50 protein-coding genes and 5 pseudogenes (1 of these 55 running past the window's edge) are annotated in these 57671 nt (G+C 37.5%); 41 read left to right on the top strand and 14 right to left on the bottom strand.

Going from position 1 to position 57671, the window contains the following annotated elements; all coding sequences use genetic code 11:
• Positions 1-643, bottom strand: the 5' portion of a protein-coding gene (locus tag Q9306_RS13210) for an acyltransferase (protein WP_306199114.1). It extends 509 nt beyond the left edge of the window; 643 of the gene's 1152 nt are visible here — the first part of the coding sequence; its start codon is at positions 641-643; its stop codon lies off the left edge, out of view.
• Positions 644-936: 293 nt separating this feature from the next.
• Here Q9306_RS13210 and Q9306_RS13205 point away from each other — a divergent pair, with 293 nt between their 5' ends.
• The 8 genes and pseudogenes from Q9306_RS13205 (at position 937) to chbG (ending at position 6540) form a co-directional block, all read left to right on the top strand.
• Positions 937-1239 (top strand): PTS sugar transporter subunit IIB, encoded by a 303-nt coding sequence (locus tag Q9306_RS13205; protein ID WP_306199112.1) that lies wholly within the window; start codon positions 937-939, stop codon positions 1237-1239.
• 14 nt (positions 1240-1253) lie between these two features.
• The gene (gene celB / locus Q9306_RS13200) at positions 1254-2558 is read left to right on the top strand and encodes a PTS cellobiose transporter subunit IIC (RefSeq protein WP_306199109.1); all 1305 of its coding nucleotides are present in this window, start codon (positions 1254-1256) and stop codon (positions 2556-2558) included.
• Positions 2559-2564: 6 nt separating this feature from the next.
• Positions 2565-2882: a PTS lactose/cellobiose transporter subunit IIA gene (locus Q9306_RS13195; RefSeq protein ID WP_306199107.1), complete on the top strand. Its 318-nt coding sequence runs from the start codon at positions 2565-2567 to the stop codon at positions 2880-2882.
• 252 nt (positions 2883-3134) lie between these two features.
• Positions 3135-3581 carry a LytTR family DNA-binding domain-containing protein gene (locus Q9306_RS13190; RefSeq protein WP_306199105.1) on the top strand — a complete coding sequence of 149 codons (447 nt, stop codon included), beginning with the start codon at positions 3135-3137 and terminating at the stop codon, positions 3579-3581.
• A 4-nt stretch (positions 3582-3585) separates the two neighbouring features.
• A complete protein-coding gene (locus tag Q9306_RS13185; protein WP_306199103.1) occupies positions 3586-3990 on the top strand; it encodes a DUF3021 domain-containing protein in 405 nt (134 codons plus the stop codon).
• A 75-nt stretch (positions 3991-4065) separates the two neighbouring features.
• A pseudogene (locus Q9306_RS13180) lies at positions 4066-4146 on the top strand (PTS lactose/cellobiose transporter subunit IIA); the annotation flags it as partial.
• A 42-nt stretch (positions 4147-4188) separates the two neighbouring features.
• A complete protein-coding gene (locus Q9306_RS13175; protein ID WP_306199101.1) occupies positions 4189-5514 on the top strand; it encodes a 6-phospho-beta-glucosidase in 1326 nt (441 codons plus the stop codon).
• Between the two features lie 321 nt (positions 5515-5835).
• Positions 5836-6540: a chitin disaccharide deacetylase gene (gene chbG, locus Q9306_RS13170; RefSeq protein WP_306199099.1), complete on the top strand. Its 705-nt coding sequence runs from the start codon at positions 5836-5838 to the stop codon at positions 6538-6540.
• Positions 6541-6780: 240 nt separating this feature from the next.
• On the opposite strand, the gene Q9306_RS13165 is transcribed toward chbG, so the two are convergent.
• The 4 genes from Q9306_RS13165 to tagO all read right to left on the bottom strand — a co-directional run bounded on the left by Q9306_RS13165 (position 6781) and on the right by tagO (position 11574).
• Positions 6781-7602, bottom strand: coding sequence for a hypothetical protein (locus tag Q9306_RS13165; RefSeq protein WP_306199098.1), 822 nt, complete (start codon positions 7600-7602; stop codon positions 6781-6783).
• Between the two features lie 168 nt (positions 7603-7770).
• On the bottom strand, positions 7771-8961 hold the full coding sequence (locus tag Q9306_RS13160; RefSeq protein ID WP_306199095.1) for a chromate transporter: 1191 nt from the start codon (positions 8959-8961) through the stop codon (positions 7771-7773).
• 624 nt (positions 8962-9585) lie between these two features.
• Complete coding sequence (locus tag Q9306_RS13155; RefSeq protein WP_306199094.1) at positions 9586-10350, bottom strand: polysaccharide deacetylase family protein; 765 nt, start codon at positions 10348-10350, stop codon at positions 9586-9588.
• A gap of 153 nt (positions 10351-10503) precedes the next feature.
• On the bottom strand, positions 10504-11574 hold the full coding sequence (gene tagO / locus Q9306_RS13150) for a UDP-N-acetylglucosamine--undecaprenyl-phosphate N-acetylglucosaminephosphotransferase TagO (protein ID WP_306199092.1): 1071 nt from the start codon (positions 11572-11574) through the stop codon (positions 10504-10506).
• A gap of 384 nt (positions 11575-11958) precedes the next feature.
• On the opposite strand from tagO, the gene galE reads away from it, so the two are divergent.
• The 3 genes from galE (at position 11959) to wecB (ending at position 15569) form a co-directional block, all read left to right on the top strand.
• Positions 11959-12945: a UDP-glucose 4-epimerase GalE gene (gene galE / locus Q9306_RS13145; RefSeq protein WP_306199090.1), complete on the top strand. Its 987-nt coding sequence runs from the start codon at positions 11959-11961 to the stop codon at positions 12943-12945.
• 86 nt (positions 12946-13031) lie between these two features.
• Positions 13032-14357: a UDP-glucose dehydrogenase family protein gene (locus Q9306_RS13140; RefSeq protein ID WP_306199088.1), complete on the top strand. Its 1326-nt coding sequence runs from the start codon at positions 13032-13034 to the stop codon at positions 14355-14357.
• Positions 14358-14453: 96 nt separating this feature from the next.
• Entirely contained in the window at positions 14454-15569 is a 1116-nt protein-coding gene (wecB, locus tag Q9306_RS13135; RefSeq protein ID WP_306199085.1) for a non-hydrolyzing UDP-N-acetylglucosamine 2-epimerase, read from the top strand.
• A gap of 49 nt (positions 15570-15618) precedes the next feature.
• On the opposite strand, the gene Q9306_RS13130 is transcribed toward wecB, so the two are convergent.
• Positions 15619-16854 (bottom strand): LCP family protein, encoded by a 1236-nt coding sequence (locus Q9306_RS13130; RefSeq protein WP_306199083.1) that lies wholly within the window; start codon positions 16852-16854, stop codon positions 15619-15621.
• A 23-nt stretch (positions 16855-16877) separates the two neighbouring features.
• Entirely contained in the window at positions 16878-17519 is a 642-nt protein-coding gene (locus Q9306_RS13125; protein ID WP_306199081.1) for a YigZ family protein, read from the bottom strand.
• 436 nt (positions 17520-17955) lie between these two features.
• Between Q9306_RS13125 and Q9306_RS13120 the strand changes: the two genes are divergently transcribed.
• The 17 genes and pseudogenes from Q9306_RS13120 to Q9306_RS13040 all read left to right on the top strand — a co-directional run bounded on the left by Q9306_RS13120 (position 17956) and on the right by Q9306_RS13040 (position 38490).
• Positions 17956-18798: a DegV family protein gene (locus tag Q9306_RS13120; RefSeq protein WP_306199078.1), complete on the top strand. Its 843-nt coding sequence runs from the start codon at positions 17956-17958 to the stop codon at positions 18796-18798.
• A 115-nt stretch (positions 18799-18913) separates the two neighbouring features.
• Entirely contained in the window at positions 18914-19228 is a 315-nt protein-coding gene (locus tag Q9306_RS13115; protein WP_020062835.1) for a winged helix-turn-helix transcriptional regulator, read from the top strand.
• A 464-nt stretch (positions 19229-19692) separates the two neighbouring features.
• A complete protein-coding gene (locus Q9306_RS13110; protein ID WP_371932382.1) occupies positions 19693-20862 on the top strand; it encodes a C40 family peptidase in 1170 nt (389 codons plus the stop codon).
• A gap of 130 nt (positions 20863-20992) precedes the next feature.
• Positions 20993-22339, top strand: a complete 1347-nt coding sequence (locus tag Q9306_RS13105) for an ATP-dependent helicase ComFA (protein WP_306199073.1) — start codon at positions 20993-20995, stop codon at positions 22337-22339.
• Positions 22339-23046 (top strand): ComF family protein, encoded by a 708-nt coding sequence (locus tag Q9306_RS13100; RefSeq protein ID WP_306199070.1) that lies wholly within the window; start codon positions 22339-22341, stop codon positions 23044-23046. The genes Q9306_RS13105 and Q9306_RS13100 overlap by 1 nt, the downstream gene beginning before the upstream one ends.
• Positions 23047-24013: 967 nt before the next feature.
• Complete coding sequence (locus Q9306_RS13095) at positions 24014-25612, top strand: esterase/lipase family protein (protein ID WP_306199068.1); 1599 nt, start codon at positions 24014-24016, stop codon at positions 25610-25612.
• Between the two features lie 117 nt (positions 25613-25729).
• Positions 25730-25930: a cold-shock protein gene (locus Q9306_RS13090; RefSeq protein ID WP_306199151.1), complete on the top strand. Its 201-nt coding sequence runs from the start codon at positions 25730-25732 to the stop codon at positions 25928-25930.
• A gap of 475 nt (positions 25931-26405) precedes the next feature.
• A complete protein-coding gene (hpf, locus tag Q9306_RS13085; RefSeq protein WP_306199066.1) occupies positions 26406-26948 on the top strand; it encodes a ribosome hibernation-promoting factor, HPF/YfiA family in 543 nt (180 codons plus the stop codon).
• Between the two features lie 278 nt (positions 26949-27226).
• On the top strand, positions 27227-29737 hold the full coding sequence (secA, locus tag Q9306_RS13080; protein ID WP_306199065.1) for a preprotein translocase subunit SecA: 2511 nt from the start codon (positions 27227-27229) through the stop codon (positions 29735-29737).
• 312 nt (positions 29738-30049) lie between these two features.
• Positions 30050-31151, top strand: a protein-coding gene (gene prfB / locus Q9306_RS13075; RefSeq protein ID WP_306199063.1) for a peptide chain release factor 2 whose coding sequence is annotated in 2 segments (ribosomal slippage) — positions 30050-30121 and positions 30123-31151 — 1101 coding nt in all. Because the reading frame shifts where the segments join, the coding sequence is not laid out codon by codon here.
• A gap of 705 nt (positions 31152-31856) precedes the next feature.
• Positions 31857-32186, top strand: a complete 330-nt coding sequence (gene cccB / locus Q9306_RS13070; RefSeq protein ID WP_306199061.1) for a cytochrome c551 — start codon at positions 31857-31859, stop codon at positions 32184-32186.
• Positions 32187-32769: 583 nt separating this feature from the next.
• On the top strand, positions 32770-33456 hold the full coding sequence (ftsE, locus tag Q9306_RS13065; protein WP_306199059.1) for a cell division ATP-binding protein FtsE: 687 nt from the start codon (positions 32770-32772) through the stop codon (positions 33454-33456).
• A complete protein-coding gene (gene ftsX / locus Q9306_RS13060) occupies positions 33446-34339 on the top strand; it encodes a permease-like cell division protein FtsX (protein WP_306199057.1) in 894 nt (297 codons plus the stop codon). The genes ftsE and ftsX overlap by 11 nt, the downstream gene beginning before the upstream one ends.
• A 122-nt stretch (positions 34340-34461) precedes the next feature.
• Positions 34462-35892: a S41 family peptidase gene (locus tag Q9306_RS13055; protein WP_306199055.1), complete on the top strand. Its 1431-nt coding sequence runs from the start codon at positions 34462-34464 to the stop codon at positions 35890-35892.
• Between the two features lie 456 nt (positions 35893-36348).
• Positions 36349-37493, top strand: a pseudogene (locus Q9306_RS13050) (IS110 family RNA-guided transposase).
• A gap of 160 nt (positions 37494-37653) precedes the next feature.
• Positions 37654-38301: pseudogene (locus tag Q9306_RS13045) on the top strand (S66 peptidase family protein); the annotation flags it as partial.
• A gap of 24 nt (positions 38302-38325) precedes the next feature.
• A complete protein-coding gene (locus Q9306_RS13040) occupies positions 38326-38490 on the top strand; it encodes a GNAT family N-acetyltransferase (protein ID WP_306199053.1) in 165 nt (54 codons plus the stop codon).
• Positions 38491-38663: 173 nt separating this feature from the next.
• Here Q9306_RS13040 and Q9306_RS13035 read toward each other — a convergent pair whose 3' ends face one another.
• On the bottom strand, positions 38664-39779 hold the full coding sequence (locus tag Q9306_RS13035; RefSeq protein WP_306199051.1) for an RNA-guided endonuclease InsQ/TnpB family protein: 1116 nt from the start codon (positions 39777-39779) through the stop codon (positions 38664-38666).
• 214 nt (positions 39780-39993) lie between these two features.
• Here Q9306_RS13035 and Q9306_RS13030 point away from each other — a divergent pair, with 214 nt between their 5' ends.
• From Q9306_RS13030 to Q9306_RS13015, 4 genes are all read left to right on the top strand, one after another.
• Positions 39994-40437 carry a GNAT family N-acetyltransferase gene (locus Q9306_RS13030; protein WP_306199049.1) on the top strand — a complete coding sequence of 148 codons (444 nt, stop codon included), beginning with the start codon at positions 39994-39996 and terminating at the stop codon, positions 40435-40437.
• Positions 40438-40724: 287 nt separating this feature from the next.
• Positions 40725-41192: a DUF2691 family protein gene (locus Q9306_RS13025; protein WP_306199047.1), complete on the top strand. Its 468-nt coding sequence runs from the start codon at positions 40725-40727 to the stop codon at positions 41190-41192.
• Between the two features lie 209 nt (positions 41193-41401).
• Entirely contained in the window at positions 41402-43015 is a 1614-nt protein-coding gene (locus tag Q9306_RS13020) for a long-chain fatty acid--CoA ligase (RefSeq protein ID WP_306199045.1), read from the top strand.
• A gap of 113 nt (positions 43016-43128) precedes the next feature.
• Positions 43129-43686, top strand: a complete 558-nt coding sequence (locus Q9306_RS13015) for an HAD-IA family hydrolase (RefSeq protein ID WP_306199043.1) — start codon at positions 43129-43131, stop codon at positions 43684-43686.
• Between the two features lie 19 nt (positions 43687-43705).
• Here Q9306_RS13015 and Q9306_RS13010 read toward each other — a convergent pair whose 3' ends face one another.
• Positions 43706-44914: an alanyl-tRNA editing protein gene (locus Q9306_RS13010; RefSeq protein ID WP_306199041.1), complete on the bottom strand. Its 1209-nt coding sequence runs from the start codon at positions 44912-44914 to the stop codon at positions 43706-43708.
• Positions 44915-45053: 139 nt separating this feature from the next.
• On the opposite strand from Q9306_RS13010, the gene Q9306_RS13005 reads away from it, so the two are divergent.
• Together Q9306_RS13005 and Q9306_RS13000 are read left to right on the top strand one after the other, a co-directional pair.
• Positions 45054-45446, top strand: a complete 393-nt coding sequence (locus Q9306_RS13005) for a hypothetical protein (protein ID WP_306199039.1) — start codon at positions 45054-45056, stop codon at positions 45444-45446.
• Between the two features lie 87 nt (positions 45447-45533).
• Positions 45534-46772 carry an MDR family MFS transporter gene (locus Q9306_RS13000; protein WP_306199037.1) on the top strand — a complete coding sequence of 413 codons (1239 nt, stop codon included), beginning with the start codon at positions 45534-45536 and terminating at the stop codon, positions 46770-46772.
• A gap of 128 nt (positions 46773-46900) precedes the next feature.
• Here Q9306_RS13000 and Q9306_RS12995 read toward each other — a convergent pair whose 3' ends face one another.
• Complete coding sequence (locus tag Q9306_RS12995; RefSeq protein WP_306199035.1) at positions 46901-47284, bottom strand: Hsp20/alpha crystallin family protein; 384 nt, start codon at positions 47282-47284, stop codon at positions 46901-46903.
• Between the two features lie 150 nt (positions 47285-47434).
• A complete protein-coding gene (locus tag Q9306_RS12990) occupies positions 47435-47581 on the bottom strand; it encodes a small acid-soluble spore protein P (RefSeq protein ID WP_020063100.1) in 147 nt (48 codons plus the stop codon).
• A gap of 189 nt (positions 47582-47770) precedes the next feature.
• Here Q9306_RS12990 and Q9306_RS12985 point away from each other — a divergent pair, with 189 nt between their 5' ends.
• Both Q9306_RS12985 and Q9306_RS12980 read left to right on the top strand, forming a co-directional pair.
• Positions 47771-48034: a hypothetical protein gene (locus Q9306_RS12985; RefSeq protein ID WP_306199033.1), complete on the top strand. Its 264-nt coding sequence runs from the start codon at positions 47771-47773 to the stop codon at positions 48032-48034.
• A 106-nt stretch (positions 48035-48140) separates the two neighbouring features.
• On the top strand, positions 48141-48809 hold the full coding sequence (locus Q9306_RS12980; protein ID WP_371932383.1) for a polysaccharide deacetylase family protein: 669 nt from the start codon (positions 48141-48143) through the stop codon (positions 48807-48809).
• A gap of 34 nt (positions 48810-48843) precedes the next feature.
• On the opposite strand, the gene sspO is transcribed toward Q9306_RS12980, so the two are convergent.
• Positions 48844-48993 carry a small acid-soluble spore protein SspO gene (gene sspO, locus Q9306_RS12975; protein WP_020063103.1) on the bottom strand — a complete coding sequence of 50 codons (150 nt, stop codon included), beginning with the start codon at positions 48991-48993 and terminating at the stop codon, positions 48844-48846.
• Positions 48994-49276: 283 nt separating this feature from the next.
• On the opposite strand from sspO, the gene acnA reads away from it, so the two are divergent.
• The 3 genes from acnA (at position 49277) to Q9306_RS12960 (ending at position 53751) form a co-directional block, all read left to right on the top strand.
• Entirely contained in the window at positions 49277-52000 is a 2724-nt protein-coding gene (gene acnA, locus Q9306_RS12970) for an aconitate hydratase AcnA (RefSeq protein ID WP_306199027.1), read from the top strand.
• A gap of 408 nt (positions 52001-52408) precedes the next feature.
• Positions 52409-53251: a nucleotidyltransferase gene (locus Q9306_RS12965; RefSeq protein WP_306199025.1), complete on the top strand. Its 843-nt coding sequence runs from the start codon at positions 52409-52411 to the stop codon at positions 53249-53251.
• 152 nt (positions 53252-53403) lie between these two features.
• Positions 53404-53751, top strand: a complete 348-nt coding sequence (locus Q9306_RS12960) for a group II intron maturase-specific domain-containing protein (protein WP_306199023.1) — start codon at positions 53404-53406, stop codon at positions 53749-53751.
• 41 nt (positions 53752-53792) lie between these two features.
• Here the strand turns inward: Q9306_RS12960 and Q9306_RS12955 are convergent, their stop codons facing one another.
• Positions 53793-55304 (bottom strand): DL-endopeptidase inhibitor IseA family protein, encoded by a 1512-nt coding sequence (locus Q9306_RS12955; protein ID WP_306199021.1) that lies wholly within the window; start codon positions 55302-55304, stop codon positions 53793-53795.
• A gap of 216 nt (positions 55305-55520) precedes the next feature.
• A pseudogene (locus tag Q9306_RS12950) lies at positions 55521-55807 on the bottom strand (IS4 family transposase); the annotation flags it as partial.
• Between the two features lie 168 nt (positions 55808-55975).
• Here Q9306_RS12950 and Q9306_RS12945 point away from each other — a divergent pair.
• Together Q9306_RS12945 and Q9306_RS12940 are read left to right on the top strand one after the other, a co-directional pair.
• On the top strand, positions 55976-56374 hold the full coding sequence (locus Q9306_RS12945; RefSeq protein WP_306199019.1) for a BlaI/MecI/CopY family transcriptional regulator: 399 nt from the start codon (positions 55976-55978) through the stop codon (positions 56372-56374).
• 2 nt (positions 56375-56376) lie between these two features.
• A pseudogene (locus tag Q9306_RS12940) lies at positions 56377-57493 on the top strand (M56 family metallopeptidase); the annotation flags it as partial.
• Positions 57494-57671 lie beyond the last annotated feature (178 nt).

Raw genomic sequence — 57671 nt, 5'->3', positions numbered from 1 at the left:
CCTGCAGGGCAACCGCTGCAATTCCTCCCATAACAAAATAGAAAGAATAGAATAAGAAAGAGCGATCTGTATAATGTAAAGTCGTAAATTTTGTTAATGGCTCTCCGTTGAAAATGTAGTGAGATGAGAACCACATTAATAGAAAATAAATGAGAGCAAATGTAAATGTATACCGATATACATCCTGCTTGTTATGAATACGTCTATGAAACCAGTGAAAGACGAAACAAAGGAGCGGGAACAATAAATGAATTTGAAACATCATCACAACATACCAAAGGTGCGGTGCTGCTGTTCCGAGCAGAAGGCTATGAATCACACCCCATAGGGATGGTATTTGCTTCGCCATCAATAAGTAAATAATGGACCAAAAGAAATATGGTGCTAATAAACTTGTTGTTTTTTCATAAATGTACTGTGTATAGAGCATCTGTTTTGTATATTGACTAATTAGATGAAAGCCGACAATGAAAATAAATGCTGGAGCCGAGAACTTTGCTAGATTAAATAGCATGCCGATAACAATAGACTGCTCAAGTGATAAGTTTCCAAGGTTCATTGTATATAGTAATGAGCTTTGCAGAACAACTGCTAGAAAGGCGATGCTTTGCAAGATTTTAAACTCGGGCGCATTATGTGTCATTGTCATCATCTCCTATTCTTTACACGATTATCATAGTATAGGAACGAGGATAGTGATATAGACACTTTGTGAAACTTGTAACAATTTTGTGTCAGTGTGTGAAATGCAAAGAGAGAAAGTAAATTTAGCGTAGGGAATTTTTGTTTATCCCGCTATTCGTGGGCAGTAAAATCCCCCACTGATGGAAGTTTCACTTTATATGCTCGTCATATAAGAATTTCCCTAGACATATATATAGGTTAGCTTAACCTTATGGGGAGCTGTAAAGAGCTAATGGGAAAGGGGGGGATCATATGAACATTTTACTTTGCTGCGCGGCAGGCATGTCTACGAGTTTGCTTGTTACAAAGATGGAAAAAGCAGCAGAGGCGCAAGGGATAGAAGTTAGAATTTGGGCCGTACCTGGTGCGGATGTGCAGGGTCATATTGATGAAGCGGATGTATTATTACTTGGCCCGCAAGTACGTTATCTATTACCGAAAATGCAAGAGCTCTGTAAAGAAAAAGGAATACCTGTGAATGTCATTCAACCTGTACATTACGGACTTTGTAATGGGGAAGCGGTGTTACAAGCAGCGTTGTCAATGAAGGCATAAGGAGAGTGGAGAGGATGACGAGGTTTTTAGAGAGATACGTTATGCCTGTAGCAGGAAGAATTGCGGAGCAGCGTCACTTACAAGCGATCCGAGACGGAATTATTTTAACGATGCCTTTCTTAATTATCGGATCATTTTTCTTAATTATTAGTGCGTTGCCGATACCTGGATATAATGATTTCATGGCCAACTTATTTGGGGGTGGCTGGCAAAAAGCATTAGGGTATCCGGTAAGTGCTACGTTTAATATTATGTCTTTAATCGCTTCTTTTGGAATCGCTTACAGACTGGCGGAGCATTATAGAGTAGATGCATTATCATCAGGAGCGTTGTCGCTCGTATCCTTCTTATTAGCAACACCATTTCAAGTTTCTCATATTGTAGAAGCGACGAAGGAAAGTATTTTAGTAGAAGGCGTGATCCCAGCTGCACTTACTGGCAGCCAAGGTTTATTTGTGGCGATGATTTTAGCACTTATATCTACAGAAGTATACCGCGTTATTATTAAGAGAAATATTGTGATTAAAATGCCAGAAACAGTACCGCCGGCAGTGTCGCGTTCGTTTGTTGCACTTATCCCTGGCTTTGTTGTCATTACCATCGTGTGGATTATACGGCTCATTTTGGAACATACCTCATTTGGCAGTATTCATAATATTATAGGGCAATTGCTACAAGCACCGCTTAGTGCACTTGGTGCTAGTTTATTTGGAGCTGTGGTTGCAATTATTCTTATTCAAGTATTGTGGGCATGCGGGATTCACGGAGCGGCAATTGTTGGTGGCGTGATGGGGCCAATTTGGCTCTCATTAATGGATCAAAACCGCGTCGCCTTTCAAGCTGGGCAAGATGTACCAAATACAATTACGCAGCAATTCTTTGATTTATGGATTTATTTGGGCGGTTCTGGTGCAACGCTCGCACTTGTCGTAGCGATGTTATTATTTGCGCGAAGTCAGCAATTGAAAAGTTTAGGCAGGTTATCCATTGGGCCAGGTATTTTTAATATTAATGAAATGGTGACATTTGGAATGCCAATTGTGTTAAATCCTTTGCTTCTTATTCCATTTATTCTTGTTCCTCTTGTCCTAACGATTGTGACATACTTTGCGATGGAATGGGGTTTTGTGGCGCGGCCAAGCGGTGCAGCTGTGCCGTGGACAACACCGATTCTGTTTAGCGGCTATTTAGCAACGGGCGGTAAGATTTCAGGTGTTGTGATGCAGCTAGTAAACTTCTTCTTAGCTTTTTTCATCTATTTCCCATTCCTAAAAATGTGGGATAAGCAAAAGCAGGCAGAAGAAAAGGGGGAGCAATAGAGGAAAATGGATACGATAGAGACAACGGCTTTTCATTTAATTTTACACGGGGGAAATGCGAGGAGCTCAGCAATGGAGGCAATCCAATTTGCGAAACAAGGAAAGTTTTCCGAAGCGGACGGAAAATTGCAAGAGGCAGACAGCGAGTTAAAGGAAGCTCATCGCTTACAAACAGCGTTGATCCAACAAGAGGCAGGCGGCGAACGGGTCGAGCTTACGTTACTGTTCGTCCACGCACAGGATCACCTTATGAATGCTATAACAATGAAGGAATTAGCGAGTGAGTTTGTTGATTTATATAGGAAGATGTTAGATGGAAAATAGGCCTTGCGTGTGCAAGGTCTTTTTTATCCCGCATTAACGGGCAGTAAAGGCTGAAGAAGAGCCGGGAAGAAAACTGCCCGTAAAAGCCCGATTGGTTCAACTAACCATCAGTGGGGGGGCGGCCCCCACTGATGGAAGTTTCACTGTATGCGCTGAAAATGGCAAGTTAAACAAATAACAGGACCACTTATGTACATATTCATTTATTTTTTCCACATTTATGTAAAAATGAAGTAGTAAAGGGGGGCTGATATGAAGGTTCATATTGATTTAGACCCAGCACATGAAGAACTAGAAATCGTGATAAGGACGAAAGAGATGACTGAAGATGTTCAGCACATTTTGAAAATATTAGAAGGGGGGACAATCAAGCAAATTGTTGGGATAGCAGATCAACAGTTTTATTTATTGGAGTTCAAGGAAATATATTGGTTCTATTCGGAAGGTAGGAAGGTATTTGCTCAAACGTCAAAAGGAAATCTGGAAGTAAAACACCGGTTGTATGAATTAGAGACTTCCTTACAGCGAGAGGGATTTGTTAGGTTCTCAAAATCGACAATTGCAAATATAAAGCATGTAAAAAGTTTTGAAATGTCGTTTAGTGGCAGCATGTGTGCCCATTTTTCAAATGGAATGAAAGAGTACGTTTCGCGAAAATATGTACCGCTTATTAAAGAAGTTTTGAATATAGGAGGTTAGTATGATGATGGATAGAATAGGTGCAAAGCTAGCAGCTGGTATGGGGATGGCGATGTTTTATAGTTTGTTATTTTTGGGAATCGGTTATGCAAATGGAATGGAGACGATAGAGACAAAGACGTTGTTAATCTACCTCGTTGTAGCAAATATAGTTGGGATAATCTTCTCCGTTGCTTCTTTTGTTTTTGAGAGGGAAGAATGGAGCCTGTTAAAGCAAACAATCATTCATTTCATTATATTACTAGGAACATTTCTTCCGGCTGCAATATGGATGGGCTGGATTCCGAATCATGTAAGTTCCATTCTCATTTGTGTAGGGATCTTTATTATCGTTTACTTCATAATATGGTTTGTGATGACGATATATTGGAAGAAAAAGATTGAGAGTTTAAATCATCAGCTGAAATAGGACAGAGAAGAAAAGTACGCCGAGTGTGAAATGAACTTGGCGTATTTTTTTATTACTTTAACTAAATAAGTCTGGGAAATGATGAATGAAGCGCATCATTTCCAAAATAAGCTCATACAATCAGAAGCAAGAGGAGAAAAAGCAGAAATGGCAGTACGACACTGAATAAGAAATCAATGCGAGAGGAGAACATGTCGCATGGGTGGAATAAAAATTGCAACCATTGGCGGTGGCTCTAGTTATACGCCAGAGTTAATTGAAGGTTTTATTAAGCGCTATCATGAACTTCCTGTTCGGGAAATTTGGTTAATTGATGTGGAAGAAGGGAAGGAAAAGTTAGAGATTGTTGGTCATTTAGCAAAGCGTATGGTGAAAAAAGCAGGAGTACCAATTGATATTCATCTGACGCTAGATCGCCGCGAAGGATTAAAGGATGCGGACTTTGTGACAACGCAGTTTCGCGTTGGATTGTTAGAAGCTCGCGGTAAAGATGAAGCCATTCCGTTAAAATATGATGTAATCGGTCAGGAGACAAATGGTCCTGGCGGTTTATTTAAAGCTTTACGAACAATTCCGGTTATTTTAGCTATTTGTAAAGACATAGAGGAGCTTTGTCCAAACGCATGGTTAATCAATTTTACAAATCCAGCAGGTATGGTAACAGAAGCTGTTCTTCGCTATACAAACATTCAAAAAGTTGTTGGATTATGCAACGTTCCGATTGGAATTCGTATGGAATTAGCGAAGATTCTCGCTGTAGATTCAAGCCGTGTACACGTTGATTTTGCAGGCTTAAATCATATGGTGTATGGGCTGGATGTGTATGTAGATGGCGTGAGCATCATGGACTGTGTGCTGGAATTCATGACAGATCCAGAGAAACAAATGACAATGCAAAATATTGCGATGCTTGATTGGGAGCCTGATTTCATTCGTGCGCTTCGGGCCATTCCATGTCCGTATCACCGTTACTACTATAAAACACGCGAAATGTTAGAAGAAGAAAAGAAGGCGGCACTAGAAAATGGTACACGTGCAGAAGTAGTGAAAAAGCTAGAGAATGATCTGTTTGAACTATATAAAGATCCCAATTTAGATCGTAAACCACCGCAACTAGAAAAACGCGGCGGGGCATATTATAGTGATGCGGCTTGTAGCTTAATTACGTCTATTTATAACAATAAAGGTGATATTCAACCTGTAAATACAAGAAATAATGGTGCAATCGCAAGTCTGCCAGCCGATTCTGCTGTTGAAATAAACTGTATAATTACAAAGGATGGCCCAAAACCAATTGCGGTTGGTGACTTACCAGTACCAGTTCGCGGTTTAGTACAACAAATTAAATCGTTTGAACGTGTAACAATTGAAGCTGCTATAACAGGTGATTATCATAAAGCGCTGCTTGCGATGACTATTAATCCACTTGTACCATCTGATAAAGTAGCAAAACAAATATTAGATGAAATGCTAGAGGCTCATAAAAAATATCTTCCGCAGTTTTTCAAGAAAGTGGAGAACTAAAAGCAGTGCTATAGAGGCCTGCTGAAACCCTTTTTTTAGGGGAGGCGAGAGGAACTGACTATGCATAGTAGCGGTCGGATCCCTTTTTTGCCCCGTGCCATGTGAAAACAAAAGGTAGGGAATGAGTGCGGGTCACTATGTGTTTAGTATGCCTGCGACTTGTTTGCTGAAAAGCCTCTAAAAACCCCTACTTTCTAGAGGGGCGAGGGGAACTGGCTGTGTATAAGCGGTCAGGGCTTGTTTTGCCCTGTACGATGAAGTAGAGGGTATTGGGATTTTTCTGTTGAAACATCAAAATGAATGTACACAGGAGAGAATGTAATGATCCGGTTAATTGTAAACGCAGATGACTTCGGATTAACACGAGGTGTGAATTACGGCATTATTGATGCGCACGTGAATGGCCTTGTTAACTCCGCGACGATGATGATGAATATGCCAGAGGTAGAACATGCAGTGCAATTAGCGAAGGAATATAAGACGCTCGGAGTGGGCGTACATCTTGTATTAACCGCGGGAAAACCGCTTCTTTCTGATGTACCTTCTCTTGTAAAAGAAGATGGTTCGTTTCATTCGCAAAGTACGGTACGAGAAGGGAATATAGATCTAGATGATGCCGAGCGGGAGTGGACTGCGCAAATTGAAAAGTTTTTGTCATATGGTTTCACACCGACGCACATTGATAGTCATCATCATGTTCATGCACTGCCAATTTTGCACGATGTATTAGAGCGATTGGCAGAGAAATATCATCTTCCGGTGCGCCGCTGTGAACAAGAGCGTGCAGTACGCCCGTTTTCTGATGTGTTTTTACATGATTTTTACGGAGATGGTGTAACGGATAATTACTTTACAAAACTAAATGAGCGTGTGCAGGACGGAACAACTGTTGAAATTATGGTACATCCAGCTTATATAGATGCAGAGCTGTTGAAATGTTCGTCTTATGTCATGAAGCGTGTTGAAGAGTTACGTATTTTAACAGAAAGTAAGCTTCCGAGCGGGATCGAACTTGTGAAGTTTTAGGGGGAGTACAAATGGGAACCTAAACCTGCGAAGTGCAGTTTAGGTTCTATGTAAATTCATTTTGATTCTTCAGCGCATAAGTCGCTGCTATGTAAAACAAAACAGGACCTGCACTCACTTGCTCTCTTTGTTTGAAACATCACACGTGGCAGAAAAAGGTCCTGACCGCGTCTATGCATGGCCAGTTCCTCTCGCCCATGTAAAAAGAAAAGGGTTTCTATGGTTTGTAATTATATAATGTTATTTCACCCAGCGTCTTACTAATTCTAACTCGCTAGCTGAATATTCTTTTTCTCCGTAACGGACTTTTTCATAGATCGGTATAATGTTTGTTGGCTTATTAAGCCTTAGTAGCCACCGCTGCACGGTCTCATATGGTTTTCTTCTGTTATGTTTAGGTAGATTTTTTTCCCATTGTATAAGTTCTTGTCGGATTTCATTGTGAATCAAATGGATGTCATTGTTATGTTCATCTGTTATCGTAGTAGTTTCTGTGCGAGTTTGCTGTGTAGGGCGTACAATAGAGGCGGGTCGGATTGATTTTTTCTTTTTGAAATACAGGAAAGCAAGAATGATAGTTGCTGTGATAATTAGGATAGTTAGCCATAATTTTTTGTTATTTTGAATGGTTTCATTGATCGCACCTAATATCTTATCTTTCCATGGTATTGGAGGTATTTGAATAGGTGGGCCTTCGTGTTTCTCATCTTCGTCTGTAATTTCTGTTGGATCACCATGTGGTGCTGGCATTTGTTTTTTCCAATCCGCTTCATAGTTATAATAATGTCCCCATCCTATGAATTTTCTAAATTCCTGCTGTGTAAACAAAGAAAACGTAGATAGTCCCCATGAAATGATTATAAACAGAACAACAATTATCGTTCGAGAGAACCAGAGCTGATTTTTAGGCATACGCAATGCAACTCCTGTTTTTAAATTTGTTTGTTCTGTAAATCGTAACATAATTTGTAAGATTAATAAATTGAATATTGAGAAAATTAAAAGAGGCGGGTTCAAAAGTCTGCTTTTTATACTTTTCGATACAATCCGGCTCCGGCACATGTCTATCCTCATGTCGAACATCGTCGAAGGGTCTTTAAATCGTGTCGAACCGCCGATAAAAGTGATACTTCCGCCGATATATGGAGAATAGCGCCGATATATCCTGTCGACATGTAAAAACGAGACTGACGGAAGCAACATCTATGTGCTTTTTCCATCAGCCTCGTTTCATAGTACCGACAAAATCATCCCGCTGATCGCACCAATTATTACAATGACCCACGGCGGCATTTTCCAAAAGGCAAGCATTGTAAATAAGAGTAATGCAACAACGAAGTCAGTGGACTGCATCACTGAGCTTGTCCAAATGGGATGATAGAAAGCGGCGAGTAAAATGCCGACAACCGCTGCATTTATACCGAACATAGCCCCTTGTACGTACGGTTTGCGGCGCAGTGCATCCCAAAAAGGCAATACGCCGATAACGAGTAAGAAGGCGGGAAGGAAAATGGCAATTGTCGCAATTGTTGCCCCGGCCGTTCCGCCCATAATTGCCCCAATATAAGCGGCAAATGTGAATAAGGGTCCAGGGACGGCTTGCGTCATTCCGTAGCCAGCGAGAAATTGTTCTTTCGTTATATAGCCGTTTGACACAAATTCATTTTCTAGGAGTGGAAGAACGACATGACCGCCGCCAAAGACGAGAGAGCCTGAGCGATAGAAACTATCAAACATAGCAATCCAGTGCGAGAAAGGGCGTAGTATCGGCAATAGTATGAATAAGAGAAAGAATAAAGATAGACATAGTGCTGCGACTTTGCGTGAGATGGGAATAGATATCTCTGTTTCAGCAGTTATCGTATGTTCCCTGTATAAGAGCCATCCAATGATGCCCGCAAATAGAATCACAATAATTTGTATCCAAGCTGTTTGGAATAATAGAACAGTAGCCGCGGCGATGACTGCGATCGTTACGCGGTCCCGGTCTGGTGTTAGTTTTTGCGCCATTCCCCATAATGCATGAGCAACAATTGCAATGGCAACTAGTTTTAAGCCGTGAATCCATCCCGCGTGTGCGATATCGATCTGCTGCAGTAATGAAGCAAACAGGACGAGCACAAGAACGGACGGGAGTGTAAATCCAAGCCAAGAAACAATGGCTCCAAGTATACCGCCTCGTGATAATCCAATTCCGATCCCAACTTGACTACTAGCGGGGCCAGGAAGGAATTGACAAAGTGCTACAAAATCAGCGTAGCTTCTTTCATCCATCCATTTTCGTTTCTGGACGTATTCGTTATGAAAATAGCCAAGATGTGCAACAGGTCCTCCGAAGGAAGTGAGCCCAAGCTTCGTGGAAACGAGAAAGATTTCTATTAATATTTGCAAGTGTTTTACGATACTTTGTTTAGAACTCATAGTGATAGGAGTCACCTTTTTCTTGAGAAAGTTTTTGGTAAATCTAGCGGCCGCTTTTATGTATGGCCAGACGTTCTTACCCATTATAAAAAGGGTCAGTTTTATACATCATATCGAATCTATGTAAATAAGAAAATAATAAGAATGTTATGAATATGTAAAATTGCATATGTGAGAAGTAACTTTTTATGTTACAGTAAAAATGTAAGAAGATAGCCTCCTAACTATCTTTGAGCCAACGGATAATAGTTCTGTAAAATCACTTGTCATTGAGAAAGAACAAAAGAAACCTCTTGGTTGAGGCTTCTTTTGTTCTTTTTCTTTTTTAACAAAGAAATTCATGATAAAAACCACTTCAACCAATTTCAAGTGCTGTTCATTTGGTTAAAGTGGTTTTTATTTTGTATTTATATCAAAAAATATAAATTTAGACATATAGGTCACTGCTATGTAGAAGCAAGGGAGTCCGCACTCGCTTTCTCTCTTTGTTTTCACATGGCATGTGGCAGAAAAAGGCTCTGACCGCTGGTATGCATAGCCAGATGCTCTCGTCCACCCATAAAAAAGAAAGGGTTTTTAACTTAAATTATAGGAAGTGAACAGCTTTAGTAGAGGCTAAAGCTGTTACAATCTCGCGTCCTTCCAAAAGTTCACTTCTAAATGAGAAGAAGGGTTGTAAGGAAGGAGTGTATATCCTTGTGAATGAAGATAGTCAATGACTTTTGGTAAGATTTGTACAGTGACGTTTGAATCGTGCATTAAAATGACTTCGACTGGTTTATCACTTTGATTCATTACTCGTTCTAATATGGCAGATGGATTATGAGGACTTTTCCAATCGTATGTATCGATTGTCCAATCCCACATTTTATAGTGAGATGCCACGAGAGCATCTCGATAATTTTTCTTTAAATATGGCATGCTGCCGTAAGGAACGCGAACGAGATGCGTGTCAATTCCAGTGATGGTCCGAACAATTTCCCGGGCCTGTTCCATTTCAGAAACTAAAATAGAGGGATCGCCGTTATAAAGGGATTTTGCATTATGGGACATACTATGTAATCCTAAATAATGACCTTCTTCAATTACCCGTTTTGTTGTTTGAGGATAACGAGAGACGCGACCACCGATAATAAAGAAGGTTGCTTTTCCGTTTTTCTGCTTTAAAATGTTTAAAATTTGTGATGTGTATTTGTTTGGCCCATCATCGAATGTTAAATAAGCCACTTTTGTTTGCGAAGCAGCTGTATATTGACGAGGCAGTTGTGTTTCAGAATGAGAGATAGGGCGATTCTCACGTGAAGGTACAACGGCAGCCTGCATAGGTGATAGAAAACATAAGATGATAGTAGAAAACAAACAAATAAATAAAAGTGTTCGCTTGATCATGATGCTCACCCTAAACTGAAGATTGTACTGTTATCTTGCTCCAAGGCGGGCATTCTCAAACGAACTATATTTTGGAAAACAAAAAAACAGGAGAATTTCTTTAAAGAGATCGTCCTGTTTGCATATTTTTATGTTCTATTGGTTATACTACTGTTATTCTTCGCGTCTTTTTACCTTTTTATAGACTGAAATAATTGGTTTATAGCGATCATGGACAAGGCCGATAATCTCTGCCACAATTTCAGTGATTAAAATAAGAAGGAATAGAAGAACAATCGAGAGCCATAATGTTGCTTTTGAAAAAATAATGGCATTCACACTAAAGAAAATACCAAATGCATAAATAATTAGCACCGTTGTTCGATGAGAGAACCCTATTGCTAGTAAGCGGTGATGCAAATGCGATTTATCTGGTGCTGAAATTGGTTTCTTATTTACAACGCGGCGAATAATCGCAAATGTTGTATCAAAGATTGGTACCCCTAAAATAATGATTGGAACGATAAAGCTAAACAATGTTACGCTTTTGTATAATCCAAGTAGTGATAGCACCGCAATACAATATCCTAAAAACAGTGCCCCTGTATCTCCCATAAATATTTTCGCTGGATGGAAGTTATAGAATAAAAATCCAATTGTACTTGCTAATACGATGAGTGCAAGCGGTAAAATGATTGCACTACCGGCACCAGTAACACTGGTAGCAGCCATGTAAGCTAACGTTGCAAGAACAATGGATGAAATGCCAGCTGATAATCCGTCAAGGCCGTCAATTAAATTAATAGCGTTTGTAATACCGACAATCCAAAAAACTGTAATCGGATAAGATAGCCATCCAAGTTCAGTTTCTCCTAAAATTGGAATGTAAAGCACTGGTATTTGTAAGTTTTTCACGATTAACAATGCGACTGCAAGTTGTCCGCCGAATTTTACTTTTGCAGATAATTCATACATATCATCTAATATTCCAATGATAATGATGATGACAGCACCTATACTAATCGATACGATACGCTGTTCATACAAGCCGCTAACAAAGCACCCTATCACAACTCCGATAAAGATTGCCAGTCCGCCAAGACGAGGCATAATGTTTTGATGTACTTTACGAGCATTCGGCTTGTCTGTTGCCCCAATCTTAAATGCTAACTTAATTACGAAAGGGGTAGCAATCAGTACGGTAATGAAAGATGCCAAAACTGCATAAATGATTCGTGAGTCCATTAATACCCCACCTTTTATATTTTAACGTATTGAAATCTCTCTCTTTTACTTAAAAAGTCAATATATGTTTCTGGCTCATAACATATGGTATCATAAAAAGAATGGAATTCAATCTTTTTTTCGCCTGACTTCAATTTGTAATAACTGAAATATATGACATTTTAAAAGCGAATTATTGATGAAAATTAGTCTTAATATGGATATTTTACAGAAAAATATGTATGTTTCCTATTTAAGAGCGATGGTAAATGTTATATGAAGGTCACGGTAGAGGAAAGATGAATGTTTTTTGTTGCGATTAGGAGAAGATTGATTTTACAGGTAGGAATTGCTTTATAATAGATATAGTATTAAGATGATATATTTTTTATAGGGGGAGAAACCATGATTTTAGTTGTTGGCGGAGCAGGATATATTGGAAGTCATACAGTTAAACAATTGTTAGACCAAAAATTTGAAGTGATTGTATTAGATAACTTATCAACTGGTCATCGTGAAAGTGTTGATGAAAGAGCGATTTTAGAAGTAGGAGATTTAAGTAACGCGGTGGATTTAGATCGTGTATTTAGTAACTATTCGATTGATGCTGTTATGCATTTTGCGGCAAATAGTCTTGTTGGTGAATCTGTTTCCAATCCGTTGAAATATTATAAAAACAACGTGTCGGCAACGATTACGCTGCTTGAGAAAATGATGGAGCATGGCGTAACATCATTTATCTTCTCTTCTACAGCGGCAACGTACGGAATTCCAGAGACAGATATGATTACAGAAAAGACTGTAACAAATCCAATCAATACATACGGACGCACTAAATTAATGGTTGAGCATATTTTACAAGATTTTCATGCCGCTTATGGCATGAAATATGTTGTACTTCGCTACTTTAATGCAGCGGGAGCTCATGTATCGGGAACAATTGGAGAAGATCATACGCCAGAGACGCATTTAATTCCGCTTGTACTGCAGCACTTGTTAGGAAAACGTGAATCGATTGCTGTCTTTGGTACAGATTATGATACACATGATGGTACTTGTATTCGCGATTACATTCATGTAACAGACTTAGCGGAGGCGCACATTTTAGCGCTGCAAAGTTTACGAAATGAGCAAAAAACAAATGAAGTATACAATTTAGGAAATGGAAAAGGCTTTTCTGTAAAAGAAGTGATTGAAACGTGTGAACGTGTAACTGAGAAGAAAGCAAATGTGATTCACACAGAGCGCCGCGCTGGAGACCCAGCACAGCTTATCGCTTCATCAGAGAAGATTTATAACGAATTAGGTTGGAAGGCAAAATATTCGCTTGAAGAAATGATTCAAACAGCTTGGGAATGGCATACATCCCATCCGAACGGGTATAGTAAGTAAAAACGAGTCAGCTGCAGGTAAGCAGCTGACTTGTTTTTTTGCGAAAGCTTAAAAAATGAAACGAACCATAAGAAGGAGGTGTATGCATGAAAATTACGGTGGTAGGTACTGGATATGTTGGGTTAGTGACAGGGGTTGGACTCGCGACGCTTGGGCACTCTGTGACTTGTTTTGATATTAACGAACAAAAAATACGGTTGCTAGAAGAAAATGAACTGCCAATATATGAACCAGGGTTACAAAAATTATTGGAAGATGCCGTTTTGAAACAGAAACTATCGTTTACTTCAAAGAGAGAAGAAGCTTACGAGGCAGTTGATTATATTTTTGTGGCGGTTGGTACACCTTCTTACTTAGATGGATCTGCAAATTTAACACATATTATAAATGTGTGCTGTGATATTGGGATGCATGCAAATCAAGATGTAATCGTCGTAACGAAAAGTACGGTTCCGGTTGGAACAAATGATGCTATGAAAGAATGGATTGAGAGGTCATTACAAACAGATATAAGTGTCCAACTTGTATCAAATCCGGAGTTTTTACGAGAAGGCTGCGGGGTGCACGATTTCTTTCATGGCGATCGCATTATAATTGGAGCAGAAACAACAGAGGTTGCGAATCGGGTTGCCGATCTTTATAAGACGTTGCCAATTGAAATGTTTACAACGGATATACGTAGTGCGGAGATGATTAAATACGCATCGAATGCCTTTTTAGCAACGAAAATTAGCTTTATCAATGAGATTTCAAACATATGTGAAAAAGTACAAGCTAATGTAACAGAAGTGGCAGCTGGGATGGGGATTGATAAACGAATTGGTCCGCATTTTCTGCAAGCGGGTATTGGATATGGCGGTTCCTGTTTTCCGAAAGACACAAATGCACTTGTGCAAATTGCAGGGAATGTGGCTCATGATTTTAGGCTGCTAAAAGCGGTCATTGAAGTGAATAATAAGCAACAAGCTTCACTTGTGGAAAAAGCTGAAAAAGTCATGAATTTACAAGGAAAACGAGTTGCTGTTCTCGGTCTTTCATTTAAACCAAATACAGATGATATACGGGAAGCCCCATCTCTTTTCATTATTGAGCAGCTATTGGAACGAGGTGCTCACGTTATTGTGTATGATCCGAAGGCGATTTTACATGCAAAGCGTATCTTTATGAATCGCGTACAGTATAGCACGGATATAAGCGAAGCAATTCTAAATGCAGACGCCGCATTTATTGTAACGGAGTGGGAAAGTATTCGAACGTATCCGATTGCGAAATATGTACAGCTTATGAATGAAGCAATTGTATTTGACGGAAGAAATTGTTATGCGCTAGAAGAAGCGGAGAAATATACGGTTGATTACTATTCCATTGGCAGAAGGGTTATTCGAAAGCGTAATGTTTCACATGTCTTTTAGGAAATATTTCCTTTTGGCATTTTGGATTCTCATATATAATAACAAGTATTGTGGTACATGACGAATTGAGAAACTGAAAGAAGAGAGGAATTGAATATGACAGAACGCATTAAAGTAATGACGATTTTTGGAACGCGTCCGGAAGCTATCAAAATGGCCCCTCTCGTGTTAGAATTGCAAAAACATTCACAGCAAATTGAGTCTATTGTGACTGTAACAGCACAACATCGTCAAATGTTGGATCAAGTGTTAGACATTTTTGGTATTAAGCCAAATTATGATTTAAATATTATGAAAGACCGTCAAACGTTAATTGATATTACAACTCGTGGTTTAGAAGGTTTAGATAAGGTTATGAAAGAAGCGAAACCAGATATCGTTCTTGTACATGGTGATACAACAACGACATTTATTGCAAGTCTCGCTGCCTTTTATAATCAAATTCCAGTTGGTCATGTGGAAGCTGGCCTTCGTACATGGGATAAATATTCTCCATATCCAGAAGAAATGAACCGTCAATTAACTGGTGTAATGGCAGATCTTCATTTTGCACCAACAGCGAAGTCTGCAACAAACTTACAACAAGAGAATAAAAAAGAGGCAAACATTTTTATTACAGGAAATACAGCAATTGATGCGTTAAAAACGACAGTAAAAGAATCGTATACACATCCGGTGTTAGAGAAGATTGGAGATAATCGCCTTGTTCTTATGACAGCACATCGTCGTGAAAATTTAGGTGAGCCGATGCGTAATATGTTCCGTGCAATTAAACGTCTTGTTGAAACACATGAAGACGTACAAGTTGTATATCCAGTACATATGAATCCTGTTGTTCGTGAAATTGCAGGAGAAATTTTAGGTGAGCATAATCGTATTCATTTAATCGAACCGCTTGATGTAATTGATTTCCATAACTTTGCAGCCCGCTCATACTTAATGTTAACGGATTCTGGCGGTGTGCAAGAAGAAGCGCCATCACTTGGTGTGCCAGTTCTTGTTCTTCGTGATACAACAGAACGTCCAGAAGGTATTGAAGCAGGTACATTAAAGCTTGCTGGTACAGATGAAGAGACAATTTTCAACTTAGCAAATGAGTTATTATCAGATAAAGAGGCACACAGTGCAATGGCAAAAGCATCGAATCCATACGGTGATGGCTATGCGTCAGAGCGTATTGTGAAAGCGATTGTCGAACATTTTAATAAATAATGCATATTAGAAGAAAACAGCTGTCTCCTAGAAAGGAGACAGCTTTTTCTTAGTGCGGAGACATTTGCCATTGATCGGATTGAGATGTCTTTTGTGTATTGGAATTGTGATTTGGTTTCGTTGTTTCTTGCTTTTCGGTTTTATGTTGTGTATTCGAATTCTGATTTGGTTTTGTTATTTCCTGTTTTTCGATTTGCTGCTGTGAATTCGAATTATGATCAGGTTTAGCTGATTCTTGTTTTTCTTGCTCTGTATTTTGACCGTTAGTTGGTTTAGCCGGTTCTTTTGTTTCAGATTGTTCTTGCGTACCTGACGCAGGATCTTGCCTTTCTAAGTTTTGATTAAAGGTCTGGCGAACTGCTTGAACGCTTACTTCGTTTGGAACGAAATAATAAATGCCATCGATTTTCGTATCTTCGCCTTCCAGTTTTACAGTTTGAATGTTAGATGCGTCAAAGCCAGAAAATTTCTTATAGAGTGCAAGACCATCGGATACAGGTATGTCTGTTTTGATATATTTCCCGATTGCTTTTGCAAGATCGTTTATTTTAAATACGGTAGAAGGTGAGTTTAATTCATGTACGACCGCTGCAAGTACTTGACGTTGACGAGTTGCGCGCCCAAAATCACCATTCGGATCTTGCTTTCTCATCCGAACATAAGCTAATGCTTCTTCTCCGTTTAAATGCTGTTGTCCTTTTTTAAACTCAATCTTTTTGTAATAGTTCACATCAGATCGTTCCCAAAAATCAAACGGAACATCGACTGTAACGCCGCCGACAGCATCGACGATACCTTTAAATCCTTTAAAGTCTAGTTTTATATAATGATCCACAGGTACTTTTAAAAAGTTTTCTACTGTGTCTTTTGTCATTTTTTCTCCGCCATAGGCATGAGCTGCGTTTATCTTATCTTTTTTATCACGCCCGGCAATTGTTACACGTGAATCACGCGGAATGCTCATTAAAGATACTTTTTGTGTATTTGGATTAATTGTTGCAAACATTAAGGAATCAGTTCGTCCGTTTTCGCCGCCTGTTGCATAATCTTCAATCCCCATAATTAAAAGGCTAAATGGTTCTTTCGTAATTTTTACATCTTCTGTACGGAGTTTCGATTTATCGTGCTGTAAGCCGCTATAAATTCCCATTAAAGAAGAATAGGAATTATAAGCATAAACTCCTCCGCCTCCGATAAGGAGAGCAAAAATGAGGAATATGAAACCTTTGCGTCTTCTTTTCTTTTTCGCTTTTCTATTCTGGAGATGATGATAACGATCTTCCATAAATAATCTCCTTTAAGTAGTATTTATTGTTGTGCTATATCTTGTTCTAAATATAGCATCTCATCTTCGTTAATTGTACATTTCCCATTTGTGATTTCAATCATCCATTCTGTAAAGGATTGTTTTTTGTCTTCCTGCACATACGTATCGAATGTAACATGATCTAAGTAATGTATATCTTTAATAGCATATATAGAGTTACGTAGTTCATGTTCAACTTTTCCAAGTAATGTATAATCAATTTCCGTTTTCATGACGCGCATCAGTTTTCGTTCAACGATGCCGATATGATTAAGACCTTCACTTGTACATTTTCCATATGCACGAATTAAACCACCCGCTCCGAGTTTAATGCCCCCGAAGTAGCGTGTGACAACGACGACAGTATCTTTTAAGTGACGCTTCTTTAATACTTCTAGAATGGGTACACCGGCCGTACCGCTCGGCTCTCCGTCATCGTTTGCTTTTTGAATTTGGTCATGTTCGCCAATTAAGTAGGCAGAGCAATTGTGGGTTGCGTTCCAATGTTGTTTTTTAATCTTTTGGATAAATTCTTGTGCTTCTTCTTCCGTTGTTGCGCGGTTTACATAGCAAATAAAGCGAGATTTTTGAATAACTATTTCGTGTTCGCCATATTCCTTTACTGTGAAATATTGTAATAGCAATGATACACGCTCCTATCCTTGTAAATTGCAACTTTTATCCCGCATTAACGGGCAGTAATACTCCCACCTCAAAATTTGACAAAAGCAAAGAAGTTAGGTGGGAGATAAACTGCCCGTAAAAGCCCGATTGGTTCAACTAATAATCAGTGGGGGGTGAAGAAAACCCCCACTGATTAAAGTTTCACTTTATCTAATCCCGAGTTGAATGTCGATTAAAGCGGGATAAATTACCAGTACTTTTTATTCTAAAAGGGCTAGTTTGGAGTTTCAAATCTTTTTTGCAGAAATTTAGCTCTTTCTATTATAATTTGAATTTTTGTGTTGTAAATTGTTGAAATAGTGTTTATAATTTTTTTCTCGTTTTCGTCAGTTAATGCACCTTTTTTCATTTTCATGTACAATAAATAATAAAACTGTTTATAAGGTAGGTACGAAAATGAAAATAGCTATTGTAACCGATAGTACGGCATATATACCCAAACATGTACGTGAAGAATTACATATACATATGATTCCTTTGAATGTTATTTTCGGAAATGAATCTTATCAAGAAGAAGTGGAAATTACAGCTGAAGATTTTTATGAGAAAGTCAGGGAGCAAGAAGAACTGCCGAAGACATCGCAACCAGCTATTGGGGAGTTTGTTAAATTATTTGAAGAGCTAGGGAAAGAGTATGATGCGGTGATTAGTGTACATCTTTCTAGCGGCATTAGTGGTACATATCAGACGGCAACGACAGCTGGTCAAATGGTAGAAGGAGTAGACGTATATACATACGACTCAGAAATTAGCTGTGAAGTACAAGGATTTTATGCACGTGAAGGTGCAAAAATGGCGAGTGAAGGAAAAAGTCCGGAAGAGATTCTTGCTCGTTTTGATGAAATGAAGAAAATGATAGATGCGTACTTCGTTGTTGATGATTTACACCATTTGCAGCGCGGCGGCCGTTTAAATAGTGCACAAGCATTTATTGGAAGTTTATTGCAAGTGAAACCGGTATTATATTTCCGTGATAAAATTATTATTCCATTTGAAAAAATCCGTACGCGTAAAAAAGCGTTAAAACGTATTGTAGAAGTCTTTGATGAACAAGCAAGCAAAGGGGTCCCAATGGAAGCGGTTATTATTCATGCAAATCGCGAAGAAGAAGCAAAAGAATGGGCACAAGAATTGAAAGAACAATACCCGCATGTTGAATTCCGAATTGGTTATTTCGGACCGGTAATTGGTACACATTTAGGTGAAGGTTCGCTTGGATTAGGATGGTATACAAAATAATAAAAAATGAAGCTCTCTTTCAAGTAGAGAGCTTTTTTGGTAAAAATATAAAAAATAAGTGATACAACTTACTTTTTATAAGAAACTATTTTATAATAAAGAAGAGGTGAAACATATGGAACATAATCCGTGTTTATGTCCAAAGTTCGAATCTGCTTTTACACTTCTTAGTAAAAAGTGGACAGGTTTAATTATTAAATCATTATTAGAAGAACCGAAACGATTTCGCGAAATTGCTGATATTATTCCAAATATGAGTGATCGTATGTTATCAGAGCGTTTAAAGGAATTAGAGAGTGAAGGAATCGTTGTGCGTGCCGTTTATCCAGAAGTGCCAGTACGTATTGAATATGGTTTAACAGATAAAGGGAAAGCGCTAGAGAGTGTCATGCAAGAAGTGCAAAAATGGGCAGAGAAATGGGTTCATTAATAAAGTGAAATTGTATGGAGTATGAGTTCGCTGAACCACTTTAGATTTTATAGAAAGTGCAAGAGAGTGCTCTTGTACTTTTTATTTTTTTATAAATACAAATTGGGCATTAGGTCGTGCGTAGTAGTGAATGGTATATTGTAAAATCCTAATAATTTTATATATATAATGAAGGGAAAGGGTGGACTGGTAAATTATTCTATGTAATAATAAGGGAGTTTGAATATGTTACATTTTTGTAAAATAACTGAAATTGTCCGACAAAGGAAAAAGGATTATCGTTTCATTTCCTTGTTTCTCTACAATAAAAAACAAGATTAGAACAGAAATGTCAAAAAACTACAAGCATAATATTACATTTCTTTTACAAAAGCGTAACATTACAAAAAAACATTGGTAATTATGGTATAAATTTATTAGATAAATTCGGGAAAATAAGAAAAAAGAAAGCGGTGTAGAACATAATGAAAAAAATTAAAATCGCATCTTGCGCATTAGCTGCAGGATTTATGATGTTTTCAGTAGTAACACCAAACGCATTTGCTGAAGATGTAAATACACAAATTCAACAACAAAAAGACACTTTACATAAACAACAACAAGAACGTGATGAAATCCAAAAACAAATGGATGAATTAAAGAAGACAGTTCAAGGATTAGATAAGTCTGTTCAAGAGAACGAAGCGAAACTTGCTGAGACGGTAAAGCAAGTAGAAGAAGCGCAAAAAACAATTGAACAAAAAGATAAAGAGATTGCAGATTTACAAACAAAAATTGCACAGCGTGAAGAACTGTTAAAGAAACGTTTAGTTGCTCTTCAAGAGAAGCCAAATACGAACGTTGTAACAGAAGTAGTTGTAAACTCTAAAAGTCTTGCAGATTTAATCGATCGTTTAACTTCTGTTTCACAAATTCTTGAGTCTGACGAAGACATTATGAAAACGCAACAAAGTGATCAAGAAAAAGTGAAAAAAGACGTAGCACTTATTAAAGAAAAACAAAAAGAATTAAAAGATGCACAAGCGAAAATTGAAACTGCGAAAAAAGAACTTGATGTTGAAAAAGCGAAAAAGCAAGCAGCAGTAGATGAGTTAAGTGCAAAAATGCAAACGGTTGTAAATGGAATGTCTAGCACAGAAGGTCAATTAAAAGACTTAGAAAAGCAAGCTCTATACTTACAAAGTTTAGCTGAGAAACCAGTACAACCAGCACAACAACAGCCAGCAAATAATGGTAGCGGACAAGAGAAACCTAAGCCAGTAAAAGAAGTCAAAGATACTCCAGCTCCTAAGGGTGGTATAATTGGAAAAGCGGAACAATACCTTGGTATGCCATATGTTTGGGGTAGCGCAAGCCCATCTAACGGTGGATTTGACTGCAGTGGTTTCATTTCTTACGTTTACGGCGTAGGTCGTCAAGATGTAAATGGATATTGGAATTCTACGACGCACATTAGCGATCCACAACCAGGTGATTTAGTATTTTTCCAAGGTACGTATAAAGCAGGTCCATCTCATATCGGTATTTATGCTGGTAACGGACAAATGATTCACGCTGGTGATAGCGGAATTGGATACTCTGATTTGAGTAGCTCTTATAACAAAAAACATTTCTTAGGATACGGTAGATTCTAAGATTTATAATCAAATAAAATACGTGTATAAAGTCGATAGCTTACTATTTTAAGAGTAGGTTATCGGCTTTTTTGATTTTTTACAAACTCTTTCCATGCTTTTATAGTAAAAGCAGAAAGGGGGGAGTGAGATGCTAGAAGGTCGTCAATTACTGTTAGAGGAAGTATCTGTATCGAAAGAAGAACTGTATCAGTTGGAGCGGAAAGGTTATATTCGTTATGAGAAAGGTGTTGTAAGGAAAAACTCTCGTTATCTGTGTCAGCGCTGCGGAAATAAAGAGCGGCGATTATTTTTTTCATTTTTATGCTATCGCTGCCGTGCGGTGTGTACGTATTGCCGGAAATGTATCATGATGGGAAGGGTGAGTGAGTGTACAGAGCTTGTTCGCTGGACTGGTCCGATACAAAACGAAGTGACCCTGAATTGTTTGAAGTGGGACGGTCAGTTATCAGAAGGGCAGCACAGAGCTGCAGACGGGATTGTCCAGGCGGTAAAGCGAAAAGAATCGTTTTTTGTTTGGGCTGTATGCGGCGCGGGGAAAACAGAGATGTTATTTCATGGTATTGAAGAAGCGCTGCGCCGCGGGGAACGTATTTGTATTGCCACGCCGCGGACGGATGTTGTACTTGAACTTTATCCGCGTTTGCAAGAAGTGTTTCCGTCTGTTTCAATTTGCGCACTATACGGTGGAAGTGATGACTTATCCAAAAATGCGCAGCTTGTTATTTCGACAACGCATCAGCTTCTTCGTTATTATAGAGCGTTTGATGTGATGATTGTGGATGAGATTGATGCCTTTCCTTATTCGATGGATGATACGCTGCAATATGCTGTTTGCTTTGCTAGTAAAGAAAATGCTTCGTTTATTTATTTGACGGCAACGCCGTCTAAAGAGTGGCAAAGAAAGCTCCGTAATGGAAAACAAAACGGTGTGATTATTCCGGCTCGCTATCATCGTTATCCCCTTCCTGTACCCCTTTTTCGCTGGTGTGGGAATTGGCGAAAATCTATCGAAAAGAAAACATTACCTTCCAACGTTTTACGATGGCTCCACATCTATTTAGAAAGACAATATCCTATATTTCTATTTGTTCCTCATGTTTGTTATGTAGAAGAAATCGTTTCTATTTTAAAATGTATCGATCATCGTATAGAAGGTGTGCATGCGGAAGATGCAAAGCGGAAAGAGAAAGTGGCTTCGTTTCGAAAAGGAGAGATTCCCTTATTAGTGACGACAACGATTTTAGAGCGGGGTGTTACTGTTTCGAATTTACAAGTAGCCGTGTTAGGGGCAGAAGAGCAGGTGTTTTCAGAAAGTGCACTCGTTCAAATTGCCGGACGTGCAGGGCGCAGTCGTCATGCTCCTTCTGGAGATGTCATCTATTTTCATTACGGCAAAACAGAGGCGATGGTTGCGGCGCAAAAACAAATTCAAATGATGAACAAACGAGCAAAGCAAGAAGGGTTAGTTGACTAATGCATTGCCTTCTTTGCGGCGATGTTGTCTCTGTTTTGCCGAGTTGGTATTCTTTTTTTGTTGAACAAGATAAGAGGGTGGTATGCACGTATTGTGAACAAAAATTCTCTTATATTACAGGAGATATTTGTGCAGATTGCGGAAGAATGTTTCAATGTCTAGCGGGTGAATATAGAAAAGGGGAATATTGCCATGATTGTTTACGCTGGAGGGAAGATCCTTATTTTCAGCATGTATATGTCAAAAATCGCTCTGTCTATGTATATAATAACTGGATGAAAGAAGTGTTAGCTCGTTTTAAGTTTCGCGGTGATGCAGCTCTTGTGCAACTATTTACTTCTTCGTTTGCCAATGCTTTTTGGCAGCATTTTTCGCATTGTAATTGTATTGTTCCAATTCCGCTTAGCTTATCACGCCAATATGAACGAGGCTTTAATCAAGCGGAATTATTAGCATCGTGCCTATCGATTCCATTGATGAAAACATCTCTTATGCGAAGCGGTGCAGAGAAGCAAAGTAAGAAAACAAGAGCAGAGCGATTGCAGCGGTCGCGACCTTTTTCTTTTGGGGAAGAAGAGTCTTTTCACGGGAAGGACATTGTCTTAATTGATGACGTGTATACAACTGGTATTACGGTGCGTCAAGCGGCGCAATGTTTCTACGAAAGAGGTGCGAAGAATGTTTCGTCTTTGACGTTATGCCGCTGATTTTTTATTTGGTTTCCTTCTTACTGATGTAGTTTGGCGCAAGTGTGCTTTCAAAGTGTTTCTATATAGGGATAGCACCACACCGCCATCAAACTAAGGTAAATTTCAAAAGAAACTCTTTTCTTTTTCTAAAAAACCAGTGTAGATCATTGGATATTCTATTTATATAAGTATATTGTACGTTTCTTAACAATATTAGAAATCGTTTATTCACAGAAGTTTTATTCTTATTGGTCATATTGTTTCACCTCATACAATTTTAATATGCTACGAAACATAGAAAAATAAGTATTCTTTTTTATGGTGAATGAATATTTGAAAGTTTCCATTCATACTTAACTAGAAAAGCAAAAAGAACTTGTAGCAATCACTACAAGTTCTTTTTGAGATAATAATAAGGGTAAAATAAACTATTTTAACAAGAAAAACAGGGGGACTATCTAGGTGAAAGTCTTTAAGTCGACATCGTAATATCACCTATTACATGCTTCGTTTTTCAATATGTATACTAAAATATTTTTGTTATATTTAGACTCACACAAATAATCTGCACATCAATTCACCTTTGATAGACAGATTATTTGTACGATAATTTATTATAAGTGCGAGAAGATTACATGAATGCTTTTAAAAGAGTTGTTATTAACGGAATTAATCCACCTAAAAATGATAAAAATGCAATTGCGATCGTCATAATAATTCCTCCTCTTAATTTTTTGAATATTAAGAATTTTGTAAGTTTAGTATATTATAGATTTGGAAATATGACAATATGTTTTTTAAAAATTGTATATCATCATAGTTTTTATCTACTCGAATTACGCAATGATACTAGTAAATTTTTGTAAGGAGAAATTCCGCCTTTTTTTATCGTGCGTCTATTATTTAATGAATTACAAATGATTGGATAAACCTGTGCATAACATAATTGTACGGGACAATTTTAAATTCGATAAGGGGGCCTGTTATGTTTCATAAGTTCAAACGTTTCTTTGCATTGTTAACTGTTTGTATATTTATTTCTTGCTCTTTTCCTATTTCATCTGTTTTTGCTAGTTCTGTACAACTATCTGGTGGGATTTTTCCGCCGTCAGAATCGTTTACTCCTGGGAGTTGGTTTTTAGGGGCAACTCCTGAGAATAGTTCAAATAAACCACCGATCGTTTTTGTGCAAGGGAAGAATGGGAATGCTAAGGATTGGTATGGTGAAACGGTCTATCACGGTATGAATGATATGTACAACAAAGCCTATAATGCAGGGTATCAAACTGTTTTTGTTCAGCTGTATGATGCGGCTGGAAAAGGCTCGGCAAGTGAGTGGGATAATGGGCGGTTGCTCGCTTCTATGCTGGAGCAAATCCATAATCATTTTGGGAAGAAGGTGAATATTGTTGCGCACAGTAAAGGCGGACCAGATACGCAAGCAGCGCTTATCCATTACGGTGCCGGCCGTTATGTTGAAAATGTAGTGACGCTTGCTTCTCCGCACTATGGATCTAATTTAGCAGATTTGGCATATAGCTGGTGGGCAGGCTGGCTTGCTTCTTTACTAGGACAACAAGATGCAGGAACGTACTCTTTGCAGACGGGGGAAATGGCGCAGTTTCGTAACATAACGGATAGTAATCCGAACGCTAAGTTGAACCGGTATTATACAGTGGCGGGAACAAGTTGGGGACCGGCCTTCTCTGCGTTGTCCGTGGGCGGGTTTTACCTCTCTTGGTATGGTGCTAATGATGGGTTAGTTAACGAATGGAGTACGAAGCTTCCTTATGGAAAACATCTATTCACAGATTCTAGTCTTGATCATGATAGCATTCGAATGGGATCATCTGTATTTTCACGGATTGAACCTTATTTGCACAGTACGTCGCCATCTCCTTCCATCGTAAACGAAACTGTATTTGAAGAATCACAAAGAAACTTGGCTGTGAATGCGAATCAAACCGTGCTTGGAGGAACGCTCCCGGCGAATAGCTGGGCGGAACAAACCTTTGCGGTGGACGCTGCAACGGATGGGAGTGTTTCTGTATTGACGGCAAATCCCAATGTGCAAATACAACTTATTGCTCCATCTGGTAAGGTGTACACAAATCAAAGTAGTAAAGCGGCAATTGGAGAAGCGTATGCTTATTTTAACGGGGCGACGATTCGAACATTCACAATCGATCAAATGGAAGAAGGAGAATGGCGGTTAAAAATGATGTCACAGAAAAAGGATGATGCGTATTTAATGCTTGCGAATTATAAACAGGCTGCACCGTTTACGTTAGAAATGCCAGGTAAAGTGAAACAAAACAAAGCGGAATTTAAGTTGACGAAATCTCAAAAACGTTCCTTGCAGCAAGGAAACGTATCTTTTGATGTGCACGTTGTAGATCGGGATGGGAAGTTAGTTTCGCAAACTAATAAACTGCAAAAAGAGGATGCATCTACATTTACTGGGAAGTTGCCGAATGTTGAAAAATCAGGTGTGTATAATGTAACGATCGATATTAAAGGGGAAAATAAAGAAGGAAAAGCATATACTCGGACAATTGTGCGTTCTGTGTATATTGAGAAATAGATATGTCGAAAGGTACAAGAAAAAGACGATAAGTCTTCTTTGACTTTCCGTTTTCTAATTCGTTATAGTCAAAGTATGAGGCAATGCCTTTATTTTAAGATTGAAGGGAATGGAACGATCATGCAAGGAAAAGTAAAATGGTTTAATTCAGAAAAAGGTTTTGGGTTTATCGAGCGCGATGGCGGAGATGATGTTTTCGTTCATTTTTCTGCGATTCAGAACGATGGATATAAAACGTTAGAAGAAGGGCAAAAAGTGGAATTTGAGATTGTAGACGGTGCGCGTGGTCCGCAAGCGGCAAACGTTGTAAAGTTATAATCATTTTATCTGAGAAACATGGTGCGCTATAAGGACCAACGTTTCACATAAGAGAACCTCCGTTGCATAGTTAACGGAGGTTTTTATATAAAGTGAAACTTTAATCAGTGGGGGTTTTCTTCATCCCCCACTGATTATTAGCCCTCACCAATCGGGCTTTTACGGGCAGTAATACTCCCACCTCAAAATTCGGTAAAAACAAAGAAGTTAGGTGGGAGTATTACTGCCCACGAATAGCGGGATAAAGAAAAAGTTGTCAAAAAGTTGTAGCAATTTTGTAACTTATTCTTCACACCTGATACAGTAAATACGATGTGAATAGGATAAAATAAGAGTAGGAAAGATAATACATTTTCTTTTCTACAAAAATCGATAAAAAAATATCGATTTTATCAAAATTTTTTAAAATGTAGGAAGGGTTTTTGATTCCTTTGTCGAAAACCTTATACATAGGCTTGAAAGGAGGAGTTCATCTATGAAATTCAACATTCGCGGTGAAAATATTGAAGTAACTCCAGCATTAAAGGAATATGTAGAGAAAAAGTTAAATAAGTTAGAACGCTATTTCGATACTTTTCCAGAAATTAAGGTAAACTTAAAAGTATACTCTGACAAGCAAAGGGTGGAAGTAACAATCCCGTTTCCAGATTTATTACTTCGCGCTGAAGAAACAAATAGCGATATGTACGCTGCTATTGATTTAGTAGTAGATAAACTGGAAAGACAAATTCGTAAACATAAAACAAAAGTAAATCGTAAGTTACGTGAGAAAGGCTCTGTAAAAGCAATGTTGATTCTTCCAGATCAACCAGCTGTGCAAGAAGAGGTTGCTGAAGATGAATTAGAGCTTGTTCGTACAAAACGATTTGACTTAAAACCAATGGATGTAGAAGAAGCGATTTTACAAATGGATATGTTAGGTCATAATTTCTTCGTCTTTACAAATTCAGACACAAATGAAACAAATGTTGTGTATGGCCGTAAAGATGGAAAATATGGTTTAATTGAAACTAAATAATCATATAAAGCAAAACGCAGCTGTCATGGCTGCGTTTTTTTAGATTGTATAGGAATGTGAGCAGACCGCTACTCTATAGATGCATAGATGCATTTAGTCGATTTGTTGTCATACATATAAAACAAGTGTTACAATTGTCAGTAGGTTTACACTTTTTTAGTTGGCGAAAGAATTCTATTTTTCATACAAAATGAAATTGAGTGTTATAGCGACCAATCAGTGAAAAGAAAAAAGACACTGATGGAAGTTTTATTTTAATAAAAGAGGAGCGTATTCTCATGATCGGTATTTTAAAAAAGGTGTTTGATACAAATGAACGTCAAATAAAACGTATGCAAAAAACCGTGGATAAAATTGAAGCGTTAGCAGATCAAATGTCACCATTGACAGATGAACAGTTAAAAGGAAAAACAGTAGAGTTTAAAGAGCGATTAACAAAAGGTGAAACAGTAGATGACGTGTTGCCAGAAGCTTTTGCTGTTGTGCGTGAAGCGGCAACACGTGTGCTTGGTATGCGTCCATACCCTGTTCAGTTAATGGGTGGTATTGCCCTGCATGAAGGGAATATCTCTGAGATGAAAACAGGGGAAGGTAAAACGTTAACTTCTACTTTACCAGTATATTTAAATGCTCTTACAGGAAAAGGTGTTCACGTTGTTACAGTCAATGAATATTTAGCACAGCGTGACGCAGGTGAAATGGGACAATTACATGAGTTCCTTGGTTTAACAGTTGGTATCAATTTAAATCATATGTCACGAGAGGAGAAGCAAGCTGCGTATGCTGCTGATATTACGTACAGCACGAATAATGAGCTTGGATTCGACTACTTACGTGACAACATGGTGCTTTATAAAGAGCAGTGTGTACAGCGTCCACTGCACTTTGCCATCATCGATGAAGTAGACTCCATTTTAATTGATGAAGCACGTACACCGCTTATCATTTCTGGACAAGCGCAAAAATCTGCAGAATTATATATATTTGCGAATGCATTTGTGCGTACGCTAACAAATGAAAAAGAATATTCGTTTGATGTGAAAACGAAAAACGTTATGTTGACAGAAGAAGGAATCAACAAAGCAGAAAAATCGTTCCACATTGAAAATTTATTTGATTTAAAACATGTAGCGCTTCTTCACCATATTAATCAGGCGCTTCGTGCTCATGTTGTCATGCAGCGTGATACAGATTATGTTGTGCAAGAAGGCGAAATCGTAATTGTTGACCAATTTACAGGTCGTCTTATGAAAGGGCGCCGCTACAGCGAAGGATTGCATCAAGCGATTGAGGCAAAAGAAGGCGTAGAAATTCAAAATGAAAGTATGACGCTTGCGACAATCACATTCCAAAACTACTTCCGTATGTATGAGAAGCTTTCTGGAATGACAGGTACAGCGAAAACAGAAGAAGAAGAATTCCGTAACATCTATAATATGCAAGTTATTGTGATTCCGACGAATAAGCCAATTGTTCGTGACGATCGTGCAGATTTAATCTTTAAAACAATGGAAGGAAAGTTTAACGCCGTTGTAAATGATATTGTTGAGCGTCATAAAAAAGGACAACCTGTTCTTGTTGGTACAGTAGCAATTGAAACATCTGAGTTAATTTCGAAGATGTTAACGAGAAAAGGTGTACGTCATAATGTCTTAAATGCGAAAAACCATGCGCGTGAGGCAGAAATTGTTGCTGAAGCAGGTCATCAAGGTGCGGTGACAATCGCGACAAACATGGCTGGACGTGGTACGGATATTAAACTTGCAGATGGCGTACGTGAAGTCGGAGGTTTAGCTGTTATCGGTACAGAGCGTCATGAAAGCCGACGTATCGATAATCAGCTGCGCGGTCGTTCTGGACGTCAAGGAGACTCAGGTGTGACGCAGTTCTACCTTTCAATGGAAGATGAACTGATGCGTCGTTTTGGTGCTGATAATATGAAAGCGATGATGGATCGTTTAGGTATGGATGATACACAGCCAATCGAAAGTAAAATGGTATCTCGCGCTGTTGAATCTGCCCAAAAACGAGTAGAGGGTAATAACTACGATGCGCGTAAGCAGCTGCTTCAATACGACGATGTACTTCGTCAGCAGCGTGAAGTTATTTACAAGCAGCGTCAAGATGTAATGGAATCAGAAAATCTGCGCGGCATTGTTGAAGGAATGATGCATTCTACAGTAGAGCGTGCGGTAGCTCTTCACACGCAAGAGGAATTAGAAGAAGAGTGGAACATTGCTGGTCTTGTTGAGTACTTAAATTCAACTCTTCTACAAGACGGCGATGTGAAAGAAGACGAATTACGCCGCCTAGCGCCAGAAGAAATGATTGATAGCATCTTTACGAAAGTGAAAGCACACTACGACGAGAAAGAAGCGCAAATGCCAGAAGCACAAATACGTGAATTTGAAAAAGTAGTTGTGTTCCGCGTTGTAGACTCGAAGTGGATGGATCACATCGATGCAATGGATCACTTACGTGAAGGTATTCATTTACGCGCGTATGGTCAAATTGATCCACTTCGCGAATATCAAATGGAAGGCTTTGCGATGTTTGAAGCGATGATTGCTTCTATTGAAGAAGAAATTTCTCGTTACATCATGAAGGCGGAAATCGAACAAAACTTAGAACGTCAAGAAGTAGCACAAGGAGAAGCGGTTCATCCGACAGATGGCGACGAACCTGCAAAGAAAAAACCAGTCGTAAAAAATGACCAAACAGGCCGCAACGACTTATGCACATGCGGCAGTGGGAAAAAATATAAAAACTGCTGTGGAATCGGGAAATAAAGAAAAGCGGAAGCGGCTCGTTTAGAATCGCAGGACGCCCCCGACAGAGAGGTGCTTTATGCCTCGTCCGAGGGGGCGAAACGACCGGAGATTCTAGCCGCAGGAGCTGGACAAAAAGAAAAGCGGAGCCGACTCGCTTAGAATGTTTTTTCTCATGAATGGAAATTTTTGATAAACATTCATATAATAACAAGAGATGAACTCTCTCTCGCAAAAGCAGAGAGAGTTTGCCTTGTTGCTAGGATAATGTAGTGAAGGGCTTACCGCTCTTTCGTATGGAATAAATGAAGTAATTACATAGAGGTGACAAAAATGGAATTAGTAGAAATTAGACAAGAATTAGAGAAAATGGCTAAGAGATTAGCGGCGTTTAGGGGGTCTCTTTGACCTCGCTGGAAAAGAAAAACGAATCGCAGAACTAGAAGAAATTATGATGGGTGCGAGCTTCTGGGATGATCAAAAGAGTGCACAAACAGTTATTAATGAAGCAAATGCTTTAAAAGATATGGTTGGTAAGTTTAACACGCTGAATGAAACGTTTGAAAATCTAGAAGTAACACATGAACTTGTAAAAGAAGAATACGATGAAGAATTACATGCGGAGCTTGAAAGCGAAGTGAAAACTTTATCTGCAGATATGAACGAATACGAACTTCAATTATTACTAAATGAAGAACACGACAAGAATAATGCTATTTTAGAGTTGCATCCAGGTGCAGGTGGAACAGAATCACAGGATTGGGGTTCTATGCTGCTTCGTATGTATACACGCTGGGCAGAAAAACGCGGCTTTAAAGTAGAAACGTTAGATTATCTTCCTGGAGATGAAGCTGGGATTAAAAGCGTTACGTTATTAATTAAAGGACATAATGCTTACGGTTATTTAAAAGCAGAAAAAGGCGTGCATCGTCTTGTTCGTATTTCACCATTCGATTCATCTGGCCGTCGTCATACATCGTTCGTATCTTGTGAAGTTGTACCAGAGTTTAACGATGATATTGAAATTGAAATACGTACAGAGGATTTAAAAATAGATACGTACCGTGCAAGTGGTGCGGGTGGACAGCATATTAATACGACTGACTCAGCTGTACGTATTACACATATTCCAACAAATGTTGTGGTAACATGTCAATCTGAGCGTTCACAAATTAAAAACCGTGAGCATGCAATGAAAATGTTGAAAGCGAAACTGTACCAACAAAAATTAGAAGAACAACAAGCAGAGCTTGATGAAATTCGCGGTGAACAAAAAGAAATTGGCTGGGGAAGTCAAATTCGTTCATACGTATTCCATCCATATTCTCTTGTAAAAGATCACCGTACAAATACAGAGGTCGGGAATGTTCAAGCAGTTATGGACGGAGAAATTGATGCATTTATTGATGCATATTTACGTTCCCGTATTTCGTAAATAAAAAAATGCCAACAAGGCGTTGGCGCATACGTGAGGAAATGCGAAGTATACCTTCTATCTAGAGGGAGAGAAAGAGGAGAGAAGTTGCATCACAACTTCTCTTTTTGGTGGGTGTAGTTGTAGCATACAAGTCGTATATTACTTTGTAAAAAGTAGAAAATAATAAAATGCTGCATGTGATAGAACAAAAAATAAAGTGCATTTTGGATTCTTTATACGATATAAATACAAATTGAAAAGCTGACATAAAAATCTTTTCTTTTTAGATAGGCGAAAGCATCTTGCCTAAAACAAAGGGAGGAAGCGAATGCAGATTATGCTTTATCCCGCATTAACGGGCAGTAAGACCCCCACCTCAAGGTTCAGAGGGAAGCGAAGAAGATAGGTGGGGGATAACTGCCCGTAAAAGCCCGATTGGTTCAACTAACCATCAGTGAGAAAAGCGTCACTGATGGAAGTTTCACTTTATTCTGCATAGCGGTGATGTATATGTTGAAAAATCAAAATGGATTGATATGGAAAACTTTTATTTTTTGTATCCTATCATTTGTTCACGAAATTGAAACAATTACTGAAAAGCCTTGAGCCTGCAAGAGACTACCCTAATTCAAGGGAATATCGGGTGATCAGGTAAGTTTTGAAATTTCAGGAAAATCATTATAATGCTATTGAGAGGTCAATTCATAGTAGGGAGCGATATAGATGAAAAAGAAGTTATTGACGATTGTATTAGGCGCATCGTTAGCCCTTACAGTAGGAGCATGTGGAAAAAAAGAAGAAAGTAAACCTTCTAGCCCCGGCCAAGGAGCAAGTGCTGATAGCGCTGAGAAAGTATTTCAAAAAAGCTGTGCAGGTTGCCACGGTAATGACTTACAAGGATTATCTGGACCAGCATTAGAAAAAGTAGGCGGAAAGTACGGGAAAGAAGATATTGAAAAAATTATCACGAAAGGCCGCGGCGCTATGCCAGCTGGTCTAATCCAAGGCGAAGATGCGAAAAAAGTAGCAGAATGGCTAGCTGAGAAGAAGTAAAATAGAAAAGCGGAAGCGGCTCGTTCAGAATGGGAGGGGGATGGAGCTCCTGACAGAGAGGCGTATTGTGCCTCGGAGGAAGGCGCGAAGCCACCGACCATTCTAGCCGCAGGAGCTGGACAAAATAGAAAAGCGGAGCCGACTGTTCAGGCCTGGTGGCTAAGGTTCTTTCACACAGAAGGTGCTTTTTACCTTCTCGTGTGGAAGGTTCTTAGACATGAGGGCCTAGGAGGCAGAGCTAGACAAGAAAGAAAAGCGGAGCCGACTTACTCAGAATCTCATCATGAAATATCAACAAATAAGACCTTATTGTGTGACAACAGGAGGTCTTATTTATTTGGGTTATGTCGTATATTTCGTACCGTGTAACATAACTGTAACAAACTTGTATCCGAATTTAAAAGCGAATAATGGTACAATGTAGGGCGTAGTGCCTTTTTGTAGAATTTTGCAGAAAAAGTTTTACATATTTAGAAGTTGAAATAGTGAAAAACGTAGAAAACGACCGAAGATTTTAGCAATTATAGTTAAACATCGAAGAATAAAAAGTGTCGAAAAAATCATTAGTATTGGGTGATAAATAATGATAACAATGACGAATGTTTATAAGGAGTATCCAAATGGCATGAAAGCCGTTAATGGACTCACAGTAAAAATTAAGCAAGGCGAATTCGTATATGTAGTAGGACCGAGTGGAGCCGGGAAATCTACATTTATTAAAATGATGTATCGTGAAGAAAAACCAACTACAGGATCTATTAATGTAAATGGTTTAGTAATTGAATCTTTAGCAGAGCGTGACGTACCGTATTTCCGTCGTCAGCTAGGCGTAATTTTCCAAGATTTTAAGTTACTTCCGAAGTTAACTGTATATGAAAATGTTGCATTTGCTTTAGAAGTTATCGAAGAAGACCGAGACGTGATTCGTGAGCGCGTTACGGAAGTATTAAGTCTGGTAGGTCTTGAAGATCGTGCCGGTTCATTGCCAAGTGAGCTTTCTGGTGGGGAACAACAACGTATTGCAATTGCAAGAGCAATCGTGAATCGTCCGAAAGTTGTAATTGCCGATGAACCAACAGGTAACCTTGATATGGATACAGCGATGGATATTATGAATATTTTTAAGCGCATTAATGATCGCGGTACAACGATTATTATGGCGACGCATAATGCGGATATTGTAAATACAATTCGTCATCGTGTAATTGCAATTGAAGGTGGAAAAATTGTTCGAGACGAGATTGAGGGAGGATACGGATATGAAGACTAAAACCCTTAGTCGCCATTTACGAGAAGGTGTCAAAAATTTATCCCGTAACGGATGGATGACATTTGCCTCTGTAAGTGCAGTAACAGTTACATTACTACTTGTAGGTGTCTTTTTAACAGCGATTATGAATATGAACCATGTTGCGACGAAAGTAGAGCAAGATGTAGAAATTCGTGTACACATTGATCCAGCAGCTAAGAAAGAGGATCAAAAGAAATTAAAAGAAGATATTACAAAGATTTCGAAAGTCGATTCTGTTAAATATTCTTCTAAAGACGAAGAACTAAAAAAATTGATTAAAAGTTTAGGCGATAGCGGGAAAACATTCGAGCTATTTGAGCAAGATAACCCGTTAAAAGACGTATATGTTGTAAAAGCGAAAGAACCAACTGATACAGCTACTATTGCAAAGAAAATTGCAAAAATGCAATTTGTAAATAAGGTACAATACGGACAAGGTGAAGTAGAAAAACTATTTGAAACAGTAAAAACTGGCCGTAATATTGGGATTATCTTAATTGCTGGTCTATTATTCACAGCGATGTTCTTAATCTCTAATACAATTAAAATTACAATCTATGCACGAAGCACTGAAATTGAAATTATGAAACTTGTTGGGGCAACAAACTGGTTTATTCGTTGGCCATTCTTATTAGAAGGATTATTCCTAGGTGTACTAGGTTCAATCATTCCGATCATTATGATTCTGATTTCATATAATTCAATTCAAGCTATGTTTAATGAGAAATTTGCAGGAACAATTTTTGAGTTGCTTCCATACAGCCCGTTCGTTTTTGAACTATCGGGATTATTAATGCTAATTGGTGCATTAATTGGTATGTGGGGAAGCGTTATGTCAATCCGTCGTTTCTTAAAAATATAAGTGTAAAAAGTTGCAAACATATTTCGTACAAGCTTATCATATAGTAGAAATAGTTAAAGGCATCGCACAGTGTGTGATGCCTTTTCATACACCATTGTGTGTTCGGAAAGGGGAATTCCGCATTGAAACGTAGAGTTGCGATTATAGGGATGGTTGTAGCGTTTTTCATTGGCGCTGGCGGAATGTTTGCGGGTATATATTGGCTTGGCGGCCCTTATATGGCGCAATCTATTACAGGGAAAAGTGCCAATGTAAAACAAGAGGATTTGGACAAAATTCGCGAAGCGTATGCATTAATTGATTCACGTTATGTTGAGGAAGTGAAGGATGACAAGCTAGTTGAAGGAGCTATTCAAGGGATGCTGGCAACGCTGAAAGACCCATATTCTACATACATGGATAAGAAAACAGCGACGCAATTTGAGCAATCGCTTGATCCAGAGCTAGAAGGAATTGGTGCTGAAGTAAATAAAACGGATGAGAAATTAATCATTGTTTCACCGATTAAAGATTCTCCGGCGGAAAAAGCAGGTCTGAAACCGAACGATCAAATTTTAACAGTTGATGGGAATGGTGTGAAAGACTTATCCCGCGAGGAAGCAGTTATGAAGATTCGCGGAAAAAAAGGGACAACAGTTACGCTTGAAGTGAAGCGTTCAGGAGTTACTGATCCGCTAACATTTAAAATTAAGCGTGATAAAATTCCGATTTTCACTGTATTTAGTTCTGTGAAGAAAGAGAATGGAAAGGATATTGGATATATACAAATTACATCATTCTCTGAAAAAACAGCGAAAGAATTTAAAGATCAGTTGAAAGAGCTTGAAAAGAAAAATATACAAGGGCTTGTTATTGATGTGCGCGGAAATCCAGGCGGCTATTTAACAAGTGTTGAAGACATTTTAAAAGAAATTATGACAGATAGAAAACCAATGCTTCAAGTCGAACAGCGAAATGGCGAGAAGCAAAAGTTCTACACATCGTTAAAAGAAAGAAAACCGTATCCAATCTCTGTATTAGTTGATAAAGGTAGTGCCTCTGCTTCTGAAATTTTAGCGGGAGCGTTGAAAGAAGGAGAAGGCTATCCTCTTATTGGTGAGAAAACATTTGGAAAAGGTACTGTTCAGCAAGCTGTACCGTTTACAGATGGCAGCAATATTAAACTGACAATGTTTAAATGGCTAACACCAGAAGGCAATTGGATTCATAAAAAAGGAATTGAGCCGACGGTTGAAGTGAAGCAACCAGATTACTACTACGCAACGCCAATTCAAATTGAAAAAACGTTGTCTTATAATGATAACGATGAGCAAGTGAAGCATGCACAAGAGATGTTAAAGAGTCTTGGCTATGAGCCAGGTCGTGAAGATGGCTATTTTAGTAAAGAAACAGAAGCAGCTGTGAAAGCATTCCAAAATGCAAGCAGTATGGATGCAACGGGTAAGCTTGATAAAAAGACTGCAGAGGCAATCCAGAATAAAATTGTTGAAAAAATCCGTTCTGGTGAAAACGATATGCAACTTCAAACAGCACTGAAATTAATGGCGAAATAAGAAAAGCTGCCGGGCAACCCCCGGCAGCTTTTCTATGTATATCCACTTTGATTTTTTAACATCTCAGTCGTTGCCGCGTAGAACAAAACGTGCCCGCTACGTGCTTTCTCTCTTTGTTTTAAACTTTGCATGTGGCAGGGAAAAGGACCTGACCGCTTCTATGCATGGCCAGAAGCTTTCGCCCTTCCCTAAAAACATCCATGATTTTGCACTCACATCCCTTACATGAAAATGGGTTTATCACACCTAAAACCTTTCTATACTGAATAGTAATGATGGATAGCCGAGTACGTATTTCTTTATGGTGGGTAAAACCCTGACCTAAAAACTGTAAGAGAGAGATTGGTGCACATCCCTTTGTTGACAGAAGATCCTTCGTCTGATCACGTACAGAAAAATGTTGATTTTCCGTTTCTCTCTACTATCCATCTCATTTCAATTTAGGGAGGATATATTATGGATACATTACACACACATTGCGCAGGTCTAGATGTACATCAAAAAGAGATAGTTGTTTGTATTTTAATTGGTTCATCGGACGAAACCCTTATAAAGGAAGTCCGTACATTTCCTACAATGACAAAGAATCTTTTTGACATGCTTCGGTGGTTAGAATCTCTTGGTATTACTCATATTGCGATGGAGAGCACAGGTGTATATTGGAAACCGGTCTACAATATTATAGAAGACTTTTTTGATATTACCCTTGCCAATGCACAACGAATTAAGAATGTTCCTGGACGAAAAACAGATGTAGCTGATGCGGAATGGATTGCCAAACTTCTTCGATATGGATTGATTGAAAAGAGTTTTGTTCCACCAGCGGATATTCGGGAACTTCGTGATTTGACTCGTCGCCGAAAAAAAGTAATCGGTGATATGACAGCGGAAAAAAACAGAATCCAAAAAACATTAGAGTGTTCTAATATTAAGTTAGGATCTGTTATTTCTGATGTATTTGGCGTATCCGGACGAAAATTATTAACTCGTCTTGTAGAACAGGGATACGTGAATTTACAAGATGTCGAAGAGACCATTCACACAAAAATGATGCCAAAAGCCCAAGATATTTCAGATTCCTTATTCGGCACATTAAACGAACATCAAATTTTCTTAATTCGGCATTCATGGAATCACATCTTATTTCTCGAACAAGCTATTGAACAATTAGAAGCAAGAATAGATGAACTATTACTTCCGTATCAGGAACAAGTGGAACTTTTATTAACAATACCAGGTGTGAAAAAAAACACGGTCGCAAGTATCATCGCAGAGATTGGTATCGAAATGAGCCAATTCCCTTCTGCGCAGCATCTATCCTCTTGGGCAGGTGTATCACCAGGCAATCATGAAAGTGCCGGTAAAAAAAAAGCACCCGGACTATAAAAGGAAATCCGCATATCAAAACAACACTTTGTGAAGTAGCATGGGCCATTTCACGTATGCGGAAAACATGGTTATCAGGAAAATTCTGGTCTTTAGCCGCACGAAGAGGAAAGAGAAAAGCAATCATCGCCATTGCGCATAAAGTAATTAAGGTAATATACCATATATTGAAACAACGAACGGCATTTATTGAATACTCAAAATTACTAGCATAGACCAGTTTCCAATTTCATATACACAACTACTGAAAAAATATCTAAAGAACAGTAGTCTTCTTTCTTATTGTCTTTTTGCGTGTTTCACACACAAAAAGAAGATCTAGATGTATTATTAAAAAGCTAAATTGTGCCCTGAATCAAATTATTTTCACAGAAAACAGGAATAGCGACTGCTCATGGAACGAATTTTGTAGATGTAAGAGGCGAATATTCCGATCGTACAACAGCAATGTGGCAAAGTGTATTATCAACGGAATCAGGGGATTCAATTATTCAGTATTCTTCAGAGAAATATCAAGCGAAATGGCAACATAATAATCCATCACCGTGTGTGTTTCACTTAACAGAAGAAACGAATTGGAAAACAATTTCGAATGGTAATGTGAACATTACAGGCCGATTGCTTGGCGGATGTATCGATGTGATTAGACACCTCATTGGCACACCATTTGGTAACGTACAAGATTTTCGGAAAAAATATTGTAATGATGATCCGTTCATTTGGTACTTTGAAAATTGTGAGTTAACGACTACTGATTTACGACGATCTTTGGTTCAAATGAAATTGGCTGGTTGGTTTGAAAATTGTTCAGGTATTTTATTTGGCCGCAGTGCTGCGAATTATCCAGTGAATGAATATACCGCTGAAGATGTATACCAAGAACTTATGGATGAGCTGCAAATTCCAATTATTTATGACGTAGACTGTGGTCATACGCCCCCGCAAATTACATTTATAAACGGGGCACTTGCAGAGGTTGAGGTGGAAGAGGGTAAAGGAGTCATTATACAGCATTTCAAGTAGAAATGTAGAAAGGAAATGACAGGAATGGACTATAAAAATATCTTAGAAAAATATCCAACACTTATTACAGGACGATTACGTTTACGACCGTTAACAATTGATGATGCAACTGATGTATTTGAATATGCTTCAAATACAGAAATTGCGACATATACAGTATGGTATCCGCGTCAACAATCCGCCACTTAACACCCTTAGGGGTCGTTTGAAGTGGCGGGTTGCGTCTGTCGGAGTTCGACAGTGCTTCTATCCTCATAGAGAGCAACTACGCTTATTCCTACCCAGTAGTGCAAACGAGCGACGCTCTCCTACCTTAGTGTGGTGGAACATAAGGACGGTTGACTTCGCCCTTACTACAAGAGCTATACTCCTGTAGTAACTACACCAATATGTTCAATCCCTTTACGGTGTAGATTCATAGCACCAATACGGTCATCATTTGACGTGTATTGGCAGTTTTTACAACAGAATGTGTGTAATTTCTTATTACGGTTTGTTTTCTTGATATGCCCACATTTAGGGCAGGTTTGAGAAGTATATTTTGGGTCTACGACAATTACCTTCTGTCCGTTCATTTCTGCTTTATATTCCAGCATCTGACGGAACTGGTAGAAAGCCCAAGAAACAGAAACATAGCGGTCTTTCACCCGTACTTTTTCAGTTGCGGAACGAACACCTGTTAAGTCCTCTAAAACAAACATAGTACCTCTAGGGTATTTATCAACGAGTGCCTTTGTAATTTGATGGTTTACGTCAGTTACATAACGGTTTTCTCTTGAACCAATTTGTTTTAGTTTTTTACGAGCAGACGGTGTTTGTCGCATTTGCAACTGTTTACGAGTAGCTTTAAACTTACCATGCTTATGCTTAACAACATTTCCGTTGTAGAAAGTAGTTTTACCCTGACTATCATAAGTAGTAGCAAGAAAGTTGATTCCTAAATCAATGCCGACAATATTGTTTACATCTGCGTAATCTAATTCAGTAAATTCTTTTGTCATTGGAATGTGTAAGAACCATTTTTTATGTTTATGCACAAGTTTAGCAGTACCAAACTTCCAAGTATTATTAAAGTATTTTTTCATAGCCTTGCGTTCATAATTCAATCTAAGACGACCATCAAGTGTATTTATACTAAATTGGCTCTGAGTTAATGAGTAGTCACGATTCCAAACAAGGTCATATTCTGGAAGTTTAAATTCAATTAAAGACCATTCATGTCCATTTGATTTAGCTGACTTGTATCGAGCAATCACTGTTTTCATAACAGATTGAGCCATTTGGCTTTTTAGTCCAAACTGATTTCGTAAGTTAGAATAATACAAGTTATTCAAGTTTATTTGATTTAGATTTTTTGTTTCAAAGATATGTTTTGATAACCAATTACAAGCCTTACGATAAGCGTTAGCTGTTATCTTTAAGCTTTCATCTTGATTGCCAGAAACATAGATTTGTATTTTCGCAGTAATTGTAGACATTATTCTCACCGCCTTTCACTAAATATATTATATCGGAATTTTAGTGAAAGTAAATAACCTAAATAGGAGGAAGTAGGAGGCAAGGTGGAAGTTTCAGATACTTAATATGGTACAAAATCTTACGATTTTTAACGTACCATACCGTATCTGACGGCAATTCCTCCCACACTTATCGTTGGGCTACGCCCTGCACACGATTGAAGTAGAGGTATCCTTGCCGATTTTAGATGAAACTTTACAGGACTCCCAAATATTCATACAGTCGATCCTAGATCAATATGAAAAAGGAGAAATAGCGGCTTACGGAATAGAACTGAAAAACGAAAAAAAGATTATTGGGACGTGCGGTTTCATCGAATATGACAAGAATCATCATAAGGCAGAGGTGGCTTATGCATTATCGCCAAACTATTGGGGACAAGGCATTGCGACGGAAGCAGCAAAGGCATGTGTTCATTATGGATTTGCAATATTACAGTTAAATCGTATTGAAGCAGGGTGTCATGCTAGTAATGCACAATCGGAACGAGTGATGAAACGACTAGGAATGCAATATGAGGGAACGATGCGAAAAGATATGTTTGTGAAGGGATCGTATCGAGACACGAAAATATATTCGATTTTGCGAGAGGAATATGATGTACAAAAGGGAGAGTAATAGAGTAAATTACTCTTCTTTTTGATTTCAAAAATAACTTGTTATGTAAATGCAAGTTGAAAAACCGACATAAAACCTCTTTTCTTTTTAGGAGAGGACAAGGGCATCTGGCCGTGCATAGAAGCGGTCAAGGCCTTTTCCTGCCACATGCCAAGTTTAAAACAAAGGGAGCAAGCAAGTAGCGGTTATGCTTTATTTTGCATAGCAGTGACTGATATGTCGAAAAATTAAAAGAGATAAGAAATTTATATATAAGGTAAGTGAATAGGTTAGGAGGGTGATGTGGAATGATAAGAGGTGTTACTTTTGGGATTCCAAATGAATATGGACGACATCTTGCAAATATATTAAAATCTTTAGAAATTACTACTTTCAACTGGCTTGTTGAATCTGAAGAATCATATTTTGTTTCTAAAAACCAACTAGAGACTCCTTTTTTTCCTGATGAGCAGGAGGTTATTGATGGTGTAACAATGCATAATTTGATAAATAGAGGATGTTATTACTTAATATTTGCAGATGTAAAACGGTTTCCAAAAGGAAAAAATGTAACGAAAATAACGACATATGAAGAATTTGTGAATAGTGATTGTGAACTAATTATATTGATAGTTGATTGTTCTTATACAACGCTATATTGTAAGAACAACGAAATGACTAGAAAGTTATATAAAAATGCACTAGAGATGAGATATGAGAACGTTGAATATATTACAGATGAAAATGATGGTAGAACACAAATGAGTGTATGGTAAGTGTAAGTAAATAGGGACGTTTGTTTTTTTGAGTCAATATTAAAGTGTATAGTGCCATTTGAAAAAATATATAAAATTTTATCTGAATCTTCTAAAAATATTGACAAAACAACTTTCAATTTTTATACTTATGACAGCATAATGAACTGTTAATAGATCTTTTTCTAATACTTAAAAATGAAAGCGTTTTTATAAGGGGGAGAAGAAAGATGATGATGGATGTGCCATTAACAATTAGTTCGATGATCGAAAGAGCAGAGAAATTATTCCCAAAGAAAGAGATAATTTCTCGGACCCATAGCACCATTACACGGTTAACGTATAAGGAGTTAGGTGAACGAACGAGACGTTTATCTAGTGTGTTGGACAAATTAGGTGTGAAACAAGGAGAACGAGTTGGAACGCTAGCATGGAATCATCATCGGCATGTAGAGGCCTATTTTGCGATTCCTGGTATTGGTGCGGTACTACATACGATTAACATTCGTTTATCCCCGCAACACATTTCTTATATTATAAACCATGCAGAAGATCGTATTTTACTCATCGATGAAGATATGGTACCACTTGTTGAGAAAATTCAAGAGGAATTATCAACTGTACAAGCTTATATCATCATGACTGATGAAAAAGAACTTCCAGAAACTTCACTTCAACCTGTTTACCACTATGAACAACTTCTTGAAGAAGGAAATCCTAATTTTCCGTTTTTAAAAGATATCGATGAAAATATGCCAGCTGGTATGTGTTATACATCGGCTACGACAGGTAATCCGAAAGGCGTAGTATATACACATCGCAGTACCGTTTTGCATAGTATGTCGCTTGGTCTTGCAGATACAACGGCAGTTTCTGAAAGTGATGCTGCTATGCCGATTGTTCCAATGTTTCATGTAAACGCTTGGGGCTTGCCGTTTGCAGCGACATGGTTTGGATCCAAGCAAGTTCTTCCTGGGCCGATGTTTACACCGAAGATTTTATTAGAAATGATGCAGGAAGAAAAAGTAACAATCGCAGCTGGTGTTCCAACAATTTGGCTTGGTGTGCTGCAAGAATTAGAAAAAAATAGTTATGATTTATCAAATATAAGACGATTTTTATGCGGCGGTGCAGCTGCGCCAAAAAGCGTGATTGCAGCCTTTGAACAAAAATACAATGTTCCATTTGTACATGCATATGGAATGACAGAAACAAGCCCGCTTGTCACGCTTGCACGGTTGAAAAGTTATGAACGAGACCTTCCATATGAAGAACAACTTACGATACGGGCGAAGCAAGGTTATTTAGTGCCTGGTGTGGAAATGAAAGTTGTTGGAGAAAAAGGAGAGGTAGCATGGGACGGACAAGAAATGGGCGAGCTATGCTTACGTGCTCCGTGGATTGCGGCAAGTTATTATAAAGACGAACGAACAGTAGAGGGATTTCGAGATGGATGGTTATATACAGGGGATGTCGTTACGGTGGATGAAGAAGGATGTATTAAGATTGTCGATCGTACGAAAGATGTAATAAAAAGCGGGGGAGAATGGATTTCATCTGTTGATTTAGAAAATGCCTTAATGGCACATGAAGCAATATTTGAGGCGGCTGTTGTTGCAGTGCCGCATAAACAGTGGCAAGAGCGTCCTGTTGCATGCGTTGTTGTAAAAGAAGATCAATCTGTTACGAAAGAAGAATTATATGAGTTTTTAAAACCGCAATTTGCAAAATGGTGGTTACCAGATGAAATTGTTTTTCTGAAAGAAATTCCGAAAACTTCAGTCGGGAAATTTTTGAAGCAAGCACTTCGAAAAGAACTAGAGGAATTCTATATAGAAGATTAAAGTTCATTGTTAACGATAATCATATTTTGTTAACAGTGTAAAATAGCGTATGTATGAAAAATTGTAATAAGAAAGTATGTGACTTTATACATCGTTATCAATGGAGAGTGTGTATGAAAGTAAATATATTATGGGATTTTGATGGTACTTTAGTAGATAGTTATCGTGTATTTGTACGTATGTTTAAAAGAGTCGTAGAAGAACACATACATGAAGATGAAATTATGAAACATTTAAAGATTTCATTTACACATGCAGTAAAATATTATGGCTTATCACAGCGACAAATTGATCAAATATTAGAAATGGAAAGGTCTGTGCATCCATCAGAATATCAACCGTTTCCTAGAGTAGAAGAAGTATTACAAAGAGCGCATCGTAATTGTATTGTAACTCATAATTCGAAGGAAGAAGTATTGCGGATATTAAAATATTATGGATGGGAAGATGGATTTCTTAAAAAGCCAAATCCAGAATCATATGTTCATATGCAAAAGAAATATGCTATCAATTTCGTTGTGGGAGATCGTGAGTTAGACATTATACCGGCTACAAAACTAGGAATTACAACATGTTCTTTTCAAAACGAAGCAATTCCAGACGCAGATTATTACATTGATTCATATCATCAGTTACTTCATATTCTGAAGGAGAAGAGTATGCAAATATAAAAGAAACACAAGAAGCAATTTATGCTTCTTGTGTTTCTTTTTGCGTATGAATAAGGTGTGATAAAAATACTTCGCCTGTAACAGTTGCTTTACCGCCGCCGCGTGCGCTTTTTGGATTCCCTCCGCCTTTTCCTTCTATTAGAGGAAGGGCTATTTTTAAAAGGGTATTCATATTTAGCTTAACGGCTGGACCACATGCACAAATGCATTGTAAGTTTTCGCCGTTTTGTGTAACAAGATATGTAATGGCGTGGTCATCTTTCTCTGTAAGGATAGCTGCTAATTTAGCAAGTTCCTGCATAGAACGCTCTGTATAGCTAACGGCAATTTGTTTGCCATATGAAGTTTCTTCTGCTTGCTGTAATAATTCATTTGCTTCTACAAGAATGAGTTTTTCATTGGCTTCTTGCAACGCTTTTTCATTTTCCTTTTGAGCAGAAAGGAACTGTTTTATTTTGTTTGCAATATCGCTTTCTTTACTATGTAATTGTTGTGCGGCATCTTTCACGAGGAAATGATTGCGTTGCATTAGTTCAATTGTACGCCATCCGCAAACAAATGTAAGGCGAATGTTTCCTTTATGACGCTCCCAATTGATAATTTGAATTGGGCCGACTTCACCCGTTTGTTTTGGATGCGTACCACCACATCCGTTATAATCAAGATTTTCTATAAGAACAACTCGAATATTTTCGGTCACAGTTGGTTCCTTGCGCAGTGGAAGCTGCTTTGCTTCTTCTAAGTTTACCCATCGAACTGTAATTGGACGGTTTTCAAGTACAATTTGATTTGCAAGATAAGCAGCTTCTTCAGCTGTTTCGATAGAAAGGTCAGAAGTTTCTAAATCAATTGTTACGATTTCTCTTCCTAAGTGAAAACCGATTGTTGGAATATTGAAGTGATCCCAAAATATAGCGGACAAAATATGCTGCCCAGCATGTTGCTGCATATGATCAAAACGACGTTTCCAAGAAACATTTCCCGTTACTTTATCTGCATGTATCTCTTCAGTAATGTAATGACGAATTTCTCCATCTATTTCTTCCACATTGATAACAGGAATTTGATTTAATTGTCCTGTATCGTGTGGCTGACCACCGCCTGTTGGATAAAAAGCTGTTTGTGTTAATACAACATATAAATTGTCGTCTTTGTCACGATCTTGTTTTGTAATTTGAGCCGTAAATGTTTGTAAATATGGATTTGTATAAAATAATTTGTGCTTCACAACCGTACTCCTTTCAAACTTAGCTAAGTTTATTGTAAAACAATACGTATAATTTTCCTAATATTTCATAAGAAAAATTCTCTTTTTTAGAATTTTCTTGCTATAATAAGAAAAAGGGAACATAACGGGGGTGGATGATATGTTGTATGAAAATGGTGTACGCAAACTGATTCATCTAAACACAAATATTTCTGAACTATATCGAGAATTGCATGGAATGACCCGTCATTTAAAAGAATGTAACCGTGAAAGCGTAACATTTGATCGGTTATATGTGAAAGAATTATTATGGAAAAAAGAAGATATCGTTTCAATGTATGATCAACTCCTCATTCAACTTTGTATTAATGAGTGTTTTGATATGAAAAGTTTCATTGCTGGAGAATATGCTTATACACATGAAGAAGTGGAGAATTGTGTAGCCGAATTTAATAGTAAACATAATGTGAATATTACAGTAGAGGGAGTATTAAAAGAATTACAGTTTACATATGGTATTGATATGGAGCTGAAACGAACAGCTCGTGTTTAAGAAAACGAAAATTATGTTTTCAAAGGAAGCTGCTTTTCAGCTTTCTTTTTCTTTGCATTGCATTTGGATATAGAGAAGGTGAGAGAGATGAAGGGGAAGTTAGGAAACATTCATCCAATTGGGATGACTATCATTATTGGAACATTATTTGCAAGATTTGCAACATCGATGAGCATTCCATTTTTAGCAATTTATTTAACGAATGCAAAAGGAATATCCGCAGGTGTTACAGGAGCAATTATTGGAACGAGTGCATTAGTTGGTGTATTTGCAAGTTTTATTGGCGGGAATTTATCAGATCGCTATGGACGAAAGAAGATTATGTTAGGCTCTATTCTTGTTTGGATTCTTGTCTTTATCGGGTTTGGATTTGCGGAGCATGTAGCGGTATTTTTTCTGCTAAATGCACTAAATGGGATGTGTCGTTCATTTTTTGAACCAACGTCCCGTGCTTTATTATCCGATTTAACAAAGCCAGAGCAGCGCTTAATGGTGTTTAACTTACGTTACGGTGCTATTAATGTAGGGGTTGCGATTGGCCCGCTTGTTGGTCTTCAAGTTGGAAGCGCTGAATCAACAACACCATTTTTTATAGCAGCTATTATGTATGTTCTTTATACATTTGTACTCGCATTTCAATTTCGCAGGTATCGCATTGGAGAAGAAAAAGCAGGAGAGGCAGAACAAGTTACTTTTATGGATTCCTTACGCATTATAAGAAAAGACATTGTCTTTTTAGTTGCGTTAATTGGAATTATCATTAGTACAGCAGGATACGCACAGTTTTCATCAACGCTTTCTCAATATTTTGCGAACTCCCATCTATTTGAAAATGGAGTGAAATTGTTTTCTTATGCATTAGCATTAAACGCAATTACTGTCGTAATCGTTCAGTACCCAATCGTGCAAGTTTGTAAAAAGTATACACCGCTCGTATCCATTATGATGGGGACAATACTTGTTAGTGCAGGATTATTTGGATTTGGATTTGCGGAATCAATGTGGGCTGTTTTTGTTTGTACCGTCATATTTACAATTGGAGAAGTATTAATGTTTTCCATGACAGATGTGTTTATTGATCAAATTGCAGTAGCAAATTTAAAAGGAACATATTTCGGGGCAATGGGATTCTCTGGAATTGGATCTGTTATTGGACCGTGGTTTGGCGGACTTCTGTTAGATCATTACGGCTACGATAATGGTTTTGTGATTTTTGCAATGTTGGCGACTCTTTCTATGTTTGCATTTCCAATTCTTATATTGACAAGAAATTTGCTTCGTAAAAGAACGATAGAAGAAAAAATAGGAAGTACAAATGTAATATGAGTTTACAGTTAGGGATAAGGTTTTGAAATGAAAAAGGTGGTTGATTGTAGTCAGCCACCTTTTTTTGTATACATTGTTTCAGTTGAAGAAAGGGCATTTCTTATATGACTTGATAAATTTGTTTACGATTATTTTGTCAGGAGAACGGTTCGTTCTGTTAATAGTGCTGCTTCTGTTTTAGATATGTGAATGGTAAGAAGGCCATTTTCAAAATAGGCTATCATTTTTTTATATATAATATTGGCTGGTAAGAAAATCATATGATGCAAGGCGGAATTATTACTAGAAATGTTAATTTGTAGGCCTGTCTCCATCTTTTTAATAAGAATATTTTGCTCAATTACGTTCGGAATATCAGCTTCTAAAATATATTCCTGTTCTGTTTCAAAAAGGTCAACGTGAATACCGTTTGGAGAGGGGGAATTTGCGTATAAATCGGAGCAAAATTGATTCATCCATTCTTCAAAGCCATCAACATGAAAAAGGCAGTCTTTTTTCTTTTTCTTGCCCATTGTAAGAAAACCTCCGTAAAATTTCATTCATAATACGATATTCACTTTTAAATTAGAGGTGAAAAGGAAAGAGGAAATGTGCTTAACAAAGAAGCGAAGATAGTATAAATATATGATAAATAGACAGTGCGCATGCACTGTCTATTTTTTTTACATGTCGTGGTGAGCATGATTTTTTTGGCGTGAATGTTTTCGATTCTTTACTTTGTGTGATCCGCTTAATGGTTCTGGTTGTCCGCCAGAAACCTGACCTTGCGGTGAATTTTTTCGAATGGATTTGCTGTTGTTTTTCTCCATGTATACGACCCCTCTTTTTATTAAACGTTAGTGATTCATCAAATAAACGGTAAAGCTTAATTAGCGAAACGAATTAGCTGAATGTTTCGCTTTATATTAGGATGAGAGAACTTCATAAATTTATACGAGAATGTTTTTTGAGAAAAAGGTAAAAGATAATGGAGAGTAAAGACAGAAAGGGGAATGATTATGCCGTACCATAAGGATAAACAACAAGCATTTCAAGCTGCGCAGCAAGGAACGGAAGATGCAGAAAATTTATATCAAAACATTGTGAAAAACGATCCAAATTATGCTCAGGACTTAAAACATTTACGTCAAGAAGTGCAAGAAGCATATGAACAAATCCAAAATGCATTAGAAGTTGCTTCTGAAACGCAGCGAGAGCAATTACAGCAATATGAGCAAGAGTTGCAACATATTATGCAAAATGTGGAGGAAGCACGTGATTAATAGGTTGTTGAGTGTTCTCAGCAGCCTTTTCACATAAAAAGGGATAATAATGATTAAAAAAACGAACCGCATTATAATCAGTTGTCTAATCATAGTGTTAAGCTTGATGGAAATTGAAAAAGTTGATGCAAAAATGTTAATGAGAAAAGAGTTAGAACCAACTGGCTTTGTTACGTGGGAAGTACCAACGAATGAAAAAATAATAGCAATTACTTTCGATGATGGTCCGGATCCTACATATACACCGCAAATTTTAAATATATTACACGAATACCACGCTGAAGCAACTTTTTTTATGATTGGCTATAGAATTCAGCGTAATCCATATTTAATCGAACAAGCATTAAAAGATGGCCATGAAATTGGGAATCATACAATGAACCACTTATATGCACGCAATGCACCAGGACAAAAGCTCGAAAATGATATTCTAGAGGGGAAAAAATATTTGAAAAAGTGGGTAGAGAAACCACTCCTTTTTCGTCCGCCTGGTGGATATATTAATGAATCGGTGTTTAAAACTGCGACAGAAGCAGGATATCAAATTGTATTATGGTCCTGGCATCAAGATCCAAAGGATTGGTCTAATCCTGGAAAAGATAAAATTGTACAACATGTTTTAAACAATGCAAGAAGCGGTGATATTGTTTTACTGCATGATGGCGGAAGTGACAGAAGCCAAACAGTTGAAGCATTAAAAGAAATTTTGCCAGCCTTGCAAAAACAAGGGTATCGATTTGTGAAAGTATCAGAGTTATTAAAGTACAAACATTGAAAAATCCCAAAAGATTATCTTTTGGGATTTTGAATTATTGATTCTTTTTACGCTTTTTATTATTTTGGCGTTGTGCAGGTGTTAATGGCTCATTCGAAAATTCTTCATTGTATCCTGTACCTTGTCCCTGTGCAGAGGCAGCGTTCATTCCAGGGATGACATGATTTGCTTTACGTTTTCCCACTACTATCCCCCCTAATTCTCCATAAAAAATTGAATGGTTCGGTTCGTTTATAAAGTAAAATACCCTCTAAAAAAGAAGATTCACTTTATAGGAATAGTATCTGTTAACGAGAAAATTATTATGCAACAGCGAAGTTATAAAGAAAACTTATGGAAAACTATAAGTTTCTTATTATTTACTTATCCATTAAGTTGTAATAATATATTATCGTAAGGTATTGAAAAATTTGTCTACATTTTATATTCAGACAATTACAGTCACGTTTAACAGGGGGGTAACCATAATGGTAAAACACAATCCATTTAACACTCGCGCAACATTTGAAGTAGATGGAAACACGTATCACTATTATAGTTTGAAAGCGCTTGAAAATGCAGGGGCAGGTAATGTTTCTAAGTTACCATATTCGGTTAAAGTATTACTTGAGTCAGTACTTCGTCAAGTTGATGGCCGCGTTATTAAAGAAGAGCATGTTGAAAATTTAGCGAAGTGGGGAACGAAAGATATTCAAGATATCGATGTACCGTTTAAGCCATCTCGCGTTATCTTACAAGACTTTACAGGAGTTCCAGCTGTTGTTGATTTAGCTTCTCTTCGTAAAGCAATGGCAGATATGGGCGGAAATCCTGATAAAATCAATCCGGAAATTACAGTTGATCTTGTTATTGACCACTCTGTACAGGTTGATAGAGCAGGTTCAGCAGATGCGCTTCAATTTAACATGGACTTAGAGTTTAAGCGTAATGAAGAGCGTTATAAATTCTTAAGCTGGGCACAAAAATCATTTGATAACTACCGTGCAGTTCCACCAGCAACAGGTATCGTTCACCAAGTAAACCTTGAGTATTTAGCGCCAGTAGTTCATGCAGTGAAAAATGCGGAAGGCGAACTTGTTGCATACCCAGATTCATTAGTAGGAACGGATTCTCATACAACGATGATTAACGGTATCGGCGTTCTTGGATGGGGCGTTGGTGGTATTGAAGCAGAAGCTGGAATGCTTGGACAGCCTTCATACTTCCCAGTACCAGAAGTAATCGGTGTGAAATTAACAGGTACACTTCCAAGTGGTACTACAGCAACAGACGTTGCATTAAAAGTAACACAAGTATTACGTCAAAAAGGTGTAGTTGGAAAATTCGTTGAATTCTTCGGTAGCGGTTTACAAAGTATGCCATTAGCTGACCGTGCAACAATCTCTAATATGGCACCAGAGTACGGTGCGACTTGTGGATTCTTCCCAATCGATGATATTTCATTAGATTACTTACGTTTAACAGGAAGAAGCGAAGAGCAAATTCGCATCGTTGAAGAATATTGTAAAGCGAACGGTTTATTCTATACAGCTGATAGTCAAGATCCAGTTTATACAGATCTTGTTGAAGTTGATTTAAATACAATTGAGTCTAACCTTTCTGGTCCGAAACGTCCACAAGACTTAATTCCTCTTTCTAGCATGAGAGATGAGTTCCATAAAGCTGTTGTGGCACCAGTTGGTAACCAAGGATTCGGCTTCTCAGAGCAAGAATTTGATAAAGAAATGAAAGTAGTATTACAAGATGAAGAAGTAACGATGAAAACAGGTGGAATTGCAATTGCTGCGATTACAAGCTGTACAAATACATCTAACCCATATGTATTAATTGGTGCAGGTTTAGTGGCGAAAAAAGCAATTGAAAAAGGACTTAAAGTACCTGGTTATGTAAAAACTTCATTAGCACCAGGATCTAAAGTTGTTACTGAATACTTAGATAAGTCTGGATTAACAACTTATTTAGATCAATTAGGTTTCCAAACAGTAGGTTATGGCTGTACAACTTGTATCGGTAACTCTGGTCCATTAGCACCAGAATTAGAAGAAGCAATCGCTGCAAATGACCTATTAGTAACATCTGTATTATCTGGTAACCGTAACTTTGAAGGTCGTATTCATCCGCTTGTAAAAGCAAACTACTTAGCATCTCCACCGCTTGTAGTTGCATACGCACTTGCTGGTACAGTAGATATCGACTTGAAAAATGATGCAATCGGTAACGATGCAAACGGCAACCCAATTTACTTTAACGATATCTGGCCAACAGCAGCAGAAATCGAAGAAGTTGTACAAAACGTTGTAACATCTGAACTATTTAAGAAAGAATATGCACAAGTATTTAACAGCAACGAACGTTGGAATGAAATCCAAACTTCAAACGAAGCGTTATATACTTGGGACAATGACTCAACATATATCCAAAACCCGCCGTTCTTCGAAGGGTTATCTAAAGAGCCAGGTGAAGTGGAAACACTTTCAGGACTGCGCGTAGTTGGTAAATTTGGCGATTCTGTAACAACAGACCACATTTCACCAGCAGGATCTATCGGTAAAAACACACCAGCAGGCCGTTACTTATTAGAAAATGGCGTGCAGCCAGTTGACTTCAACTCTTACGGTTCTCGCCGTGGTAACCATGAAGTTATGATGCGTGGTACATTTGCGAACATCCGCATTAAAAACCAAATCGCACCTGGCACAGAAGGTGGATTCACAACTTACTGGCCAACAGGCGAAGTGACATCTATCTATGATGCAGCAATGAAATACAAACAAGACGGCACAGGTCTTCTTGTAATCGCTGGTAAAGACTACGGTATGGGAAGCTCACGTGACTGGGCTGCAAAAGGTACAAACTTACTAGGTATTAAAGCAGTTATCGCAGAAAGCTTTGAGCGTATCCACCGCAGTAACCTTGTATTAATGGGCGTATTACCACTGCAATTTAAAGATGGCGAAAATGCAGAAACATTAGGTCTTACTGGTCAAGAATCATTTGAAATTCAAGTTGATAAAACAGTAAAACCACGCGATCTTGTAAAAGTAGTTGCGACTGACTCAGAAGGAAACAAAAAACAATTTGAAGTTGTAGCACGTTTCGACAGCGAAGTAGAAATCGACTACTACCGTCACGGCGGTATCTTACAAATGGTTCTTCGTGAGAAATTAGAAGAGTCTAAGGTTTCTAACTAAGTTTATATAAATGTAAATTAAAAAACCGACATAAAAACCCCTTTCTTTTTTGGGGAGGACGAGAGCGTCTGGCCGCGCATAGTAGCGGTCTTATTTTATTCTGCATAACTGCGACTTATATGTCGAAAAATTAAAATGAATTTATATAGATGTGAATGATTTTTAAATAAACAATAGAATAGTAATTTATTGATTAGTATAAATATTTACACTGAAACAAAAAAGAGAAGACGACGAAAGCCGTTTTCTCTTTTTTCATAATTGTAAACTCTTAATTTGATTAGATGAAATAATTCATAATGGGGGAGAAATATATCGGTGGTGAACATGCTTTTTAGCAATCAAAATGGGGATAAGTTCACTAAAGAGATACAAATATATTTTTGAAATCGTAAAAGGGGCGGTGTAATGACTGTTATTAAAGATATCGGAAGTCTATGTATGGTAGATAAAGAAGGGCATATTATCAACCAGTCGGATAAGAAGAAAATCAATCCTATTTTTTTACCTGTAATACAGGATGTGATTCATGCTTATTCTACCTATCTCAAAGATGATTTGCATAGTGTATACATAAGAGGATCAATTCCAAGAGGGATAGGCATTGAAGGTGTAGCGGACTTAGATACAATAGCGGTAACCAAGCAACGCCTTAATAAACCAAGGTTAAATTGGGTGGGAAAAATAGAACATGGGTTAAATCAAAAATATGATTGTGTAGATGGCATTGAATTAAGCTTCTATTCCAGAGAAGATATTCTAAATACTTCATCTTTTTCTATAATGAGTTTTATACTTAAAACCCATGGAATATGTGTATTTGGAGAAGATCTGATACCTCAATTACCAAAATTTAAAGCTAACGAAGCTTTAGCAAATGATCACCTTATACACTTACAAACTCAAATTAAAAATGCATGTGATGACCTTCAAGATAATTCTGATATGGAGGACATTAAAGATTGTTGCAAGTGGATTATGAAAATTATAGTAAGAGCTGGACTTGCACTTGTCCTAACGAAAGAAAACACATATACAAGAGATTTATATCCTGCTTATAAATTGTTTTCAAAATATTTTCCTGAAAAGGAACACGATATGAGAAAAGCACTTGAATATGCAATAACACCTATAATAGATACAAAAGTACTATTATTATTTTTAAATGAATTTGGAAAATGGATGGTTAGTGAAGCTGATAGATGGCTACAAGTCTATAATCCAAATAGGGAATGTAATATGAAGATATAGATTAATTAGTAACTTTTGAAGACATGGATTGTTGAGTTAGAGATAAAAATATTTTTCTCAACTTTAATATAAACATTCACTCGGTGCAATTAGCACCTCTTTTTAGATGGTCATATTTTTGTACTTCAAATCCGAACCCGTTACTATTAGAAATGATGGCTTATTATGCTTTTATACTTTCAGCACCTACAGACGAAGGTTGCTGTTTTCCTGGTTCACAAATACCATGGCTTGATATCCAGAAGTACACAGAGCCTAGAAATAAATTGTACTTACAACTGAATGAGTTGGTGAAAGGGTTAAATCGAATCTTACAAGGATTTGAAAATTACTACAGCTTATCTCCAATTGTTCAGAAATGGCTTAGCAAAATAGACTGGTACGTTCTAGAGAGACTCAATCTTTTTTGGAACAAGCAAAGAAATATTCGAAAGAAACATGGTCGTTTTAAGAACGTGATAAAGAAAATACCATACACACTCGTGAAAGTAGGAAGCTAGAATAAACTGAAAACCAAAGAAATTTGTTTCAGTTTTCTACTCTACTCAAAACTTGGCATTTTATTTATCACCCATTGATTATTTTCATAACTGAATTCTATTTCTACATCTTTTGTTACATTTTCATACTCGTTATATGTCTCCACTTTTGCTGCTAATTTACCATCCTTTAACTGAGAAGAAGTAATCTTTATATATTTAGTCGCAGCTTTTGAACCTGGGTCTCCAATAACATAGTGCATTTTTCCGTCTATTTCTTTTACATATTCACTTTGCATATAATCCGTAATAAATTGTTTTGAGAAATATGTAGACAATGTAGTTTCTAACGCTTTTTTTGTATTATATGCGGGGATGAGTAATTCCCCGTATGAAAAACGCCCTATTGATTTTGAATTCCCTGTGAATGCTCTAGTTTGGATATAGGTGAGTTCTTTTTGTGCATTTAATACTTTGTTTAACATTGCGTCATTAGGTAACGGTTTATCTTTTATTTCATTTGACTTTTTTGTCTTCAGATTTAAAATAACACCATTATCTGTATATAGATACATATCTCCTGCTATAAAATATAAATAAGATTTAGAAGGTTCAAGAGCTTTGTTATAGATTAATTCTTCACTTCCACCACTGATTTTTCTCTTATAAACACCGTCATTTTTTACATAATAAAAAGTATCCCCTGTTATGTTCATCTGTAAGACGTCCTGTATTAATAGCTTTTCTGTATTTTGCTGAACGTCTAACTCGTATATACCGTGCGTAGCTTTATATGCTTCAAAAGGGAGCGAGAAATCTACAACAGCATATAGTTTTTCATCATGGTATACCGCACTAGATATTTCTGCATACTTTTCCTTTGACCAGGTTTTGTTATTTTTGGTAACCTGTCTTCCACGATTTTTATTCCAATGTAGAATACTATCATCTATTGTTTGAGCCGAACCAGTGTATTTAAGTGTAGTGTCCTCTTCTTGTCCTGTTTTCAAATCCATTTTTATAATCCCTATAATATCAAAACCACCATGCTCCGAGTATTTTTTCGGATAAAACAAAGTTTGATCTTTTATATATACGTAACTTGTATCTGTTTTCAATGTATCGAGTTTTTTAGCTGAAATGTCATATTTCATTAAAGAAGGTAGTTCATTTGAACCTGTATTATCATTTGTCGGCATATGGATAAAATATAAAGATTGACTGTTTATATTTATATAAGAGGCATTTACATCTTTTACTAAAAGTTCTGATGTTTGGAAATAATCCTTTGTACGATAAATACCTCTTGTATTCTTACTTCCATTGACCGCATAATAAATCCAACCATCACTTTCGACCATTTTCCCTTTGTTAGAAATGTTCCCAACCGTATTTCCTCTTTTTTCAGCCTCTTTTATTTGCTGCTGTACTATTGAATCAGCTTGTGTATCCTTTTTTTCTTTTTTGACATTTGTTGTATTTGCTGTTTTGTTCTCTGCTTCACAACCAAAAAAAGAAATTGAAATGGCCATGGTTACAATAGTAACTATTATTTTTTCATAAACGTTCCCCATTGTTTGCCTCCTTATGATATTTCAATAGAATTAAATATTGGTAGTAATTGTCTATTTTCGTTTGATTATACATACTTTTGTTAATAAAAACAATTTTCTGTTTATTTTTATTTGAAGCCGATAACAAAAATTAGTTTTACAAAAGATACAAAATGTTAAACTTAAAAAAACAGTGATTTCATGTGCACGTACTGATATCGCTGGTTTTTTGTATAAATATTCAACACCTAATATATCAAAGACTGTTTTTTTCTCGTATCGATGAGATTTTCGTCCGTTGTGTTGTAGGAGGTTAAACAGACGAAGCAAAATCTTTGATAGTTCCTGGGTGTCTTTTTGTATGGTTTGGAGCAGAAGAGAAAAATAGTCTTTAATCATATACATAGTTTTATATTCACTTAGCTCTTGTTTCCTCTTTATGAGAAGTAATTTCCGCATTTGAAACATAATAGAGGACAGAGTAGAATGGCAATTAGTTCCCCATACAAACACGCTATTCTTTCCTATGATTCTATAGAAAGAATAGCGTGTTTTTATTGTTTTTGGGATTAATTTCTTTATTTTCATGGAAATGTATTTGCGAATCCCAAATATGGTTGACACTACGCGATTACATTCGTAATATTTAATTATAGATTACAAATGTAATATAAGGGGTGGAATTTTATAAAATGAAGAAATTACCTAAAATATCGGAAGCTGAATTGGAAATCATGAAAGTTCTTTGGTCAAGGTCGCCTCAAACAGCCAATGAAGTAATTGAAGTACTTGATGAAACGATGAATTGGAAACCGAAAACGATTCGAACGCTTATTAATCGATTAGTCCAAAAAGAGGCTGTTTCTTACCATCAGGAAAAAGGGTGTATGTATGCTTATTATCCTTTAGTGTCACAAGATCTTTATTTACAAGTAGAAACAAAATCTCTACTTAAACGTTTTTGTGGCGTAGCGTTTAAACCATTACTTGTAAATTTTTTGAAAGAAGAAAAGTTATCTTCAGAAGACATCAATGAACTCAGACAAATTCTTGATGAGAAGAATGAAGAAAATCAGCGAAAGGGGAGATAGAGGTGATAGATAGGGTTATAAATGCCTACCTTCCTTTCGTATTTGATTGGATTATAGAAACATCTTTGATGGCAAGTGTATTAGTGGCATTTATTTTGTGTGTCAAAATCTTGCTGAGAAACAAGATAAGTCCAAGGTGGCATTATTTACTATGGATGATTTTAATTGTACGATTACTGCTGCCATGGTCGCCAGATAGTTCTTATAGTATGTATTCACTTCTTTCATATGGTTACAAAACGACCACTTTAACTCAAAATCAACCTGATATTTCTTTAAAAAACGAGCACGTGCGTGAGACAAAAAGCATGCCAGATACCAATACAGTTATACAAGAGACAAGCTCCATTGATCATTCATCTCAGACAACAGTGGAACATGTAGTAGAGCCTGCTCATAATGAAAAGAAAAAGAATACCTCCCTTTCTTTTTATACAATTGCTTCATACATTTGGATAATAGGTGTTATCATACTAGGCTTCACAACTTACTTTATCAATAGACGATTATATTCCTACATACAACAACAACCCGTTATCACAGAAGAAAGGGTTGTTAACATTTTTGAAACATGTAAAAAATCTATGTCTATACAGCAAAATATCCCGCTACTGTTAGCTGGGAAAATTTCAAGTCCAACAGTGTTTGGATTCTTTCGTCCGAAAGTATTAGTATCGAGTGTGCATATTAGTCGGCTTAATGAGCAGCAATTACAACATATTTTTCATCATGAATTAGCTCACATTAAGCGGAGGGATGTTTGCGTCAATTGGATTATGCATAGTCTGCTAATTTTGAATTGGTTTAATCCGATTCTTTGGTATGCTTACTCATGCATGCGGGAAGATCAAGAGATGGCTTGTGATGCACTTGCTCTCACGTTTTTGGAGGAAAAGGAAAAAATTTCATATGGATATACGATTATCAATCTTTTAGAACATTATTCTAACTATTATCCAATACCTGGCTTGGCGAATCTAATCAGAAATAAAAGAGCCTTAAAGAGGAGGATCTTTATGATTAAAAAGTTTCAAAAGAAATCGTATCGTTGGTCTGCACTTGGTGTTATTACTGTGATTGTTGTTTCACTATTCTCTTTGCTAAATGCGCGTGCAGATGGGACAACTGAACAGCAGAAAGGACAGACTCCCAAAAAGGTACCAACGACAGAAACAAAAAAAGAAGGAACGGTATATACTCCTGTTTTTTGCAAGCAGAAAGTGCAGAGAATTGCAGCGAAAAGTGCAGAGGCTTGCAGTTCTCTTTTTTCTTAAAGATTCATGTCTAAATTTGCAGA

It is taken from the genome of Bacillus multifaciens, assembly GCF_030756675.1.
Classification (GTDB): Bacteria; Bacillota; Bacilli; order Bacillales; family Bacillaceae_G; genus Bacillus_A; species Bacillus_A multifaciens.
The sequence above is the reverse complement of the archived record's forward strand: the minus strand, read 5'-3'. Positions and strand labels throughout refer to the sequence as shown.

Bases quoted from the DNA above. Each gene is read 5' to 3' on its own strand.
- Q9306_RS13205 (WP_306199112.1), top strand. From the start codon at position 937: ATGAACATTTTACTTTGCTGCGCGGCAGGCATGTCTACGAGTTTGCTT.
- celB (WP_306199109.1), top strand. From the start codon at position 1,254: ATGACGAGGTTTTTAGAGAGATACGTTATGCCTGTAGCAGGAAGAATT.
- Q9306_RS13195 (WP_306199107.1), top strand. From the start codon at position 2,565: ATGGATACGATAGAGACAACGGCTTTTCATTTAATTTTACACGGGGGA.
- Q9306_RS13190 (WP_306199105.1), top strand. From the start codon at position 3,135: ATGAAGGTTCATATTGATTTAGACCCAGCACATGAAGAACTAGAAATC.
- Q9306_RS13185 (WP_306199103.1), top strand. From the start codon at position 3,586: ATGATGGATAGAATAGGTGCAAAGCTAGCAGCTGGTATGGGGATGGCG.
- Q9306_RS13175 (WP_306199101.1), top strand. From the start codon at position 4,189: ATGGGTGGAATAAAAATTGCAACCATTGGCGGTGGCTCTAGTTATACG.
- chbG (WP_306199099.1), top strand. From the start codon at position 5,836: ATGATCCGGTTAATTGTAAACGCAGATGACTTCGGATTAACACGAGGT.
- Q9306_RS13165 (WP_306199098.1), bottom strand. From the start codon at position 7,602: ATGTGCCGGAGCCGGATTGTATCGAAAAGTATAAAAAGCAGACTTTTG.
- Q9306_RS13160 (WP_306199095.1), bottom strand. From the start codon at position 8,961: ATGAGTTCTAAACAAAGTATCGTAAAACACTTGCAAATATTAATAGAA.
- Q9306_RS13155 (WP_306199094.1), bottom strand. From the start codon at position 10,350: ATGATCAAGCGAACACTTTTATTTATTTGTTTGTTTTCTACTATCATC.
- tagO (WP_306199092.1), bottom strand. From the start codon at position 11,574: ATGGACTCACGAATCATTTATGCAGTTTTGGCATCTTTCATTACCGTA.
- galE (WP_306199090.1), top strand. From the start codon at position 11,959: ATGATTTTAGTTGTTGGCGGAGCAGGATATATTGGAAGTCATACAGTT.
- Q9306_RS13140 (WP_306199088.1), top strand. From the start codon at position 13,032: ATGAAAATTACGGTGGTAGGTACTGGATATGTTGGGTTAGTGACAGGG.
- wecB (WP_306199085.1), top strand. From the start codon at position 14,454: ATGACAGAACGCATTAAAGTAATGACGATTTTTGGAACGCGTCCGGAA.
- Q9306_RS13130 (WP_306199083.1), bottom strand. From the start codon at position 16,854: ATGGAAGATCGTTATCATCATCTCCAGAATAGAAAAGCGAAAAAGAAA.
- Q9306_RS13120 (WP_306199078.1), top strand. From the start codon at position 17,956: ATGAAAATAGCTATTGTAACCGATAGTACGGCATATATACCCAAACAT.
- Q9306_RS13115 (WP_020062835.1), top strand. From the start codon at position 18,914: ATGGAACATAATCCGTGTTTATGTCCAAAGTTCGAATCTGCTTTTACA.
- Q9306_RS13110 (WP_371932382.1), top strand. From the start codon at position 19,693: ATGAAAAAAATTAAAATCGCATCTTGCGCATTAGCTGCAGGATTTATG.
- Q9306_RS13105 (WP_306199073.1), top strand. From the start codon at position 20,993: ATGCTAGAAGGTCGTCAATTACTGTTAGAGGAAGTATCTGTATCGAAA.
- Q9306_RS13100 (WP_306199070.1), top strand. From the start codon at position 22,339: ATGCATTGCCTTCTTTGCGGCGATGTTGTCTCTGTTTTGCCGAGTTGG.
- Q9306_RS13095 (WP_306199068.1), top strand. From the start codon at position 24,014: ATGTTTCATAAGTTCAAACGTTTCTTTGCATTGTTAACTGTTTGTATA.
- hpf (WP_306199066.1), top strand. From the start codon at position 26,406: ATGAAATTCAACATTCGCGGTGAAAATATTGAAGTAACTCCAGCATTA.
- secA (WP_306199065.1), top strand. From the start codon at position 27,227: ATGATCGGTATTTTAAAAAAGGTGTTTGATACAAATGAACGTCAAATA.
- cccB (WP_306199061.1), top strand. From the start codon at position 31,857: ATGAAAAAGAAGTTATTGACGATTGTATTAGGCGCATCGTTAGCCCTT.
- ftsE (WP_306199059.1), top strand. From the start codon at position 32,770: ATGATAACAATGACGAATGTTTATAAGGAGTATCCAAATGGCATGAAA.
- ftsX (WP_306199057.1), top strand. From the start codon at position 33,446: ATGAAGACTAAAACCCTTAGTCGCCATTTACGAGAAGGTGTCAAAAAT.
- Q9306_RS13040 (WP_306199053.1), top strand. From the start codon at position 38,326: ATGGACTATAAAAATATCTTAGAAAAATATCCAACACTTATTACAGGA.
- Q9306_RS13035 (WP_306199051.1), bottom strand. From the start codon at position 39,779: ATGTCTACAATTACTGCGAAAATACAAATCTATGTTTCTGGCAATCAA.
- Q9306_RS13025 (WP_306199047.1), top strand. From the start codon at position 40,725: ATGATAAGAGGTGTTACTTTTGGGATTCCAAATGAATATGGACGACAT.
- Q9306_RS13020 (WP_306199045.1), top strand. From the start codon at position 41,402: ATGATGATGGATGTGCCATTAACAATTAGTTCGATGATCGAAAGAGCA.
- Q9306_RS13015 (WP_306199043.1), top strand. From the start codon at position 43,129: ATGAAAGTAAATATATTATGGGATTTTGATGGTACTTTAGTAGATAGT.
- Q9306_RS13005 (WP_306199039.1), top strand. From the start codon at position 45,054: ATGTTGTATGAAAATGGTGTACGCAAACTGATTCATCTAAACACAAAT.
- Q9306_RS13000 (WP_306199037.1), top strand. From the start codon at position 45,534: ATGAAGGGGAAGTTAGGAAACATTCATCCAATTGGGATGACTATCATT.
- Q9306_RS12995 (WP_306199035.1), bottom strand. From the start codon at position 47,284: ATGGGCAAGAAAAAGAAAAAAGACTGCCTTTTTCATGTTGATGGCTTT.
- Q9306_RS12990 (WP_020063100.1), bottom strand. From the start codon at position 47,581: ATGGAGAAAAACAACAGCAAATCCATTCGAAAAAATTCACCGCAAGGT.
- Q9306_RS12985 (WP_306199033.1), top strand. From the start codon at position 47,771: ATGCCGTACCATAAGGATAAACAACAAGCATTTCAAGCTGCGCAGCAA.
- Q9306_RS12980 (WP_371932383.1), top strand. From the start codon at position 48,141: ATGGAAATTGAAAAAGTTGATGCAAAAATGTTAATGAGAAAAGAGTTA.
- acnA (WP_306199027.1), top strand. From the start codon at position 49,277: ATGGTAAAACACAATCCATTTAACACTCGCGCAACATTTGAAGTAGAT.
- Q9306_RS12965 (WP_306199025.1), top strand. From the start codon at position 52,409: ATGACTGTTATTAAAGATATCGGAAGTCTATGTATGGTAGATAAAGAA.
- Q9306_RS12960 (WP_306199023.1), top strand. From the start codon at position 53,404: ATGATGGCTTATTATGCTTTTATACTTTCAGCACCTACAGACGAAGGT.
- Q9306_RS12955 (WP_306199021.1), bottom strand. From the start codon at position 55,304: ATGGGGAACGTTTATGAAAAAATAATAGTTACTATTGTAACCATGGCC.
- Q9306_RS12945 (WP_306199019.1), top strand. From the start codon at position 55,976: ATGAAGAAATTACCTAAAATATCGGAAGCTGAATTGGAAATCATGAAA.